Source organism: Streptomyces sp. NPDC028722 (assembly GCF_040637655.1).
Lineage (GTDB): Bacteria > Actinomycetota > Actinomycetes > Streptomycetales > Streptomycetaceae > Streptomyces.
The window spans coordinates 1-57,671 of the sequence record NZ_JBEZWU010000029.1; the positions used below are offsets into that span (position 1 = coordinate 1).

Annotated in this window: 49 protein-coding genes, 2 tRNA genes and 1 pseudogene (1 of these 52 running past the window's edge); 43 read left to right on the plus strand and 9 right to left on the minus strand. The window is 72.5% G+C overall.

Going from position 1 to position 57,671, the window contains the following annotated elements; genetic code table 11:
* Nucleotides 1–182: hypothetical protein (locus tag AB0F03_RS31520; RefSeq protein WP_361998377.1), on the minus strand; the 182-nt coding region annotated here is incomplete at its 3' end.
* A gap of 113 nt (nt 183–295) precedes the next feature.
* Between AB0F03_RS31520 and rplU the strand changes: the two genes are divergently transcribed.
* The 13 genes from rplU to AB0F03_RS31585 all read left to right on the plus strand — a co-directional run bounded on the left by rplU (nt 296) and on the right by AB0F03_RS31585 (nt 16,738).
* The gene (gene rplU, locus AB0F03_RS31525; RefSeq protein ID WP_030749991.1) at nt 296–616 is read left to right on the plus strand and encodes a 50S ribosomal protein L21; all 321 of its coding nucleotides are present in this window, start codon (nt 296–298) and stop codon (nt 614–616) included.
* Nucleotides 617–630: 14 nt separating this feature from the next.
* The gene (gene rpmA, locus AB0F03_RS31530) at nt 631–885 is read left to right on the plus strand and encodes a 50S ribosomal protein L27 (protein ID WP_061922958.1); all 255 of its coding nucleotides are present in this window, start codon (nt 631–633) and stop codon (nt 883–885) included.
* 127 nt (nt 886–1,012) lie between these two features.
* Nucleotides 1,013–2,461: a GTPase ObgE gene (gene obgE / locus AB0F03_RS31535; protein ID WP_361998150.1), complete on the plus strand. Its 1,449-nt coding sequence runs from the start codon at nt 1,013–1,015 to the stop codon at nt 2,459–2,461.
* A 182-nt stretch (nt 2,462–2,643) separates the two neighbouring features.
* Nucleotides 2,644–4,128 carry an FG-GAP-like repeat-containing protein gene (locus AB0F03_RS31540; RefSeq protein ID WP_361998153.1) on the plus strand — a complete coding sequence of 495 codons (1,485 nt, stop codon included), beginning with the start codon at nt 2,644–2,646 and terminating at the stop codon, nt 4,126–4,128.
* Nucleotides 4,129–4,334: 206 nt separating this feature from the next.
* On the plus strand, nt 4,335–5,882 hold the full coding sequence (locus AB0F03_RS31545) for an alkaline phosphatase D family protein (protein WP_361998155.1): 1,548 nt from the start codon (nt 4,335–4,337) through the stop codon (nt 5,880–5,882).
* A gap of 472 nt (nt 5,883–6,354) precedes the next feature.
* Nucleotides 6,355–7,851, plus strand: a complete 1,497-nt coding sequence (locus AB0F03_RS31550; RefSeq protein ID WP_361998158.1) for a bifunctional cytidylyltransferase/SDR family oxidoreductase — start codon at nt 6,355–6,357, stop codon at nt 7,849–7,851.
* A 188-nt stretch (nt 7,852–8,039) separates the two neighbouring features.
* Entirely contained in the window at nt 8,040–10,130 is a 2,091-nt protein-coding gene (locus AB0F03_RS31555) for a hypothetical protein (RefSeq protein ID WP_361998351.1), read from the plus strand.
* A gap of 274 nt (nt 10,131–10,404) precedes the next feature.
* Nucleotides 10,405–11,565, plus strand: a complete 1,161-nt coding sequence (locus AB0F03_RS31560; protein WP_361998354.1) for a glycosyltransferase — start codon at nt 10,405–10,407, stop codon at nt 11,563–11,565.
* A 169-nt stretch (nt 11,566–11,734) separates the two neighbouring features.
* On the plus strand, nt 11,735–12,841 hold the full coding sequence (proB, locus tag AB0F03_RS31565) for a glutamate 5-kinase (protein ID WP_361998356.1): 1,107 nt from the start codon (nt 11,735–11,737) through the stop codon (nt 12,839–12,841).
* A gap of 195 nt (nt 12,842–13,036) precedes the next feature.
* Nucleotides 13,037–13,462, plus strand: coding sequence for a hypothetical protein (locus tag AB0F03_RS31570; protein ID WP_361998161.1), 426 nt, complete (start codon nt 13,037–13,039; stop codon nt 13,460–13,462).
* Between the two features lie 138 nt (nt 13,463–13,600).
* A complete protein-coding gene (locus AB0F03_RS31575) occupies nt 13,601–14,887 on the plus strand; it encodes a glutamate-5-semialdehyde dehydrogenase (RefSeq protein WP_361998164.1) in 1,287 nt (428 codons plus the stop codon).
* Between the two features lie 119 nt (nt 14,888–15,006).
* Nucleotides 15,007–15,579, plus strand: coding sequence for a hypothetical protein (locus tag AB0F03_RS31580; RefSeq protein ID WP_361998166.1), 573 nt, complete (start codon nt 15,007–15,009; stop codon nt 15,577–15,579).
* Between the two features lie 88 nt (nt 15,580–15,667).
* On the plus strand, nt 15,668–16,738 hold the full coding sequence (locus AB0F03_RS31585) for a hypothetical protein (protein ID WP_361998169.1): 1,071 nt from the start codon (nt 15,668–15,670) through the stop codon (nt 16,736–16,738).
* A 76-nt stretch (nt 16,739–16,814) separates the two neighbouring features.
* Here the strand turns inward: AB0F03_RS31585 and AB0F03_RS31590 are convergent, their stop codons facing one another.
* Nucleotides 16,815–17,903 carry a M48 family metallopeptidase gene (locus AB0F03_RS31590; protein ID WP_361998359.1) on the minus strand — a complete coding sequence of 363 codons (1,089 nt, stop codon included), beginning with the start codon at nt 17,901–17,903 and terminating at the stop codon, nt 16,815–16,817.
* 104 nt (nt 17,904–18,007) lie between these two features.
* Here AB0F03_RS31590 and AB0F03_RS31595 point away from each other — a divergent pair, with 104 nt between their 5' ends.
* From AB0F03_RS31595 to AB0F03_RS31635, 9 genes are all read left to right on the plus strand, one after another.
* The gene (locus tag AB0F03_RS31595) at nt 18,008–18,169 is read left to right on the plus strand and encodes a hypothetical protein (RefSeq protein ID WP_361998172.1); all 162 of its coding nucleotides are present in this window, start codon (nt 18,008–18,010) and stop codon (nt 18,167–18,169) included.
* Nucleotides 18,170–18,357: 188 nt separating this feature from the next.
* Nucleotides 18,358–18,522, plus strand: a complete 165-nt coding sequence (locus tag AB0F03_RS31600; RefSeq protein ID WP_361998175.1) for a hypothetical protein — start codon at nt 18,358–18,360, stop codon at nt 18,520–18,522.
* A gap of 55 nt (nt 18,523–18,577) precedes the next feature.
* Nucleotides 18,578–19,264: a nicotinate-nucleotide adenylyltransferase gene (nadD, locus tag AB0F03_RS31605; protein ID WP_361998178.1), complete on the plus strand. Its 687-nt coding sequence runs from the start codon at nt 18,578–18,580 to the stop codon at nt 19,262–19,264.
* Nucleotides 19,265–19,280: 16 nt separating this feature from the next.
* On the plus strand, nt 19,281–21,008 hold the full coding sequence (locus AB0F03_RS31610) for a LytR C-terminal domain-containing protein (RefSeq protein WP_361998181.1): 1,728 nt from the start codon (nt 19,281–19,283) through the stop codon (nt 21,006–21,008).
* Nucleotides 21,009–21,127: 119 nt separating this feature from the next.
* Nucleotides 21,128–21,574, plus strand: a complete 447-nt coding sequence (gene rsfS, locus AB0F03_RS31615) for a ribosome silencing factor (protein ID WP_361998183.1) — start codon at nt 21,128–21,130, stop codon at nt 21,572–21,574.
* Nucleotides 21,565–22,239, plus strand: a complete 675-nt coding sequence (locus AB0F03_RS31620) for a histidine phosphatase family protein (RefSeq protein WP_361998361.1) — start codon at nt 21,565–21,567, stop codon at nt 22,237–22,239. Before rsfS ends, AB0F03_RS31620 begins: the two co-directional genes overlap by 10 nt.
* Nucleotides 22,240–22,330: 91 nt before the next feature.
* Nucleotides 22,331–22,403: transfer RNA gene (locus AB0F03_RS31625), tRNA-Ala, on the plus strand.
* 345 nt (nt 22,404–22,748) lie between these two features.
* On the plus strand, nt 22,749–22,922 hold the full coding sequence (locus AB0F03_RS31630) for a hypothetical protein (RefSeq protein ID WP_361998186.1): 174 nt from the start codon (nt 22,749–22,751) through the stop codon (nt 22,920–22,922).
* Between the two features lie 3 nt (nt 22,923–22,925).
* Nucleotides 22,926–23,159, plus strand: a complete 234-nt coding sequence (locus AB0F03_RS31635) for a hypothetical protein (RefSeq protein WP_030653820.1) — start codon at nt 22,926–22,928, stop codon at nt 23,157–23,159.
* On the opposite strand, the gene AB0F03_RS31640 is transcribed toward AB0F03_RS31635, so the two are convergent.
* Nucleotides 23,149–24,354, minus strand: a complete 1,206-nt coding sequence (locus tag AB0F03_RS31640; protein ID WP_361998188.1) for a glycosyltransferase 87 family protein — start codon at nt 24,352–24,354, stop codon at nt 23,149–23,151. The genes AB0F03_RS31635 and AB0F03_RS31640 overlap by 11 nt on opposite strands.
* A 145-nt stretch (nt 24,355–24,499) precedes the next feature.
* Here AB0F03_RS31640 and AB0F03_RS31645 point away from each other — a divergent pair.
* A tRNA-Ala gene (locus AB0F03_RS31645) sits at nt 24,500–24,572 on the plus strand.
* A gap of 126 nt (nt 24,573–24,698) precedes the next feature.
* Here AB0F03_RS31645 and AB0F03_RS31650 read toward each other — a convergent pair.
* Together AB0F03_RS31650 and AB0F03_RS31655 are read right to left on the minus strand one after the other, a co-directional pair.
* Nucleotides 24,699–26,309 carry an NADH-ubiquinone oxidoreductase-F iron-sulfur binding region domain-containing protein gene (locus AB0F03_RS31650; RefSeq protein WP_361998191.1) on the minus strand — a complete coding sequence of 537 codons (1,611 nt, stop codon included), beginning with the start codon at nt 26,307–26,309 and terminating at the stop codon, nt 24,699–24,701.
* Complete coding sequence (locus AB0F03_RS31655) at nt 26,310–27,608, minus strand: cytochrome b/b6 domain-containing protein (RefSeq protein ID WP_361998193.1); 1,299 nt, start codon at nt 27,606–27,608, stop codon at nt 26,310–26,312. It lies immediately after the preceding gene.
* A 400-nt stretch (nt 27,609–28,008) separates the two neighbouring features.
* Between AB0F03_RS31655 and leuS the strand changes: the two genes are divergently transcribed.
* The 8 genes and pseudogenes from leuS to holA all read left to right on the plus strand — a co-directional run bounded on the left by leuS (nt 28,009) and on the right by holA (nt 39,127).
* The gene (gene leuS, locus AB0F03_RS31660) at nt 28,009–30,891 is read left to right on the plus strand and encodes a leucine--tRNA ligase (protein ID WP_361998196.1); all 2,883 of its coding nucleotides are present in this window, start codon (nt 28,009–28,011) and stop codon (nt 30,889–30,891) included.
* Nucleotides 30,892–31,029: 138 nt separating this feature from the next.
* Nucleotides 31,030–31,791 carry a hypothetical protein gene (locus tag AB0F03_RS31665; RefSeq protein WP_361998198.1) on the plus strand — a complete coding sequence of 254 codons (762 nt, stop codon included), beginning with the start codon at nt 31,030–31,032 and terminating at the stop codon, nt 31,789–31,791.
* A 72-nt stretch (nt 31,792–31,863) separates the two neighbouring features.
* Nucleotides 31,864–32,709: a DegV family protein gene (locus AB0F03_RS31670; RefSeq protein WP_361998201.1), complete on the plus strand. Its 846-nt coding sequence runs from the start codon at nt 31,864–31,866 to the stop codon at nt 32,707–32,709.
* A 147-nt stretch (nt 32,710–32,856) separates the two neighbouring features.
* Nucleotides 32,857–34,122 (plus strand): helix-hairpin-helix domain-containing protein, encoded by a 1,266-nt coding sequence (locus AB0F03_RS31675; RefSeq protein ID WP_361998203.1) that lies wholly within the window; start codon nt 32,857–32,859, stop codon nt 34,120–34,122.
* A 122-nt stretch (nt 34,123–34,244) separates the two neighbouring features.
* Nucleotides 34,245–37,103 (plus strand): ComEC/Rec2 family competence protein, encoded by a 2,859-nt coding sequence (locus AB0F03_RS31680; RefSeq protein ID WP_361998364.1) that lies wholly within the window; start codon nt 34,245–34,247, stop codon nt 37,101–37,103.
* A 63-nt stretch (nt 37,104–37,166) separates the two neighbouring features.
* Nucleotides 37,167–37,412 (plus strand): hypothetical protein, encoded by a 246-nt coding sequence (locus AB0F03_RS31685; protein ID WP_361998205.1) that lies wholly within the window; start codon nt 37,167–37,169, stop codon nt 37,410–37,412.
* Nucleotides 37,413–37,611: 199 nt separating this feature from the next.
* Nucleotides 37,612–38,061: pseudogene (locus tag AB0F03_RS31690) on the plus strand (NAD(P)-dependent oxidoreductase); the annotation flags it as partial.
* A 76-nt stretch (nt 38,062–38,137) separates the two neighbouring features.
* A complete protein-coding gene (holA, locus tag AB0F03_RS31695) occupies nt 38,138–39,127 on the plus strand; it encodes a DNA polymerase III subunit delta (protein WP_361998208.1) in 990 nt (329 codons plus the stop codon).
* Nucleotides 39,128–39,347: 220 nt separating this feature from the next.
* On the opposite strand, the gene AB0F03_RS31700 is transcribed toward holA, so the two are convergent.
* Both AB0F03_RS31700 and rpsT read right to left on the minus strand, forming a co-directional pair.
* Nucleotides 39,348–40,088, minus strand: a complete 741-nt coding sequence (locus tag AB0F03_RS31700) for a class I SAM-dependent methyltransferase (protein ID WP_361998211.1) — start codon at nt 40,086–40,088, stop codon at nt 39,348–39,350.
* Nucleotides 40,089–40,468: 380 nt separating this feature from the next.
* Nucleotides 40,469–40,735: a 30S ribosomal protein S20 gene (rpsT, locus tag AB0F03_RS31705; RefSeq protein ID WP_361998213.1), complete on the minus strand. Its 267-nt coding sequence runs from the start codon at nt 40,733–40,735 to the stop codon at nt 40,469–40,471.
* A 225-nt stretch (nt 40,736–40,960) separates the two neighbouring features.
* Here rpsT and lepA point away from each other — a divergent pair, with 225 nt between their 5' ends.
* The 3 genes from lepA to hemW all read left to right on the plus strand — a co-directional run bounded on the left by lepA (nt 40,961) and on the right by hemW (nt 46,442).
* Entirely contained in the window at nt 40,961–42,835 is a 1,875-nt protein-coding gene (gene lepA / locus AB0F03_RS31710) for a translation elongation factor 4 (RefSeq protein WP_361998216.1), read from the plus strand.
* Between the two features lie 262 nt (nt 42,836–43,097).
* Nucleotides 43,098–44,972 (plus strand): long-chain fatty acid--CoA ligase, encoded by a 1,875-nt coding sequence (locus tag AB0F03_RS31715; protein WP_361998219.1) that lies wholly within the window; start codon nt 43,098–43,100, stop codon nt 44,970–44,972.
* Between the two features lie 237 nt (nt 44,973–45,209).
* The gene (gene hemW / locus AB0F03_RS31720; protein ID WP_361998222.1) at nt 45,210–46,442 is read left to right on the plus strand and encodes a radical SAM family heme chaperone HemW; all 1,233 of its coding nucleotides are present in this window, start codon (nt 45,210–45,212) and stop codon (nt 46,440–46,442) included.
* Between the two features lie 74 nt (nt 46,443–46,516).
* On the opposite strand, the gene AB0F03_RS31725 is transcribed toward hemW, so the two are convergent.
* Both AB0F03_RS31725 and AB0F03_RS31730 read right to left on the minus strand, forming a co-directional pair.
* On the minus strand, nt 46,517–47,320 hold the full coding sequence (locus tag AB0F03_RS31725) for a DUF3097 domain-containing protein (protein ID WP_361998225.1): 804 nt from the start codon (nt 47,318–47,320) through the stop codon (nt 46,517–46,519).
* A gap of 68 nt (nt 47,321–47,388) precedes the next feature.
* Nucleotides 47,389–48,111 (minus strand): MBL fold metallo-hydrolase, encoded by a 723-nt coding sequence (locus tag AB0F03_RS31730; protein WP_361998228.1) that lies wholly within the window; start codon nt 48,109–48,111, stop codon nt 47,389–47,391.
* Between the two features lie 171 nt (nt 48,112–48,282).
* Here AB0F03_RS31730 and hrcA point away from each other — a divergent pair, with 171 nt between their 5' ends.
* The 9 genes from hrcA to AB0F03_RS31775 form a co-directional block, all read left to right on the plus strand.
* Nucleotides 48,283–49,299, plus strand: a complete 1,017-nt coding sequence (gene hrcA, locus AB0F03_RS31735) for a heat-inducible transcriptional repressor HrcA (protein WP_361998230.1) — start codon at nt 48,283–48,285, stop codon at nt 49,297–49,299.
* Nucleotides 49,300–50,436, plus strand: coding sequence for a molecular chaperone DnaJ (gene dnaJ, locus AB0F03_RS31740; RefSeq protein ID WP_356816254.1), 1,137 nt, complete (start codon nt 49,300–49,302; stop codon nt 50,434–50,436).
* A gap of 272 nt (nt 50,437–50,708) precedes the next feature.
* Nucleotides 50,709–51,839 carry a nitronate monooxygenase gene (locus AB0F03_RS31745; protein ID WP_361998233.1) on the plus strand — a complete coding sequence of 377 codons (1,131 nt, stop codon included), beginning with the start codon at nt 50,709–50,711 and terminating at the stop codon, nt 51,837–51,839.
* Nucleotides 51,836–52,576, plus strand: a complete 741-nt coding sequence (locus AB0F03_RS31750) for a 16S rRNA (uracil(1498)-N(3))-methyltransferase (RefSeq protein ID WP_361998236.1) — start codon at nt 51,836–51,838, stop codon at nt 52,574–52,576. The genes AB0F03_RS31745 and AB0F03_RS31750 overlap by 4 nt, the downstream gene beginning before the upstream one ends.
* Before the next feature lie 15 nt (nt 52,577–52,591).
* On the plus strand, nt 52,592–52,984 hold the full coding sequence (locus tag AB0F03_RS31755) for a VOC family protein (RefSeq protein WP_361998238.1): 393 nt from the start codon (nt 52,592–52,594) through the stop codon (nt 52,982–52,984).
* 174 nt (nt 52,985–53,158) lie between these two features.
* A complete protein-coding gene (locus tag AB0F03_RS31760; protein WP_361998241.1) occupies nt 53,159–53,659 on the plus strand; it encodes a hypothetical protein in 501 nt (166 codons plus the stop codon).
* Between the two features lie 46 nt (nt 53,660–53,705).
* Nucleotides 53,706–56,924, plus strand: a complete 3,219-nt coding sequence (locus AB0F03_RS31765; RefSeq protein ID WP_361998244.1) for a PDZ domain-containing protein — start codon at nt 53,706–53,708, stop codon at nt 56,922–56,924.
* Nucleotides 56,925–57,020: 96 nt separating this feature from the next.
* Nucleotides 57,021–57,374 carry a histidine triad nucleotide-binding protein gene (locus AB0F03_RS31770; RefSeq protein WP_361998246.1) on the plus strand — a complete coding sequence of 118 codons (354 nt, stop codon included), beginning with the start codon at nt 57,021–57,023 and terminating at the stop codon, nt 57,372–57,374.
* 15 nt (nt 57,375–57,389) lie between these two features.
* Nucleotides 57,390–57,671: the start of a ribonuclease Z gene (locus tag AB0F03_RS31775; protein WP_361998248.1), read on the plus strand. 624 nt of this gene lie beyond the right edge of the window; only the first 282 of its 906 coding nucleotides appear in the window; the start codon lies at nt 57,390–57,392; the stop codon falls past the right edge of the window.

Sequence of the window (57,671 nt, forward strand, 5' to 3'; positions counted from 1 at the left end):
ATGTCACCGATGGTCTTGGTGGAGACGGTGCCGTCGATCAGCTTGGTGAAGCCGAGGTTCATGCCGGTCAGCATGAGGAACGTGCCCAGAGTGACCGGCCGCACACCGGCGGGGCCCGGTTTGACCCCTTCGGCCGTGGCCCCGTAACCTGGACCGTCGGCGTGTCCACTGACACGCCACATCCCCGTAAACCTCTTCCTCCCGGACGCATCGCGGGCCGGGAGAGGTCGTCCGTGCTGTTCTCGGGCGGCTGGCCTGCGGGGGTGCCGTTTCTTCGAGCGAAAGTGAGATCCGCGTGTACGCCATCGTGCGCAGCGGTGGTCGCCAGCACAAGGTTGCTGTCGGCGACATCGTTGAGGTTGACAAGATTTCCACTGCCAAGGTTGGCGACACGGTCGAGCTCTCGACCCTGCTCGTTGTCGACGGCGACGCCGTGACCAGCGACCCGTGGGTGCTGGCCGGTATCAAGGTCCAGGCCGAGGTCGTGGACCACCACAAGGGCCAGAAGATCGACATTCTGCGCTACAAGAACAAGACCGGCTACCGCCGTCGTCAGGGCCACCGCCAGCAGTACACGGCGATCAAGGTCACGTCGATCCCCGCGGCTGCGAAGTAAGGGACTGAGGAGAAATGGCACACAAGAAGGGCGCATCGTCCACCCGGAACGGTCGCGACTCCAATGCCCAGCGGCTCGGCGTGAAGCGCTTCGGCGGTCAGGTCGTCAACGCGGGTGAGATCCTGGTCCGCCAGCGCGGCACCCACTTCCACCCCGGCGCCGGTGTGGGCCGTGGTGGCGACGACACGCTGTTCGCCCTCCAGGCCGGTGCGGTGGAGTTCGGCTCTCACCGTGGCCGCAAGGTCGTGAACATCGTTCCGGTCGCCTGAATCGTCTGATTCACGGCATCGACCGAACATCTCGCGAGGCGGACCTCACTTCCCGGTCGGGAAGGCGGGTCCGCCTTTCGCGTGTTACCTAGAAGACAGATCCGCACGTTTCTGGAGGCACTGAACCATGACCACCTTCGTGGACCGCGTCGAACTGCATGTCGCCGCGGGTAGCGGGGGCCACGGCTGTGCCTCCGTCCACCGTGAGAAGTTCAAGCCGCTCGGCGGCCCCGACGGCGGCAACGGCGGCCGGGGCGGCGACGTCATCCTGACCGTCGACCAGTCGGTCACGACGCTGCTCGACTACCACCACTCCCCGCACCGTAAAGCCACCAGCGGCAAGCCCGGTGAGGGCGGGAACCGCTCCGGCAAGGACGGCCAGGACCTCGTCCTGCCGGTGCCGGACGGCACGGTCGTACTGGACAAGGCGGGCAACGTGCTCGCCGACCTGGTCGGCCACGGCACCTCGTACGTCGCCGCGCAGGGCGGCCGGGGCGGCCTCGGCAACGCGGCGCTGGCCTCGGCCCGCCGCAAGGCGCCCGGTTTCGCGCTGCTCGGCGAGCCCGGTGACCTGAGCGACATCGTCCTGGAGCTGAAGACGGTCGCCGACGTGGCCCTCGTCGGCTACCCGAGCGCCGGCAAGTCCTCGCTGATCTCCGTGCTCAGCGCGGCCAAGCCGAAGATCGCCGACTACCCGTTCACCACGCTGGTCCCCAACCTGGGCGTGGTCACGGCCGGTTCCACCGTCTACACCATCGCCGACGTGCCCGGTCTCATCCCCGGCGCCAGCCAGGGCCGCGGTCTGGGCCTGGAGTTCCTGCGGCACGTGGAGCGGTGCAGCGTGCTGGTGCACGTGCTGGACACCGCCACCCTGGAGTCCGAGCGCGACCCGGTCTCCGACCTCGACACCATCGAGGAGGAGCTGCGGCAGTACGGCGGTCTCGACAACCGGCCGCGGATCGTCGTCCTGAACAAGGTCGACGTGCCCGACGGCAAGGACCTCGCCGAGATGGTCCGCCCCGACCTGGAGTCCCGCGGCTACCGCGTCTTCGAGGTGTCGGCCGTCGCCCACATCGGCCTGCGCGAGCTGACCTTCGCACTGGGTGAGCTGATCGCCACGGCGCGCGCCGCCCGGCCGAAGGAGGAGGCGACCCGGATCGTCATCCGGCCGAAGGCCGTGGACGACGCGGGCTTCACCGTCACCCGCGAGGAGGCCGGCGGCGAGCTGCTGTTCCGGGTGCGCGGCGAGAAGCCCGAACGCTGGGTCCGCCAGACCGACTTCAACAACGACGAGGCCGTCGGCTACCTCGCCGACCGGCTCAACCGCCTCGGTGTGGAAGGGGAACTGATGAAGGCGGGCGCCCGTTCGGGCGACGGCGTCGCCATCGGCCCCGAGGACAACGCGGTCGTCTTCGACTGGGAGCCCACGGTCATGGCCGGCGCGGAGATGCTCGGCCGCCGCGGCGAGGACCACCGCTTCGACGCGCAGCGGCCAGCCGCCCAGCGCCGCCGCGACAAGGAGGCGGAGCGGGACGACGCGCTGCGGGAGTACGACGACTTCGACCCGTTCGAGTAGAGGCACGCGCCGGCCGCCCGGGAGAACCGGGCGGGTGAACGGCGGGGAGATCCGCGGCGGCGGTGAGGGCAACCCCACGCCATCCTGGTGAGTCGAACAGTGCGACACGAAGAGGATCTTGGTCCTCTCCGTGTCGCACTTCTCTTTCTCCCGGCTCCCCACTGCCGACTCCCGGAGCAGACGTGCCCGACCAGCCCCGCCCCGTCCGCCGCCGTACCCCGGCGCTCGCCGCGGGCCTCGCCCTCGCGGCCGGCGCCCTCGCGCTCCCGGCCGTCGCCGTGCCCGCCCACGCGGCCCCCGCACCGGCCGCGAGCGGCAAGCACCTGCACGACGACTTCAACGGCGACGGCTACGCCGACCTCGCCGTCACGGCCCCCTCGGCGACCGTGAGCGGTCAGAAGGGCGCCGGTCACGTCGCCGTGGTCTACGGCTCGGCGAGCGGCCTGAGGACCTCCACCCGGCAGCTCCTCAGCCAGAACAGCGCCGGGGTGCCGGGCAGCGCGGAGGCCGGTGACCGGTTCGGCAGCGCCGTCGCCACCGCCGACCTCGACCGGGACGGCTATGCGGACCTGATCGTCGGATCGGGCGGCGAGGACACGTCGGCCGGCACCGACGCCGGGTCGGTCGTGGTGCTCTGGGGCGGGGCGAAGGGCCTGTCCGGCGAGGTGACGCTGGCCGGCGGGAAGGAGTACGACGGGCTCGGCGACCGGGGGCACCTGACCGTCGGGGACGTGGACGGCAACGGCGCGCCGGACGACGTCACCGTCGTGAACGCGCACGATCTGCGGGTGCTGAACGGGCCGTTCGGCCGCGGCGGCGCCACCACGCACGGCGCGCAGCTGGTCCCCGACCCGTTCGACAGCCGGGTCCTCGACCTGGCCGCCGGCGACTTCGACGGCGACGGCATCACCGACATCGCCGCCGCGGAGAACGACGGTGACGAGTGGGACGCCCGCCACGTCGTGTACTGGACGGGCACGCACGACGGGCTCCTCCCGTACAACCTGGTGGGCGGTGCCGGTACCGGTCTCCAGGGCGGCGAGCACCTCGCCGTCGGCGACGTGAACCGGGACGGTTACGCCGACCTGGTCGTGGGCCGGGCCGCCGAGGGCGCCGACAGCGATGTGGACACCCCGCTCGCCAGGGGCGGCCGGATCGCCTGGATCCCGGGCACGGCGAAGGGACCCGACGGGACGAAGGCGGTGCTCGTGAACCTCGACACCGCGGGTGTGCCGGGCACCGCCGGGCCGGGATCCGGCTTCGGCACCGGCCTCTCGGTGGCGGACATCGACGGCGACCACTACGCCGACATCGCGGTCGGCGCGCCCGGTGTCCCCACGGGCGGACGGGTCATCACGCTGCGCGGTACCGCCAAGGGCCCGACGGGCAGCGGTGCGAAGGAGTTCGGCCAGGACACCGCGGGCGTGCCAGGCACCGGCGAGCAGGGTGACGCGTTCGGCTCGGCCGTGCGCCTGGTGGACGCGGACGGCAACGGCCGGGCCGAACTGGTCGTCGGCGCGCCGGGGGAGAACACCAAGGCCGGGGCGGTGTGGGTGCTGCGCGGCACCACCACGGGGATCACGCCGAGCGGCTCGTTCAGCTTCGCCGGCGGCACGCTCGGCACGGTGGCCGCGGGCGCAACGCTGGGGGCCGGCTTCGGTTCCTGAGCCAGCGGCGGCGGGCCGGATTCCGACCTACCGTCAGACCCGTTGTGGCGCGAGGGTTTTCCCGTGCCGCGACGGGTCGTCTGTTGTCTGCCTATTTGTCATGCTCGCGAAGGTCATCGTTCAGCAGTCGGGCCGTCCGGCCGTGGGAGCTTCCGCATGTCCGAACCGACCTGCCACGAGGCCACTGTGGCAAAGGGAGTCAGCGCATGACCGCAGCATCGCCCGACCGCCGCCGCTTCCTGACCACGGGGGCCGCCGTCCTCGGCGCCGCGGCCTCCGCCCAGTTATGGCTGCCCGGCACCGCCCGCGCGGCCGGCACCCCGCTGCCCGACGGGGTGTTCACCCTCGGCGTCGGTTCCGGCGATCCACTGCCCGACGGGATCGTGCTGTGGACCAGACTCGCGCCCGACCCGCTGGGCGGTGGCGGCATGCCCGACGCGGTCTTCCCCGTGGACTGGGAGATCGCCGAGGACGAGCGGTTCCGCAGAACCGTCCGCCGGGGCACCGCCCAGGCAGGACCCGAACTCGGCCACAGCGTCCACGTGGACGTCCGCGGGCTGCGTCCGGACCGCTCGTACTGGTACCGCTTCCGGGCCGGCGACCAGCTCTCGCCCACCGGCCGCACCCGCACCGCACCCCACCCGCACCGGCGGGGCGGCTCGCTGCGCGTCGCCCTCGCCTCCTGCCAGAACTGGCAGCACGGCTATTTCACGCCGTACGCCGACATGCTCGCGCAGGACCCCGACTTCGTGCTCTTCGTCGGCGACTACATCTACGAGTCCGCGCCGTCCGCCACGGCCGTACGCCGGCACGAGGGCAAGGGCGAGCCGTACACCCTCACGCAGTACCGCAACCGGTACGCGCAGTACCGCACCGACCCCGACCTGGCCGCGATGCAGGCGAGCGCGCCCTGGGTGGTCACCTTCGACGACCACGAGGTGGACAACGACTGGGCCGGCGAGATCCCGCAGGACCCGGACAAGCAGTCGCACGACGCGTTCGTGGCCCGGCTCACCGCGGCCTTCCAGGCGTACTACGAGCACATGCCGGTGCGCGCCACGGCCGTCCCGAACGGTCCGCACATCCAGATGTACCGCCGCCTGGAGTTCGGCCGGCTCGCCCGGCTCAATGTCCTGGACACCCGGCAGTTCCGCAGCGACCAGGCCACCACCCAGGAGGGCGCGCAGGCGCCGACGCAGACCATGCTCGGTGCCGGGCAGAAGCAGTGGCTGCTCGACGGGCTGCACGACTCCCCGGCCCGCTGGAACCTCATCGCCTCCCAGATCATGATGGCCGAGACCGACCTGCTGCCCGGCGACGGCAAGCTCTGGTACTACGACGCCTGGGACGGCTACCAGGTCGAACGCAACGCCCTGCTGGAGGAGTTCGCCGACATCCGCAACCCGGTCGTGCTCAGCGGCGACCGGCACCTGACGATGATCAGCGACCTCAGGACGGACTACGCCGACCCGGACTCCGACGTGGTCGGCGCCGAGTTCGTCGGCACCTCCATCTCCAGCAGCGGCGACCAGGACCAGGACGCCTTCCACCGGCAGTGGGACCCGCTGAAGGCGGACAACCCGCACTGGAAGCTCATCGACGCCCACCGCGGCTACCACCTGTTCGACATCCGCCGCGACGGCATCGACGCCCGGGTCCGGGTCGTCGACACGGTGCTGAAGCCGCAGGCGACGGCCAGCACCCTGGCCAGCCTCCGGGTGGAGTCGGACGAGCCCGGGGTCACCCTCGGGTGAGCCGGCGCCCGTCCGCCGGAGCCCGGGACGCGTCCGTGTCCCGGGCTCCGGCGCGTCGCCGTACGGGCCGTCCGGAAAACCGCTCGTGACCGGAACGCCACTGAATCCGCCGCGGGAATTCCGCGGCAATGGACTTCCCCGAAACGCTGTATTTCCCGTCTTTTCCGGGCGGTGCCGTGCCGATTTCGCGGACCGCGTGCGGTCCACGCGCCGGGAGTGAGGATCTCCCGCCCCGCAGGGCGGTGCCGACGCGGTGGGGCGCGCCGCCGCTTCGGGGCGCCCCACCCGACCCGCCTGTGGACTTACTCACAGCAAATTCACGGGGGTTCACACCGCCCGCGGCCAATGACCGGGGGCGCCAGGTGAATGACAGGTGGCGCGCACATATGCATGGGAGGTCGCTCACCTTGCACTGCGGTTACCCGAAGTGGGACCATTTCACGGTTCCCTGTCGCCCCAAGGTAGGTCACCTGTGTCCCAGCACATAGCCAAGCCCCGTACCACCGCAGTGATCCTGGCCGGTGGCACCGGTCAGCGGGTGGGTCTGTCGATCCCCAAGCAGCTGCTGAAGATCGCCGGCAAGGCAGTCATCGAGCACACCCTGACCACCTTCGAGAACGCCGACTCGATCGACGACATCATCGTGCTGATGGCCCCGGGCTATGTGCCGGACGTCGAGAAGATCGTCGCCAAGGCGGGCTTCACCAAGGTGAAGAAGGTCATCGAGGGCGGTTCGACCCGGAACGAGACCACCGAGCGCGCCATCAGCGCCCTCGGTGAGGGCCTGGCCGAGGGCGAGGACCGCAACGTCCTCTTCCACGACGCCGTACGCCCCCTGCTCTCGCAGCGCGTCATCGACGACTGCGTGGCCGCGCTCGAGCGCTACCAGGCCGTGGACGTCGCCATCCCGTCCGCGGACACCATCATCGTCACGCGCACCCACGGCGAGGACGGCGAGTTCATCACCGAGATCCCGGACCGCTCCCGGCTGCGCCGCGGCCAGACGCCGCAGGCCTTCAAGCTGTCCACGATCCGCCGCGCCTACCAGGTCGCCGCCGGTGACCCCAACTTCCAGGCCACGGACGACTGCTCGGTGGTCCTCCGGTACCTGCCCGACGTGCCGATCCACGTCGTCGCGGGCGACGAGTACAACATGAAGGTCACCCAGCCGGTCGACGTCTTCATCGCCGACAAGCTGTTCCAGCTCGCCTCCACCGCCACGCCCGAGCAGAAGGACGAGCAGGCCTACCGCGAGCTGCTGACCGGCAAGACGGTCGTCATCTTCGGCGGCTCCTACGGCATCGGCAAGGACATCGCCGACCTCGCCCGGTCCTACGGCGCCAACGTCTACGCGCTCGGCCGCTCCACCACCGGCACCCACGTGGAGAACCCGGAGGAGGTCGACGACGCGCTGTCCAAGGCCTACGCCGAGACCGGCCGGATCGACCACGTCGTCAACACCGCGGGCGTGCTGCGCATCGGCAAGCTCGCCGAGACCGACAACGCCACCATCGAGGAGGCGCTGAAGGTCAACTACCTGGCCCCGGTGCAGATCGCGCGCTCCTCCTACAAGTACCTGTCCGAGACCAAGGGCCAGCTGCTGCTCTACACCTCCAGCAGCTACACCCGCGGCCGCGCCGAGTACTCCCTCTACTCCTCCACCAAGGCCGCCATGGTGAACCTCACCCAGGCGCTGTCCGACGAGTGGGCCGGCGACGGCATCCGCGTCAACTGCATCAACCCCGAGCGCACCGCCACCCCGATGCGCACCAAGGCCTTCGGCCAGGAGCCCTCGGGTTCGCTGCTGTCCTCCGAGGCCGTGGCCCGCACCTCCCTGGACGTGCTGCTGTCGGAGCTGACCGGTCACGTCATCGACGTCCGCCAGCAGGACCCGACCGCGGGTGCCGCCCGGGCCTCCGGCTTCGAGCAGGCCCTCGCCTCGGTGCTGGACCGTCAGGACGGCGTGTAATAATCGACGGTAATTAAGCTTTTCGGAATTCAGGCCTCTGTGGGTGCCCGTTCACCGGGTATTCGCGGGGGCCTGTGTCCGTACCCCGCACAAATCACCGGCATCTCCCGGCATTTCAGAACAAAACCGGCACTCCCCCCTCCCAGAGCAGGTTCTCCGTGATATCCACCGCTATTCGCGTCGCCCGGGTGGGCAGCGCGGCCGAGCTGGCCGCGGCGGCCCTCGTGATGCTGGGCTTCCCGGCGCTCATGCTGGCCGCGCTCGTCCCGAGCGTTCCCGCCTTCGCGGCCCTGGCCGCCGTGACGTACCTGGCGGACCACTATCTGCACCGCAAGGGCAGCTACCTGATCAACCGCCTCAGCAAGGTCCGGGCGGGACTGTCGATCCGCTTCCTGATCCGCCAGCTGCTGCTGGTCCTGCTGCTGGCCCGGCTGTCCCTCTCCGACGACCTGATCTTCTACGGCGCGGTCGCCTGCTTCATCGCGTTCTACGGCCTCCAGGCCCCGCACGGCGCGCTGGTCACCCTCATCCGCAACCGCCGCCGGATGCCGGTCGCCACCCGCAACATCGACCTGAAGTCGCGCATCCGCATCCCGGACGCCCCGCCGCGCCGCCTGCTGCACCGCTCCGCGGAGAAGATGCTCCACCTCGACCTGTTCGCGGTCGCCGGCATCCTGGTCTCCGCCGAGGCGGGCTCCGCCGTCGCCGGCTTCACCGGCATCGGCCTCACCGCCGGCCTCGGCTGCCTGTACGTCCTCGTGCTCGTGCCGTTCGTGCGCGGCCGGAGGACCCCGCCGAAGGCCGATGTCGTCCTCGCCGCCGTCGACGACTGGCTGGCCGCCTACCGGCCGGAGACCGTCCTGTACTTCTCCGGCTCCCGGGACTCCGCGTACCAGGTCAACATGTGGCTGGAGACGATGGAGCAGCTGGACACCCGGCCGCTGATCATCCTGCGCGAGCGCGCCATCCTGAACAACCTCGCGCCCACCACGGTCCCCGTCATCTGCGTGCCCGGAGGGGTGCACCTGATGAACCTGGACCTGTCCACCGTGCGCGTCGCGCTCTACGCGGCCAACGTCGGTAAGAACATCCACCTGTTGCGCGTGCCCACCATGAAGCACGTCTTCATCGGCCACGGCGACAGCGACAAGCTGGCCAGCGTCAACCCGTACAGCAAGGTGTACGACGAGGTGTGGACCGCCGGCCGCGCCGGCCGCGACCGCTACGCCATCGCCGACGTCGGTGTCCGCGACGACGACATCGTCGAGGTGGGCCGCCCGCAGCTCGCGCCCATCCGGACCTGGCAGGGCGTGCCCGGGGACCGCGTCCCGACCGTGCTGTACGCCCCCACCTGGGAGGGCTGGGACGGCAACCCCGGCAACACCTCGATCGTGCTCGCCGGTGAGAACATCGTGACCCGGCTGGTGACGGCCGACCCGCCGGTCCGCGTCCTGTACAAGCCGCACCCGTTCACCGGCACCGTCAGCAAGGACGCCAAGGCCGCCCACCAGCGCATCGCCGCCCTGGTCGAGAAGTCCGCCGCCGAGCGCGCCGCCGACCCCCGGTTCACCGCCGACACCGCCGCCATGGCCGCGGCCAAGGCCGAACTGACCCGCATCGAGGCCCGGCTCGCCGAGCTGGCGGGCGCCGGCGGCACCAAGGGCGACGAGGCCGAGGCCACCCGCGACGGCATCGTGGACGTGCACCGGCACGAGGAGATCGCCCGGCTGCGCACCGAGTGGAACACCGCCTACTGGTGCTCCTTCCCGTCGTACGAGCACCGCGTCATCACCGGCGCCCAGCCGCGTCTGTACGACTGCTTCAACGTCTCCGACGCGATGGTCTCGGACATCTCCTCCGTGGTCTCCGACTTCATCGCGAGCGGCAAGCCCTACGCGGTCACCGACTCCGCCGAACTGGGCGCCGAGGAGTTCAGGCGGCAGAACACGGCCGTGCGCGCCGCGGTCATCCTGTCCAACAGCGCGGCCGAACTGGGCGGCCTGCTGGACGCCGTGCGCGACCCGGCCGCCGACCCGCTCGCGGACGCCCGCACGGAGCTGAAGCAGTACCTGCTCGGTCCGGACGAGCCGAAGTCGATCGACCAGTTCAACGCCGCCGTCGGCGACCTGGCCCTCAAGGCCGAGGCCCGCAACGTCGGCCAGGAGTCCCGGCTCGGCGCGGCCAACGCCGACCCCGCCGAGTCGGCCGAGCTGACCAACGCGGTGCCCGGCCAGCGCGCCGCGTCGGCCGGCGAGACGGACGGCGTGAACGCGGGCTGACCACCCCCGCAACACCACCGGGCCCCCGAGGCGCACGCCTCGGGGGCCTCGTCTTGCCCGGCTCTTAACCGGAGCCGCACGGCTCTTACCGCGTCGGCGTACTGTCCTGTGATGTGCGGCACTCATCACCCTGGGTGAGGCAACCGCTTGCCCTGTGTGCCCGTCTAACTGTTTGCGATTGAGGCGATTCGGGGGAAATATTCCGTGACTAGGGGGAAGTGTGACCGTCGTGACGCAGCCTGATGTGAGCGTGATCATCGGGGCGTACGAAGCAATGCCGTACCTGGTCGAGTGCCTGGCATCCGTCGAGGCGCAGACCATCGACCCGGGTCGGATGGAGGTCATCGCGGTCGACGACGGCTCGACGGACGGCACCGGGGAGTGCCTGGAGGAGTTCGCGGCCCGCGTGCCGATACCGGTCACCGTCATCCGCCAGGAGAACTCCGGCGGCCCCAGCGGGCCGCGCAACGTCGGCCTGGCCAAGGCGACCGGACGCTACGTCTTCTTCCTCGACGCCGACGACCGGCTCGGCCCCGAGGCCCTGGAGCGCATGGTCGCCATGGCCGACCGCAACGGCACGGACGTCGTCCTCGGCCGCGTCGAGGGCGTCAACCGCACCGCCCCGAAGTCCATGTGGGGCGAGACGCTCGACCGGACCGACGTCTTCTCCTCCAACATCAAGTTCACGCTGAGCGCGCAGAAGCTGTTCCGCCGCGCCCTGCTGGACCGGCACGGCATGCGGTTCGACGAGTCCCTGTGGACCGGTGAGGACGCCGTGTTCACGCTGGAGGCCTATCTGCGGGCGGACGGCGTCTCCGTGCTCGCCGACTACACCTGCTACTACCTGGTCGGCCGCGACGACGGCAAGCACGTCACCAAGACCGGCGGCTACGCGCTGCGCTTCGACTCCGCGCGCGCCCTGATGAAGCTGATCGCCGACATGGTCCCGGCCGGTGACAGACGCGACCTCCTGATGGTCCGGCCCTTCCTCATCACGCTGCTGCCCCAGTTCGGCCCCAAGTTCCTGACCGACGACGAAGAGGTGCGACGGCACAAGTTCGAGCTGGCCAAGCCGCTGATGGACGCCTACTGGACGCCCGGCGTGGCCCGCCGGCTGAAGGTCCACGAGCGGCTGCGGCTGCACCTGGTCGCCATGCAGCGCGCCGATCTGCTGCTGGACGTGGTCAAGTTCGTCAAGGCCAAGAAGCAGGCCGCCGCCGTCCTGGAGAAGCGCGGCACCCGCCTCTACCTGGTCTATCCGCACTTCCGGTCCCCCAAGGCCCGCATCCCCGACGAGATGTACCTCGCCGACGCCCGCGAGGCACGTGCCTTCGAGGGCTACCGCGAGGCCGCCGCCAACTCCTTCCCGCGCCGCGCCCTGCGCAAGATCCGCCGGATGCTGCCCGGCAAGGGCTTCGGGACGGCCGCGGCCTGACGGCCCGGACCGGCCGTCCTCGCCAGGTCCGGCGGGTGTGCGCGGGAGCCGCCGAGGGGCCGGCCGCTGTCCGCGCACCGGACCGTCGCCTGCCCGGCGGTCCCGTTCGCGTAGATTGCTGCCACGCGCGAGGAAGTGGAGACAGCACGTGGCAAGGGCAAGGCAGGCCGTGGGCGAGGCCCGCAGGATCGTCGTCAAGGTGGGCTCCTCGTCGCTGACGACCGCCGCGGGCGGCCTGGACGCCGACCGCGTCGACGCGCTGGTCGACGTCCTCGCCAAGATGCGCGGCGAAGGGGAGAAGGAGATCGTCCTCGTCTCCTCCGGCGCCATCGCCGCCGGCCTCGCCCCGCTGGGCCTGCGCCGCCGCCCCAAGGACCTCGCCCGCCAGCAGGCCGCCGCCAGCGTCGGCCAGGGCCTGCTCGTCGCCCGCTACACCGCCTCCTTCGCCCGCTACGGCGTCCGCGTCGGCCAAGTCCTGCTCACCAGCGACGACATGAGCCGCCGCGCCCACCACCGCAACGCCTCCCGCACCCTCGACCAGCTGCTCGCCATGGGCGCCGTCCCGGTCGTCAACGAGAACGACACCGTCGCCACCGACGAGATCCGCTTCGGCGACAACGACCGCCTCGCCGCCCTCGTCGCCCACCTCGTCCACGCCGACCTGCTGGTCCTGCTCTCCGACGTCGACGGCGTCTACGACGGCGACCCCGGCAAGCCCGGCACCTCCCGGATAGCGCAGGTGAGGGGCCCGGAGGATCTCGCCGGTGTCGAGATCGGCAGCACGGGCCGGGCCGGGGTCGGCACCGGCGGCATGGTCACCAAGGTCGAGGCCGCCCGGATCGCCGCCGCCGCCGGCATCCCGGTGGTGCTGACCAGCGCCGTCCACGCCGCCGACGCCCTCGCCGGCGGTGACACCGGCACCTACTTCCACCCCACCGGCAAGCGCTCCGCCGACCGTCTCCTCTGGCTCCAGCACGCCTCCACCCCGCAGGGCGCCCTCGTCCTGGACGACGGGGCGGTGGACGCGGTCGTGCGGCGGCGCACCTCCCTGCTGCCCGCCGGAATCGCCGCCGTGGAGGGCGACTTCAACGCCGGCGACCCCGTCGAGCTGCGGGATGCGACGGGCCGCGCGGTGGCCCGGGGCCTCGTCAACTTCGACGCCAAGGAGATCCCCCGGCTGCTCGGGCGTTCGACCCGCGAGCTGGCGCGCGAGCTGGGCCCGGCGTACGAACGCGAGGTCGTACACAGGGACGACCTGGTGCTCCTGCACGCGTGACGCTCGCAAGACCGCTCGGACGCCGGACCACACGGACCGCCCCCGGTGGGGGACGTTCCGTAAAACCGCCACGCGGAGCCGTGGGGCCTGCTCAACTTTGTCCCGGGGACACGTTGAAGGGACACGTTCCGGCAAGGGGTCCTGCGGGCCGTGCGGACACGCGCGGCACGCGTGGCACGCGTGAAGGAGGCCGTCGTGAGACGAGCGCGCCCTGGGACGGCGTCCCGCGGTGCTCTGACGAGCGTCGCGGCCGGTGACACCTATGAGGAGCCCAAGGACCTGCCCCGGCTGTGGCACGTCACCCTCAGCGTCTCCGGGAGGAAAGTCCCCCTGCCCGAGCTGCGGCGGGCCCTGGAACAGCTCGCCCACGACCACCCCTTCCTGCTGACCAGCAGATACGCGACCGATCACGCGGAGATCCGGTACTGGGAGGAGGCCCGCGACCTGCACGATGCCGCCGCCGTGGCGCTGCGGCTGTGGGGCGAGCACCGCCAGAGCGCCGGACTGCCGTCCTGGGAGATCGTCGGCCTGGAGGTCATCGACCGCGAGACCTACCACCACCGCATCGCCGAGGGCTACGGCCCCCCGCCGGCGACCCCGGTCGGCGTGCACCCCTTCTGAGCCGGAGCGGGCGGCCGGGGCACGGGCGGCCGGCGGACCGGCCCGGTAACGGCGCCCCTGGAGATGCACCCGTTTTGCGGTGTCTCGTGGTGTGGGACGGCCGCTGAACGGCCGCGCCCCGCGCACTACCCTTCCCTCATGACCACGCTCTCGCCGTACGACTCGATGTCCCCGGTCACCCAGGCCGCCTACCGGGCCAAGGCCGCCGCCGCCGACCTCGCGCCGCTCCCGCGCGCCGTGAAGGACGACGCGCTGCTCGCCATCGCCGACGCCCTGGAGGTCCGGACCGCCGAGCTCGTCGAGGCCAACGCCGAGGACGTGGCCAAGGCCCGGGAGGCCGGCACCAGCGAGGCCATCGTCGACCGGCTCACCCTCACCCCCCAGCGGATCCGCGCCATCGCCTCCGACGTCCGTGACGTCGCGAAGCTGCCCGACCCGGTCGGCGAGGTCGTCCGCGGCTCCACCCTCCCCAACGGCATCGACCTGCGCCAGGTCCGTGTCCCGCTCGGCGTCGTCGGCATCATCTACGAGGCCCGCCCCAACGTCACCGTCGACGCCGCCGCCCTCTGCCTGAAGTCCGGCAACGCCGTCCTGCTGCGCGGTTCCGGCTCCGCCTACGCGTCCAACACCGCCCTGGTCCGGGTGATCCGCGACGCCGTCGGCGGCGCCGGGCTGCCCGCCGACGCCGTCCAGCTGGTGCCGGGGGAGAGCCGCGACTCCGTGCGCGAGCTGATGCGCGCCCGGGGCCTGGTCGACGTCCTCATCCCGCGCGGCGGCGCCTCCCTGATCCGGACCGTGGTCAACGAGTCCACCGTCCCCGTGATCGAGACCGGCACCGGCAACTGCCATGTCTACGTCGACGCCCGGGCCGACATCGACATGGCCGTCGAGATCCTGGTCAACTCCAAGGCCCAGCGGGTCAGCGTCTGCAACGCCGCCGAGACCCTCCTCGTCCACCAGGACATCGCCGCCGAGTTCCTGCCGCGCGCCCTGGACGCCCTCGCCGAGGCCGGTGTCACCGTCCACGCCGACGAACGGGTCATGGCCCACGCCAAGGGCTCCCGGGCCACCGTGGTCGAGGCGACCCCCGAGGACTGGGAGACCGAGTACCTGTCCCACGACATCGCCGCCGCTGTCGTCGACTCCCTCGACAAGGCCGTCGAGCACATCCGGCTGTGGACCTCCGGCCACACCGAGGCCATCGTCACCACGTCCCAGCAGGCGGCCCGCCGCTTCACCCAGCTGGTCGACTCCACCACCGTGGCCGTGAACGCCTCCACCCGCTTCACCGACGGCGGCCAGTTCGGCTTCGGCGCCGAGATCGGCATCTCCACCCAGAAGCTGCACGCCCGCGGCCCGATGGGCCTGCCGGAGCTGACCAGCACGAAGTACATCGTCACCGGTGACGGGCACGTACGCCGCTGACCCCCCGCCCGCGGCGCCGTACGCCCGGGGCGGCACGGGTGTCCGGAAAGGTGTCCCACCAGGCGGACGGAAGTCCGTACCGTCTGCCCAAACCGACCCCCCAGGTCTACTCTGGATCCGTGCCGGAGGACGTGGGGGGCACGCCGTTCCCTGACGGCTGGGAGCCCGACGACGACCACGACCACGGGGTGCCGGACGACGAGTTCGCCTCCGTGGTCCTCGACGAGGCCTTCGTGCGGGCGGCAAGGGTCCACGAGCCGACCGCCGTCGAACGCCTCCTGGCCGCCGCCCGGGCCAGAGCCGAGGCCTCCGAGGCCGAGGCCCGCCGCACGCACCCCCGGCGCGAACGCCCCGGCGACGGCCACGGCCCCCAGGGCACCGGATTCGGCCAAGATCCGGACGACGACGAACTGGACGGCACCTACGTCCTCGGCGGCCACCGCGGCCCCTACGGCCCCTTCGGCAAGCAGGTCCGCTGGCACCGCCCGGTGGCCTGGATGCTCGCCCTCGTGATGGGCATAGGCATGCTCGCCCTGGCCTTCGCCGCCGTCTACCGGGGCAGCTCCCCGGGCACCCGGGACCGGGTACCCGCCCCCGCCTCCACCGGCCGGGAACAGGGCAGCGCCGCAGCTCCCTCCGTCCCCGCCGGGGTCTCCCGGCCGACGGTCCCGGCCGCCCCGCGCTCCCCCTGAACGACCCGCCCGCCCTTGGTGAGAACCTGTCAGAAGTTGTCCCGTAGCAGGGCGTTTACCGGCGCCCCACGAGACCTACCCTGAAGGTATGGGCGGGCGTGGAGACCCCCCGGAGGGGACACCCGAGGGCGGTCCCCCCGGCGCCGAGGACGAATACCGATCCGTCGTGTTCGACGAGTCGTTCGTCCGGGCTGCCCGCCTCCAGGAGTCCTCCGCCGAGGAGCGGATGGCCGACCACGCGCCCGCCGTACGCCGCCGCCCGCCCCTGCACCGCGGGCTCACCCGGCAGGTCCTGGTCCTCGTCGTACTGATAGCCGTCGCCTTCGGCACCGCGGTCTACCTGGGCGTCCGCCACTCCGCCGGTTCCCCGCAGGCCCGGCGCCCCCCGGAACCCCTGCGGATGACGGTCGTCCCGCTCGCCCCGCAGGGCCGGGTGCCCGGCGCCGCCGACCCCGAGACGATGTACGCGCGCAGCCCCGCCGCCCACTTCGACACCGGCGCCCAGGGCATACCGCTGCCCGCCTCCCGGGCCACGGCCCACTTCTCCGAGAGCCAGGTGGTGGCCGCGCTCACCACCGCCAAGGACTACCTCGTCCGCTCCTCGCTCTACCCCGAGGTGCTCACCGGCCGCGAGGTGAGTCCGGCCCGGGCCCTGCTCGACCCCGACCAGCTCGACCAGTTCGACCAGAGCTTCGACAAGCCCACCGCGGACGGCCGGCACGCCCCCACCGGCTGGGTGATCCGTCTCGATCCCGCCCGGGCCCGGCTGGCCGACGACCGGATCCGCGTCCAGGGCAGCCTGGAGGCCGCCGAGACCGACCCGGCGACGCTGGAGGTCACCGCCGACCACACCTTCGTCTACGCTCTGCGGCCCACCGGCGCCGCCGCAGGCGCCCCCGTCTCCCTCTTCACGGTCCGCCGCGAGCTGACCTTCCGCTTCGACCGCACCGACCTGCGCACCCACCAGGTCCAGCTGACCGCGTCCTACGTCCAGGCGGGCCCCCTGGCCTGCGCCGAGGACTCCACGGCCTACCTCCGTCCCCTCCTCGCCGGCCGGACCGCCCGCTCCGGCGGCCCCGCGGGCACCGACCCCTACCAGACGGACCATCCGGCCGTGCTGTGCGGAACGCTGTCCTCGGGCGCCCAGCCGACGGTGTGAGCGGGGCAGCCGACGGAGTGAGTGGAGCAGCGACGGAGTGAGTGGAGCAGCGACGGAGTAAGCGCGGGCAGCCGCCCTACTCCCCCCGGTCCCCGCTCGCGGTGTCCCCCTCGGCGGGCGGCGGGCTGCGGAAGCCGTCGAAGCCCCGCCGGACCCGGCCGCCCAGGTCGCCCGCGCCGCCCGCGAGGTCCGTGACCAGCTTCATCAGTGGATCCTTGGAGTCCTTCACATCGCCGGCGTAGCTGGCCGCCGACTCACGGAAGGAGCCGCTGACGGAGGTGTCCTTGTCCTCGTCGCGCTGCGGGTAGTGGCCGTCCATGATCCGCTGGTGGTCCCGGGACTCGGCCCACTTCTTCAGCTCCGCGGCCCGCACGGTGGTGAACGGGTGCGAGCGGGGCAGCACGTTGAGGATCTTCAGCACGGAGTCCCGCAGATCGCCCCCCGAGTCGTACTCCTCGGCCTGCTCCAGGAACGCGTCCACGTTCATCTCGTGCAGATGGTTGCCGCCCGCGATCTTCATCAGGCCCCGCATCGAGGCCCGCACGTCCTGGCCCACCAGCAGGCCGGCCCGGTCCGCGGACAGCTCCGACTTGCGGAACCACTCCCGCAGCGCCGTGACGATCGCCATGATCGCCATGTTGCCCAGCGGGATCCAGGCGACCTTCAGGGCGAGGGACGTCAGGAACAGCAGGATCGTGCGGTACACCGAGTGGCCGGACAGCGCGTGTCCCACCTCGTGCCCGACGACCGCCCGCATCTCCTCCTCGTCGAGCAGCTCCACCAGCCCCGTGGAGACCACGATGACCGGCTCGTCCAGGCCGATGCACATCGCGTTCGGCTGCGGGTCCTGCGTGACGTACATCGGCGGGACCTTCTCCAGGTCCAGGATGTAACAGGCGTCCCGCAGCATGCCGTGCAGGTGCGCGAACTGCCGCTCGGAGACGCGCACCGAGTCGGACAGGAACAGCAGCCGGAGGCTCCGCTCCGGCAGCAGCCCGCTGAGCGCCTTGAACACGGCGTCGAACCCGGTCAGCTTGCGCAGCGCCACCAGAGCCGAACGGTCGGCCGGATGCTCGTACGCGCGCGAGGAGATCCCCGGGAAGCGCCTGCGCTGCCTGCTCGGCACGCGCTCGGTCCCCGTGTGCTGCCGGCCGTCGTCGGACATGTCTTCCCCCATGTGCGTGAGAGTGCTCACTGTGGTCCCCCCGAGGCGGGGCCCAGCCTAGGCGGAGATACCTTGGACGGGCAGTACACCGAAGGAGTCCGCCCATGGAGCACCACCCCGCAGCCGCCCGCCTGACCGAGGCCGCCGTCGCCGCCCAGCAGCACGGGACGGGCAACCTGCTCCGCGTCGTCCTGGTCGTGATGGTCCTCGGCTGCGCACTGACCGCCTGGTTCCTGCTGCGCGGCTACAAGCGCAAGGACGACTGACCACCGGGGAAAGTTCCCGCCATCCCGCCGCATCCCGCCGCACCCGGCCGCATCCTTGCGGTCGGCCCCGGGCGGGCCGCCGGAGCCCGGCCGTCCCAACGGCGGAGTCGGCGTGATCGGCGCGGGAGCGCCCGCTTACGATGAGCCGACATCTTTATTCCGCCCACACGCGATAGGTCCTGCCGAAGATGAGCTTCCACAGCGCCGCAGCCCAGTTGGTCACCCTCGCCGCCGAGGGCGAGGAGCACGGCGGGAACCACAACAGCCTGAACCCGGCCCTCACCGGCGGCGGCGCCCTGTTCATCCTGCTCCTCCTGCTGTGGATCACCACCCGCTTCAACCGCGACCGCTGAGCGGGGACCCGTCCCCGGCCGGACGCCGCAGGCCGGGCCGGTAGGGTCTGCACGCATGGGAGAGCAGGACATGCCTACCGGTCCGGCGCACGAGTCGGCCGACGACACGGTGAAGCATCCGCAGTACGGACCGGGCAACGGCCCCGCCCTCACGGGCAGGCGGCGCCTGGGCGTCATGGGCGGAACCTTCGACCCGATCCACCACGGACACCTCGTGGCGGCCAGCGAGGTCGCCGCGCGGTTCCAGCTGGACGAGGTGGTGTTCGTCCCCACCGGCCAGCCGTGGCAGAAGTCCCACCGCGACGTCTCCCCGGCCGAGGACCGGTACCTGATGACGGTCATCGCGACCGCGGAGAACCCGCAGTTCTCCGTCAGCCGCATCGACATCGACCGCGGCGGCCCCACCTACACCGTGGACACCCTGCGGGACCTGCGCGCCCTCAACCCCGACACCGACCTGTTCTTCATCACCGGCGCCGACGCCCTCGCGCAGCTGCTGACGTGGCGCGACTCCGAGGAGCTGTTCTCCCTCGCGCACTTCATCGGCGTCACCCGCCCCGGCCACCAGCTGAGCAACCCGGGCCTGCCGGAGGGCGGTGTCTCGCTCGTCGAGGTGCCGGCGCTCGCCATCTCCTCCACGGACTGCCGTGGGAGGGTCGCCAAGGGGGACCCCATCTGGTACATGGTGCCGGACGGAGTGGTGCGCTACATCGACAAGCGCGAGCTGTACCGCGGCGAGTGAGCCGAGAGGGGCACCGGTGAACGACCGATACGACGCGGGGGACGCAGCCTACGGCGCCGGCCCGTACGAACTCGTCGGCTACGACGAGTACGGCCGGCCCATGTACCGGCAGATCCCGGCACAGCAGGCTCCGCAGGCGGCCTACGACCCGTACGCCCAGCAGCAGGGCTACGACCACGACCCCTACGCCACCGGCCGGCAGCCGCAGGCACCCGCCCACGACGCCGGCCACCAGCCGTCCGCCTACGAGCAGCCCTACGGCTCCCAGGCCCCGTACACCCCGCACGACCCCTACGGCCCGTACGCCCCCGGCCCCCAGGCCACTCCGGGCCACGACCCCTACGGGCAGGCGGCGAGCGGCGGACAGCAGCCCCGGGCCGCCGAGCGGACCGCCTACATCCCGCAGCAGGCCGGCCCCGCCGAGGACACGAGGTCCGCACGGGAGGAGGAGCCGGCCCCCGGCGAACGGGATCACCCAGGCGACCCGTTCGCCTTCGCCGAGGACCCGGAGGGCGACCCCGAGGACGTCATCGACTGGCTGAAGTTCACGGAGAACCGCACCGAGCGCCGCGAGGAGGCCCGCCGGCGCGCCCGCGGCCGGATCATCACCCTCCTCGTCGTCCTCGCCCTCGTCGTGACCGGCGGCGCCGGCTACCTCTGGTACGCCGGAGACCTGCCCGGCCTGTCCTCCTCCGGCGGGACCGGCAGCGCCACACCCGTCACCGCCCAGAAACGCGACGTGATCGTCGTCCACCTGCACAACACCGGCAAGGGCGGCACCTCCACCGCGCTGCTGGTCGACAACACCACCACCAAGCAGGGCACCACCGTCCTGCTGCCCAACGCCCTCGCGCTGACCGGCGACGACGGCTCCACCACGACCCTCGCCAAGTCCGTGGACGGCGACGGCGCCTCCGGCACCCGGGACCAGCTCGACACCGTCCTCGGCACCAGCATCCAGGGCAGCTGGCGCCTGGACACCCCCTACCTCCAGAACCTCGTCGAACTCGTCGGCAACATCGAGGTCGACACCGACACCGACGTGCCCGACCCGGACGCCGGGAAGAAGGGCACCGCCCCGCTCGTCCACCAGGGGCACGAGCAGACCCTCAGCGGCAAGGCGGCCGTGGCCTACGCCACCTACCGCGCGGCCGGCGAGTCCCAGAACGCCCAGCTGCGACGGTTCGGGCAGGTCATGCAGGGCGTACTGCGCAAGATGTCCTCCGACCCGTCCGCGGCCACCACCACCGTGCAGACCCTCGCGCAGATCCTGGACCCGCCGCTCACCGACAAGGACCTCGGGGCCTTCCTCGCCCGCCTCGCCGACCTCGCCAAGAACGGCGCCTACCGGACCACGCTGCTGCCCGTGCGGACCGACGGCACACTCAGCGCGCAGACCGGCGACAGCGTGGTGAAGGGCATCCTCGGCGGCACCGCGAAGAGCCCTGCCTCCGGCTCCGCGGTCCGGGTCTCCGTGCAGAACGCCACCGGCGTGAAGGACGACACCGACAAGGCCCGCGTCGTGCTCCTGAACGGTGGCTTCACGTTCCTGGAGGGCGGCAGCGCCGCCGGTACCCAGGTCACCTCGAAGGTGGTCTACGCCGACGCCGCCCACAAGGCGGACGCCACCGAGGTCGCCAAGACCCTCGGGCTGCCCGCCGGCTCCGTGACCCGGGGCACCGTCTCCTCCGGCGCCGACGTCTCGGTGATCCTCGGCGGTGACTACCGGCCCTCCGCCTCCTGACGGCGGGCCGCCCGGCCGCCCGGCCGGCGGCACCCCGCGTGAGGCCGTCATCACGTGGGGTGCCCCCGGCGGTCCGTGAGACCCTTGAAGTCACAAGTCCGCCGACGGAAAGCCACGTAGTGACCGCCACCGACCGTTCTGTTCACCTCATCAACACCGCCGCCCAGGCGGCGGCCGACAAGCTCGCCCACGACGTCATCGCCTACGACGTCAGCGACGTGCTGTCGATCACGGACGCCTTCCTGCTGGCCTCCGCGCCGAACGACCGCCAGGTCAAGGCCATCGTCGACGAGATCGAGGAGCGCCTGTCGAAGGAACTCGGCGCCAAGCCGGTCCGCCGCGAGGGCGACCGCGAGGCCCGCTGGGTGCTGCTCGACTACGTCGACATCGTCGTCCACGTCCAGCACAGCGAGGAGCGGGTCTTCTACGCCCTGGAGAGGCTGTGGAAGGACTGCCCCGAGCTGGACCTGCCCGACGACGCCAGGGCCACCCGGGGCAAGGGCGAGGAGCACGCCCGCGAGCGGGCCGCCGAGGCCGACCAGGAGCCGGGCGGAGACTGGTCGTGAGCGCCACCGGTGAGGTGACCGACCACAGGAGCCGGGGCCGCCGCATCATCCTGTGGCGGCACGGCCAGACGTCCTGGAACGTGGAGCGCCGCTTCCAGGGCTCCACCGACGTCGAGCTGACCGAGACCGGCGTCGGCCAGGCCCGCCGCGCCGCCCGGCTGCTCGCCTCCCTGCGCCCCGACGCGATCATCTCCTCGGACCTCCGGCGGGCCGCGTGCACGGCCGCCGAGCTGGCCGCCCTCACCGGCCTCGACGTCACCCGCGAGGAGGCCCTGCGCGAGACCTACGCGGGCGTCTGGCAGGGGCTGACGCACGAGGAGATCATCGCCCGCCACGGCGAGGAGTACGCCGCCTGGAAGCGCGGCGAGGCGGTCCGCCGCGGTGGCGGCGAACTGGAGAGCGAGGTCGCCGACCGGGCCGCGCCCGTCGTGCTGCGGCACGCCGACAAGCTGCCCGAGGACGGCACCCTCGTCGTCGTCAGCCACGGCGGGACCATCCGCACCACCATCGGCCGCCTCCTCGGCCTGGAGGCCCGGCACTGGGAGAGTCTCGGCGGCCTCTCCAACTGCTGCTGGTCCGTGCTGGGCGAAGGCGCCCGCGGCTGGCGTCTGCTGGAGCACAACGCGGGCACCCTCCCGGAGCCCGTTCTCGGCGACGACGACTGACCGTCCCGGAACCCCGACCCCGGATTTCACTTTCCGGCTGGTCACAGGCTAAAGTTCTTCTTGTTCGCCCCGCCGAGCGGGAAGAACACCAGGGGCTATAGCTCAGTTGGTAGAGCGCCTGCATGGCATGCAGGAGGTCAGGAGTTCAATTCTCCTTAGCTCCACAGATCGACACTCTGTCGAGTTGTCGAAGATCGGTGATGAGGATCCCGTCCCCTCAGGGGGGCGGGATCTTCTGCGTCCGGCCTGCCGCGACGGGCGCGCGGCTCGGTCAGCTGACGGGTGTGGCGGCATTGGGCACACTGTTCCCGAGCCGGCTTGAGTCTTCCGGGGGTCCGCTGCCGTATAGCTCCGCGAAGGCCTTCTCCGTGTGCGCCTGCGCGCCGGCCGGGACCGCGGCGGTGGGCGCTGTGTCCGGACTGGTACTGAGGCGTCGCTGACCGTATTGGTCCGGCCGTGGCAGAATCAAACGGCCGGAAGGGGGCGCTGCCCGACGGGAGGGAGTAGCGATGCCTGCGAGCATCCTCGAGGAGGTCGACCACCTCCTCGGTGCCGCGTTGATACGGGATACGACCATCCGGCTGAGCTGCCCTTCCTGCGGTTCCGCGCACGTGGCGCAGGTCCTCGGCGACAACGGCGGAATCTCCTACGTGTGCACGGCCTGCGGCCACAGCTGGAGCTGATCGATGGGGGCACACAGGCGAAAGTGCGACTGGTGCGGGAGCGGGACACCGATCGTCCGGGACATGGAGCCGATCAATCCCGACTACCAGTACTGGTGCGAGGAGTGCGCGCGGGCGCTGATCATAAAAGGCGACCCGATCGAGACGTACCGGGAACTGGAGGGCGAGCCGATCTACGGCCGGCTCCTGGAGGAGCACTGCACGCTCAAGAGGTTCTACCAGTTCGTCACGGCGTGACGCGGACCGCGCCGGACCCGGCCCTCGGCGACGATGTCCGGGTCAGTGCGAGGAAGAGCGCACCGGCCCCTCCGTAGAGGGCCGAGAGCGCCAATTCGGCCCCCTGGAGACGCAGTTCCGGGCGGCCGGTGCCGTGGTGCACCCACCAGGGGGCGTACGAGCAGAAGACCAGCAGCGTGCCCAGCGCCGCCGCCCGGTGCCCGCGCGTCCACAGGAACAGCACCACGGGCACGCACCACACCCAGTGGTGGGTCCAGGACACCGGGCTGATCAGCAGGGCGGTGACCGCGCAGCCGCACACCGCGAGGGCCCGCCGGCCCCGCAACTCCGCCCGCGCGGCCAGTGTGAGGCCCACGACGGCCGTCAGGGCCGCGCAGACCGCCCAGAGCGCTCCCGGGTCGGGTGTGTGCAGGAACCGGGCCAGAACGCCGCGCAGGGCCTGGTTGGCGGTGTCCTCGGCGTGACCGGCCCGGCCCGCCAGGAACACCGCGTCCGTCCAGAACCGCCAGGAGTCGTACGGCAGGACGGCCGCCGCGAGCAGGGTCGCCCCGGCGAACGTCACGGCCGCCCCGCGCACGTGCCGCAGCCGCGGCCCCCCGTCGCCGCCCCGCAGGCGGGCCGTGACGCCTGTGGCGAGCAGGAACACCGGGAACACCGCCGGCGTCAGCTTCACCGCGGCGGCCAGCCCCAGACCGAGTCCGCTCCAGCGGTCGTACCCGCCGGTGGGGCGGCGGGTCAGGTCCCACAGCACCAGCACCGCCAGCAGCAGGTTGACCTGGCCGTAGCGCAGGGTCGTCCACACGGGTTCGCACCACACGGCCGCCGCCGCGACCCACCAGACGCTCTCCACGCGCGCGTGGCCGACGAGTTTCAGCGACAGCCGTACGAACGTCAGCAGCAGGGCGAGGTTGCCCGCCGTCGCCAGCGCCCGCAGGACGGCCGTGTCCAGCAGGGGCAGCGGCGTGAACAGCAGGGCCGCGAACGGCGGATAGGTGGCCGGCAGGTGCGCGGCCGTCGCCCGCAGCGCGTACAGGTCGCCGCCGGCGCGCACGGCGGCGCCCTCGGCCCGGTAGACCATCAGGTCGATCATCGACACGCGCGCGGCCCGCTGCGCGGCCCAGAACGCCGTGAACGACAGCAGGCACACCCCCGCGGCGACCGGCGTCCGGTGGCGGGCTTCGGAGAACGCGATCATGGGCACGAAGGCGGACAATATCGCGCCGACCGGGGCAGATCGGAAACCGATTTGGTACCGCACCCCGGGGACCGTGTAATGTTGGCGTCGCCGCCGGGGAAACCGGGCGGAACGCAGAACGCGCGGTTCCACCGCGTGGCGGCAAGGGGCTATAGCTCAGTTGGTAGAGCGCCTGCATGGCATGCAGGAGGTCAGGAGTTCAATTCTCCTTAGCTCCACAGAAGTCGAAGGCGGACCATCCCACGGATGGTCCGCCTTCGGCGTGTTGCGACCTGTGCCGCACACCACAGGATCGCGTGAACGGCGGCGGGTCCAGCCGGTCCGGGTGACCCGCCGCCGTGCGCTCAGCGGCCCAGCGCGCGCCGGCCGCGCCCCTGGGACAGGACCGGCAGGTTGCGCGCCGGCGCCTGCCCCCGCGTGTCCTCCTCCAGGCGCAGCGCCAGCGCCGGACAGCGGCGCACCGCGCGCAGCGCCTTCGCCTCCGCGTACCGGGGCACCTGTGCCTGGGCGACGGTCGGGAAGCCGTCGGCGCCCAGTTCGAACACCTCCGGAAGGATGTCCGCGCACAGCCCGTGGCCCCGGCACAGCGTCCAGTCGACGTGGATCTTCTGGCGGCTGCCGCCGGCCTCCTCCGGCTCCGCGCCGCCCGGGATGCCCGTGGGGCCCCTGCCCCCCTCGAAGAGCGGCAGAACGCCCGCCACGGGTCGTCCGCAGCCGTTCCCGAGGACATGGGCGGCCAGGTCGTCGGTGAACGCCTTGACGGTCGATTCCAGGAACATCGCCGAGCCGTCCGGGTGGGAGCACGCCCCGCGCCGCTTGACGTTCTTCGCGACCTGCTTGAGCGCCTCCAGGGCGGCCGGTCCGCCGCCGTTGAGGATGTCCTCCAGCCCGCGCGCGGCGGCGGGCAGTCCGAGGTAGCAGGGGCCGCACTGGCCGGCGCTCTCCCCGGCCAGCCACTGCGCCACCCGCAGCGACTCGCCCAGCGGGCAGGTGTCCTGGCTGATCGGCAGGATCGCGCCCGCACCGAGCGAACCGCCCACCGCGTCCAGCGAGTTGCGGGAGACGATCGCTTCGTCGACCGTCGCCGCGTCGATCCACTTGCCGTGGTAACCGCCGGTCAGCACGCCCTGCGGCACCGGCGGGGCGCCCGCCAGCTGGAGCACGTAGCGCAGCGGCACGCCGGTCGGGACCTCGATCACCATCGGGCGGGCGACCGCGCCGGACACGGTGAGCATCACGGTGCCCGGCTCGTCGTACAGGCCGGTGTTGCCGTACCGCTCCGGGCCGATGCGGGCGGCGATGGCCAGCTGCGCGAACGTCTCCGCGTTCGACAGCAGCGTGGGCGCTCCGCCGACCCCGCTCTGCGAGGCGCTGATCTTGCGGCCGGGCGGGATCGCCGGGCCGCCGTCGACCGAGCGGATCAGCGAGGCGGCGGCGCCGGTGACCATGCGCACCGGATTGCGCTGCACCCACGCGCGCAGCGCCGACCTACGGCTGTTGCTCAGGCCCCGCTCGGCGAGCGCCGCCTCCATGGAGCGCTGGGTGGACTCCCGGGTGACCCCGATGACCAGGGTGCGCGCACCGAGCGCCTCCGCGCACAGCAGCGCGCCGTCCAGGATCAGGTGCGGGGCGCGGTTGATGAGCACCGTGTCCTTGCGGCAGGCGGGCTCGTCCTCGCTGCCGTTGACCACGACGACCGGCCGTACCCCGCGCTTGATCGCCGCCTCGGCGACCGAGCGCAGCTTCTTGTGGAAGGGGAAGCCGGCGCCGCCGCGGCCCCGGAGGTTGATGCCTTCGGAGAGCTGGGCGAGCTGCTCGCCGCCCAGCGGGTCGAGCGGCCCGTGCACCTTAAGGTGCATGGGGAGGTCGAGCCGCTCCACAAGGTCGAAGCCCGACGTGAGCTGGGGAAGCCCGACCACGCGGACCTCGGGGACGTCGGGCAGGGCCTCGTTCACTTAAAAGCCTCCGGAAGGCGTGTTCCAGGATTCGCCCGAACCCGGCGTGTCGTAGGACGTGCCGGGCAGCGTTTCGGTGGCGGGACCGCTGTTGTACGTGTCACTCGGGTTGTACGTGCCGTAGGGGCCGTTTGTCTCACCGGTGTCGTACACGTCACCTCCGCCGTATCCGCCGGCGCCCGGATTGCCGTAGACCGGGATGGTGTATCCGGTGTCCTGGAGCGGGTCGTACACGGACGGCGGGGCCTCGCCGACCGGTGGCGGGGACGGGACCGGCCAGCTGCCCGAGGTGCTGGAGGGGCCGTCCACGCGCGGGACGGCCTCCGTGGGCCGGAGGTCCAGCGGCAGGTCCATACGGGCCGTCTCGCCGGGCACGAACGGGCTGCCCGGGAACGCCCCGCCCGGGATGCCAGGCGTCGACACCGCGCGGTAGGCCGCCGCGAAACCCGCGGCAGGATCCGGCGCGGGGGCCGCGGGGGACTGGTACAGCGGCGCGGTGGAAGCCGCCGGTCCGGTGGGCGAGGGCTTCCCCTCCCGCCGGCTGCCGTAACCGGGCAGCGGCTCGGACGCCCGGGAGCGGCTCGCGTCCAGCTCGTCCAGTCCCGGCCGCTCGGAGCTGCCGAACAGCGCGACCAGCCGGTCGGCGACCTTGCGCTTGACCGGCCGCGGGGCGGCGCGCAGCGCGAGGGCGCCCATCACGCCGAGCAGGGACAGGCTGTAGAGGATCACGAAGACCGGCTTGGCCGCGCGACCCGCGTAGAGCCCGTGGACCAGCGCCGCGCACCAGGCCGGGTAGGCCAGCATGTGCATGGCTCGCCAGCGGGCGGCGACCGGAGCCGGGGCGGCGAAGTTGCTGCGCAGCGCGCCGGTGATGCCCACGAAGATCATCAGCAGGCCGGCCAGGGAGCCCAGGCCGATCAGGCCGCCGATCCCGGTGACGCCCAGCGAGAACGGGATGACCGCGGCGATCAGCTGGGTGTGGTCCAGCACGATCTTCGTGGTGATGTGCAGCAGCAGGAACGCGATCGAGGCGACCGCGGTCGTGCGGTGCACCGCCTGGCCGACGATCCGCTGCCGCGTGTTCAGGAAGATCCGGTCCTGCGCGAACAGGCCCCAGATCACCGAGCAGCTCAGCGAGACGAGGGACAGCACGCCCGCGCCGAAGTTCAGGAACTCGCGGAACTGGCTGCCTCCGACCAGCACGGCCACGGGTATCAGCAGCAGGACGACAGCGGACGCCACCCCGTAGGCCGAGCGGCCCGGTTTGGGGAGCGAGCTGGTACTACGACGAGGGTTCATGGGGGCAACTCCGAGCAGTTTCGGGAAAGCGGTCCCGCTGCCGCACTCTAGGTGGCGCCATACCGATCAGTACGGTTTTTCAGTCATCACGTTGTGATCAACGGACCATGCGACTGGAGCGGTTTCCCTGGGGGACGGTACGCCTGGTCATCGTTGACCTTCATTCAGTTCCGGCGGGCTGCGTGACATGTCCCTCAGGCATACGGAAGCGCGTCGCCGCTTGCTCAAGGGCTGCGGTACCCTAACGCCATGCGTGCCGTACGCCTTCTGCTTAGCGGGCCGCGCTGATCAGTACCGACCCGGCGGTGAGCCGTGAGGTCGGCATCGGCGCGGCGTCCCCTCCTGTGCGAGGGGCTTTTTCATTTCCGCGGGCAGAGACGATCGATGGAGCTTTGAGATCATGAGCGAGACGAACCCCGCTGCCACCGCCGCCGTGCCGGCGGATGCGGCGCCGCACCGCTACACGGCCGTCATGGCGGCCGAGATCGAGGCACGCTGGCAGGACTTCTGGGACGCCGACGGCACCTACGCGGCGCCGAATCCCACGGGCGACCTGGCGGGCGACCCCGAGCTGGTCGCCAGGCCCAAGAAGTTCGTCATGGACATGTTCCCCTACCCGTCCGGCGCCGGCCTGCACGTCGGCCACCCGCTGGGCTACATCGCCACCGACGTCTACGCCCGGTTCCAGCGCATGACCGGCCACAACGTCCTGCACACCCTGGGCTTCGACGCCTTCGGCCTGCCCGCCGAGCAGTACGCCGTGCAGACCGGCACGCACCCGCGCGTGTCCACCGAGGCCAACATCGAGAACATGAAGGCCCAGCTGCGCCGGCTGGGCCTGGGCCACGACAAGCGCCGGTCGTTCGCCACGATCGACCCGGAGTACTACAAGTGGACCCAGTGGATCTTCCTCCAGATCTTCAACTCCTGGTACGACGACGAGGCGGGCAAGGCCCGTCCGATCTCCGAGCTGATCGCCCGCTTCGAGTCCGGTGAGCGGCCGGTTCCGGGCACCACGCGCGCGTGGAACGAGCTGACCGCCGCCGAGCGCGCCGAGATCCTGGGCGAGTACCGCCTGGCCTACGCCTCCGACGCGCCCGTGAACTGGTGCCCCGGCCTGGGCACCGTGCTGGCCAACGAGGAGGTCACCGCCGACGGCCGCTCCGAGCGCGGCAACTTCCCGGTCTTCAAGTCCAAGCTGCGCCAGTGGAACATGCGCATCACCGCCTACGCCGACCGGCTGCTGGAGGACCTGGAGGAGCTGGACTGGCCCGAGGCCATCAAGCTCCAGCAGCGCAACTGGATCGGCCGCAGCGAGGGCGCCCGCGTCGGCTTCCCGATCGACGGCGAGCACATCACGGTCTTCACCACCCGCCCGGACACCCTGTTCGGCGCGACCTACATGGTGCTGGCCCCCGAACACCCGCTGGTCGAGAAGTTCACCGGCGAGACCTGGCCGGAGGGCACCCGCGAGGCGTGGACCGGCGGTCACGCGACCCCGGCCGAGGCCGTCGCCGCCTACCGCGCGCAGGCCGCCGCCAAGTCCGACGTCGAGCGGCAGGCCGAGGCCAAGGACAAGACCGGCGTCTTCATCGGCGCCTACGCCACCAACCCGGTCAACGGCGAGCAGGTCCCCGTCTTCATCGCCGACTACGTCCTGATGGGCTACGGCACCGGCGCGATCATGGCCGTCCCGGCACACGACGGCCGCGACTTCGAGTTCGCGCGCGCCTTCGAACTGCCGGTCGTCTGCGTGGTCGAGCCGACCGACGGCCGGGGCACGGACACCTCGGTGTGGGAGAACGCCTTCGCCTCGTACGACGCCAAGATCGTCAACTCCGCCAACGGCGACGTGTCCCTGGACGGCCTGGGCGTCGCCGAGGCCAAGGCCCGCATCACCGAGTGGCTGCGGGAGAAGGGCATCGGCGAGGGCACCGTCAACTTCCGGCTGCGCGACTGGCTGTTCAGCCGCCAGCGCTACTGGGGCGAGCCCTTCCCGATCGTCTACGACGAGGACGGCATCGCCCACGCGCTGCCCGAGTCGATGCTGCCGCTGGAGCTGCCCGAGGTCGAGGACTACAGCCCGCGCACCTTCGACCCGGACGACGCCGACACCCGGCCCGAGACGCCCCTGTCACGCAACGAGGACTGGGTCAACGTCACCCTGGACCTGGGCGACGGCCCCAGGAAGTACCGCCGCGAGACCAACACCATGCCCAACTGGGCCGGTTCCTGCTGGTACGAGTTCCGCTACCTGGACCCGCACAACGACCGGCAGCTGGTCGACCCCGAGGTCGAGCGGTACTGGATGGGCCCGCGCGCGGACCGGCCGCACGGCGGTGTCGACCTGTACGTCGGCGGCGCCGAGCACGCCGTACTGCACCTGCTGTACGCGCGCTTCTGGTCCAAGGTCCTGTACGACCTGGGACACGTCTCCTCCGCCGAGCCGTTCCACAAGCTGTACAACCAGGGCATGATCCAGGCCTACGTCTACCGCGACAGCCGCGGCATCGCCGTGCCCGCCGCCGAGGTGGAGGAGCGCGACGGCGCCTACTACTACGAGGGCGAGCAGGTCAGCCGCCTGCTGGGCAAGATGGGCAAGTCCCTGAAGAACGCGGTGACCCCGGACGAGATCTGCGCGGAGTACGGCGCCGACACACTGCGCCTGTACGAGATGGCCATGGGCCCGCTGGACGTCTCCCGCCCGTGGGACACGCGCGCGGTGGTCGGCCAGTTCCGGCTGCTCCAGCGGCTGTGGCGCAACATCGTCGACGAGAACACCGGCGAGGTCACGGTCACCGACGCCGAGCCCGACGAGCAGACCCTGCGCGCCCTGCACAAGGCCGTCGACGGCGTCCGCCAGGACCTGGAGGGCCTGCGCTTCAACACCGCCATCGCCAAGGTCACCGAGCTGAACAACCACCTGACCAAGGCCGGCACCGCGGTACCGCGGTCCGTGGCCGAGCCGCTGGTGCTGATGGTCGCCCCGTTGGCCCCGCACATCGCCGAGGAGCTGTGGCGCAGGCTGGGCCACACCGGATCGGTCGTGCACCGCGACTTCCCGGTCGCCGACCCGCGGTACGTGGTGGACGACACCGTGACCTGCGTCGTACAGATCAAGGGCAAGGTCAAGGCGCGTCTGGAGGTGTCGCCCGCCATCTCCGAGGAGGAGCTGGAGAAGGCGGCCCTGTCGGACGAGAAGGTCGTCGCGGCGCTGGGCGGCGCGGGCATCCGCAAGGTGATCGTGCGGGCCCCGAAGCTGGTGAACATCGTCCCGGCGTGATCATCGGATGCCGGACGGAACCGGCGTCGGGGTAGTCCCCTACGGGCAGGTTCGGGGTTCTCGCGGAACCCCGGGCCTGCTCGCAGCGTTTACCGTGGAGAGCGCGGCGGCCCGCCGTGCGAACCGAGGAGGAGCGTCATGGAAGTAGTGATCGCCGTGTTCGCCCTGCTCTTCCTGCTCTTCGTCGGCCTGGGCACGTACGCCACGGTCAAGGCGGTCGGCGCCGCCAGGCGTGGGGTCGACCGGACGATCGCGCAGGCCCGGCGCACGGTGGAGGACCACACCCTGCGCGCCAAGTCCTTCGCGCAGATCGGCCCGGCCGGTGAGATCGCCCAGCTGCGGCTCGCGCTGCGCACCTCCATGCGTGCCACGCAGGACGCCCTGCACGCGGGCGTCGCCGAGGACGAGTCGCTGAAGGAGTCCCTCGGCCTCTTCCAGCGGCTCAGCGCGCACGGATACGAACTGGACGCCGACCTCAAGCGCCTGGAGTCCGAGCCGGACCGGGCCACACTCGCCGAGCGCCTGCCCGGACTGCGCGAGCGCACCGAGCGCATCACCCGGTCCGCGGACTCCCTGCGCTGGGCCGTCCGCGACCGGGCCCGCCGCTTCGCCGACGACGACCTGGGCAGCCTCAGCGCCCAGATCGACATGGAAGCGGGCGCCCTGCGCCACTGGACGCGGACCGAGCCCGCCGAGGCACCCCCGCAGTGGCCCGAAGCGCCCGCCCCCTCGGCGTCCCACGGCGCGGCCACGCAGCAGACCTGGCCCCGCACACCGGGAGCCCGCCCCGCACCGGACTCCGGCCCCGCCGGGGAACCGGCCCCCGAGGCGATCGCCCCGCCGGCCGGGCGCACCTCCTTCCCCTGGCAGAAGAAGTCCCGTCCGGAGAAGACCACATGAGCGGACCGCTCCCCGCCCGCGCCGCACGGGCCGGGCTGCCGCACGAGCGCCCCGCCAGGTAACCTCCAGCTCATGTCCCGCCATGTCGCGATCGTCACCGATTCAACGGCCTACCTGCCGCCCCGGGCGATGGAGCGTCACGGCATCACCGCGGTCCCGCTGACCGTGGTCCTCGGCGACCGGGCCCTCGAAGAGGGCACCGAGATCTCCACGCGCTCCCTGGCCCAGGCGCTCCAGAAACGGCGCTCCGTCACCACCTCCCGCCCCAGCCCCCAGGTGTTCGCGGAGACCTACCGCCGGGTCGCCGCGGCCGGCGCCGACGGCATCGTCTCCCTGCACCTGTCCGCCGAGCTGTCCGGCACCTACGACGCGGCCGTCCTCGCCGCACGCGAGGCGCCGGTGCCCGTGCGGGTGGTGGACACCGGCATGATCGCCATGGCGCTCGGCTTCTGCGCGCTCACCGCCGCCGAGACCGCGGCGGCCGGCGGCACCGTGGACGAAGCCGTCACGGCCGCCGAGAAACGGGCCGCGGGCACCTCCGCCTACTTCTACGTCGACACCCTCGACTATCTGCGCCGAGGCGGCCGTATGGGAGCCGCGCAGGCCCTCTTCGGTTCGGCGCTCGCCGTGAAGCCCCTGCTCCAGCTGGACGGCGGGCGTATCGAGTTGCTGGAGAAGGTGCGCACGGCGTCCAGGGCGATCGCGCGCCTGGAGGAACTCGCCGCCGAGCGGGCGGCCGGCGCCGAGGTCGACATCGCCGTCCACCACCTCGCCGCCCCCGACCGTGCCGCCGCGCTCGCCGACCGGCTGCGGGTACGCGTCCCCGGGCTGGCCGACCTGCATGTCAGCGAGGTCGGAGCGGTGATCGGCGCACACACCGGGCCCGGGCTGCTCGGCGCGGTCGTCTCACTCCGCTGACACCGGGGCCGTCGTCCCCCCGGCCCGAACCTGGCTGCCGGGTACCGCCTCACTCGTGCGGGTGACGGAGTTCTCCACAACCAGGCAGTCATCCACCGGAATTGACCAAGATCATCGCGGGGTGGCCGATTGCCCCATCCTCGTCGCATGGCACTTCGATCACGTCCACGCACGGCGACGCCCACCAGCGGCCCCGGCCGCTCTCCGGCCTCCGACGGCCGCGTCCGCCATCGCCGCCCCGCCGGCCACGGCGGCACCCGCCACCGCCCGCCCGCACCGGCGGAGGAACTGCGCCGCCGCGCGGAGCTCCTCTTCGGCGAACGCGGCACGCCGTGGGGGGAGTCGGGAAACGCACCGCCACCACCGGACACTGCGGGGTCCGTGCGGACGGCGATGGCAGCAGCGACAGCGACAGCGACGGCGACGGGGCCGGCACCCGGCCTTTCCCGGGCGGCGACCCGGTCCGCGGCGAACCGGTCCGCGGCGACCTGGTCCGCGAAGGCGCCGGGACCGGGCATGGCACCCGCTCCGGCCGATGAGCCGTCTCCGGTGCCCGGCAACGCCTCGAATCCCCAACGGGCCGGTGAGGTCGGGTCGTCGGAGGCGGAAGACCCGGGTGTGCCGCAGGACCCAGGGAACTTGCGGGACTTGCGGGACTTGCGGGACCCGGCGGACGCGGGGGAGGCGGTTCCGGGCCGGTGGGAGCGGGCCGGGCTGGCACTGCGGGAACGGATGCCGGTATGGCTCCAGGCGCGGTACGCGGTGGAGCGGCGGGGGGTCCTGGCGCTCACCGTGCTGCTCGTGGCCGCCGCCGTCTTCGCCGTGCAGCACTTCTGGGCGGCCCGTCCTCAGCCCGTGAGCGCACCCCAGGTGGTGCGCGCGCAGCCGCCGTTCCACCAGGGGAGCCCGGAGGCCACGGCCGCGGCGGGCGGCGGTCCGTCGGCGACACCGGGCGCGGAGATCGTCGTGGATGTCAGCGGCAAGGTCCGCAAGCCGGGGATCCGGCGGTTGCCGGCCGGTGCCCGGGTGGCCGACGCGCTGCGGGCGGCGGGCGGAGTCCGGCCGGGTGTGAGCACGGAAGGTCTCAATCGCGCCCGCTTCCTGGTCGACGGGGAACAGGTCGTCGTCGGCGCCCCGAGGGCCGGGGCCGCCGCCCCGCCCGGCCCGGCCGCCGGAACGCTCACAGGCCCGCTCTCCGGACCGGCGGGCACGGGCCCCACACCGCCGGTCTCCCTCAACACCGCCACCGCGGACCAACTGGACGCCCTGCCCGGCGTCGGCCCGGTGCTGGCCCAGCACATCATCGACTACCGCTCCCAGCACGGCGGTTTCCGCTCGGTGGACGAGCTGCGCCAGGTCAACGGGATCGGCGACCGCCGCTTCACCGATCTGCGCGACCTGGTACGGCCATGAACAGCACACCGGACGGGGCGGGCCTGCGTGCCGGCCCGGATGAGCCCGGGGAGTCCGTGAAGCCTGGGCAGTCCGTGAACCCTGGGGAGTCCGCGAGCGCGGACCCGGGCCGGACGGACCCCCTGGACCTGCGGTTGGTACCGCCCGCGCTCGCGGCCTGGGCCACAGCGGCCCTGACCCTGGACGCGCCTCTGGCCTGGACCGTCGCGATCGTGGCCGTCTGTCTGGCCGGTGGAATCGCCCTGCTGTCGGTGCGGTGGCCGGCCGGGACCACGCGGGACGGCAGGGCAGACCCCACACCGGGGACCACCGGCCCGGCACCGGTGCGGCGAGCGGCGACGGGCGGCCCGGCACGGCCGGGAACAACGGCGACCACGGTGCCTGTGCGGGTCGGGCGGGTGGTGCCTGTGCGGGTCGGACAGGTGTCTGTACCGGCCGGGCGGGTGGTGCCTGTGTCGGGTGGGCGGGGGCCGGCGCAGGCGCCCGGTGGGCGGGGGGTGGTTGTCCGGCGGGCTGTACGTGAGGGGGACGCGGCGTGGGCGTGTGGCCGGTTCGGCTGGGCCCGTGCTCCCGTCGCCGCGGTGCTGCTCTGCGCCGCAGCGGCGGCCGTCTCCGCGGGGCTGCACGGGGCGGACGTCCGGCGTGGCCCGGTTCCCGAGCTGGCCCGGCGGTCCGCGACCGTGACCGCCGAGGTCGAGATCACCGGTGATCCCTGGCTGAGCAGGCCACGGGTGCGGGGCGACCAGGCGGCACCCGTGGCGGTGCTGGCCCGGGCGGAGGTGCGGGGCGTCGAGGAGGCCGACGGTACGCGGGTGCGGACACGTACCCCGGTGCTGCTGATCGTCGACACGGACGTCCCGGCACCCGTGGAACGCGCCGGGGACGACCGAGGTCCAGCACCGCCGGCCGCTGGACGCGAAGGGCCGGCCGGACGCCAGGGGCCCGCCGGACGCGAGAGGCCCGCCGGGCGCGAAGGGCCTGCCGGGCGCGCGGCCTGGCTCGGGCTGACGCCGTCCACGCGGCTGCGGGTGAGCGGGCGGCTGGCGCCCGCGCTGACCGGCGGTGACCGTACCGCGGCCGTGCTGCGGGTGCGGGGCCGGCCGGAGCCGCCGCGCGTCGTGGCGGGGCCGAGCGGCCCGCAACGACTGGCGGCGTGGCTCAGGGCCGGCCTGCGGAAGGCGACCGACGGCCTGCCCGCGGACGCGCGGGCACTGCTGCCCGGGCTGGTCGTCGGGGACACCTCACGGATCACGCCCGAGCTGGAGGATGCCTTCGACAGAACGGACCTGGCGCACACGCTCGCTGTCTCGGGCAGCAACCTCACCATCCTGCTCGCGCTGCTCATCGGGCCACCCGGACTGGCCCGACGGGCCGAGCGCCGTGGACTGGCCCCGCGACTGGGGCTCTCGCTGCGGGTGACGGCCCTGCTCGCGGGAGCGCTGACGCTGGGCTTCGTGATCGTGTGCCGGCCCGACCCCAGCGTCCTGCGGGCCGCCGCCTGTGGCGCGGTCGCGCTGCTCGCCCTGGCCACCGGGCGCCGGGGATCACTCGTACCGGCCCTGGCCACGGCCGTCCTGCTGCTGGTGCTGTACGACCCGTGGCTGGCCCGCAGTTACGGCTTCCTGCTGTCGGTCCTGGCCACCGGCGCGCTGCTCGTGCTGGCGCCGGGCTGGAGCGCGGCGCTGCGGCAGCGCCGGGTGCCGCCGCGGTTTGCCGAGGCCCTGGCGGCGGCAGCCGCCGCGCAGGCGGTCTGCGCGCCGGTCGTGGTGGTGCTGTCGGCCCGGGTGAGTCTGGTGGCGGTGCCGTGCAACCTGTTGGCCGAGATGGCGGTGGCACCGGCCACGGTCCTGGGGTTCGCGGCGCTCGCGACGGCACCGGTGGTGATGCCGGTGGCCAGGGCGCTGGCGTGGTGCGCGAGTTGGCCGGCCGGCTGGATCGCGGGGGTGGCCCGGACCGGAGCCGCGCTGCCCGGCGCGGGTGTGGACTGGCCGGGGAGCTGGCCGGGGGCGCTGCTGCTCGCCGCGGTCACCGTGGTGGTCGTCCTGGCCGGCCGCCGACTGGTGCGGCAACCGTGGTGGTGCGGGGTGCTCGGGGTGCTGCTCGTGCTGCTGGTGACGCGGCCGGCACCGCTGACCCGGGTGATCACGGGGTGGCCGCCGCCGGGCTGGCGGTTCGCGATGTGCGATGTGGGACAGGGTGACGCGACCGTGCTGGCGGCGGGCGACGGCGCCGGGGTGGTCGTCGACGCCGGGCCCGATCCGGTGCTGGTCGACCGGTGCCTGACACGGCTGGGCATCACCCGCATCCCCTTGCTGGTGCTGACCCACTTCCACGCCGACCATGTCGCGGGACTGCCGGGCGTCCTGCGGGGCCGTTCGGTGGCCGCGATCGAGACCACCGGGTTCGCGGAACCGGCCGCACAGGCCGAGTTCGTCAGGAGGGAGGCAGCCGGACGGCATATTCCGGTCACCACGGCCGTCGCCGGAGAGGAGCGGCGCGCCGGGCCGCTCGCCTGGCGGGCCCTGTGGCCGCCGGAGAGCGCACCGTCTCCCCCCGGCGTGCGCGCGTCCCCGGCCCGGCCGGGCGCCGTCCCGCAACCGGAGGGGCCGAACGATGCCAGCGTGGCTCTGCTCGTACGCACCGGCGGGCTGCGGCTGCTGCTGCTCGGAGACCTCGAACCTCCGTCTCAGCAAGCGCTGTTGCGGTCTCCGGCGACGGCCGGGCTGGCCGGGGTGGACGTGCTGAAGGTGGCCCACCACGGCTCGGCCCACCAGGACCCCGAGCTGATACGGCTCGTGGCACCCCGGGTGGCCCTCGTCTCCGCCGGCGCCGACAATCCGTACGGCCACCCGGCGCCGACGACCGTGGCAGCGCTGCGGGCCGGCGGCGCGGTGGTGCTGCGCACGGACCGGGACGGCGGGCTGGCGGTCGGCGGCACCGGAGGGACGGACGGGGAGATGCGGGTGACGAGAGAACGCTGAGAGGGGCTGGGCGGAGGCCTGACCTGGCGCTCGGGGTGTGGCCCGGTGCCGGAGAATGGGTCCGTGAGCGATGTGAGACACGTGCTGGTGCTGCCCGACCGTGACGCCGCGGAGGAGGTGACCGAGGCGCTCAGGGAACGGTTCGGCACCGACGAGGAACCGCGACTCGTCCGGGACGCCCTGGCCGGCGAGGACGACGCCGAGGACGCCCAGTGGCTGCTGCTCCTGCGCGACGAGAAGGAGCGGCTCGATCCCGCCGAGCTGGACGCGTTCGCGGGGGAGTGGGAGGGCTGGCGCGAGGAGCCGTGACCTGGGCGGCGGCCTCTGTCCGCGGGGAGTCGTGTCTCGGGGAGCACGACGGACGCCGTGGGCGACTCCGGTGTCGATCGGGCCGCTTGAGCCCTTCATCAGCGCGGTGGCCCGCTGCCTCGCCCTCAGCGGGGCCGCGCCCGCACGGGGTGGGGTGGATGCTCAGATGAGTGAGGTCTCCACTGTGTCGATGGAGAGCCACCTGGCGACGTTGGCACTGCTCGGAACACCGAAGCACCTGGGCAGGGACCCGGGTCTCGCCCAGATGATGTACCAAGCCCAGCTCGCGGTGTTCCTCACCACCCTGTCCGGGCTGATGCACGCCACCGCGATGCTGGGCACCGCGGGAATGAAGGCTGGGGAAGCGCTGCCGGAACTGCTCTCCTCCGCCGACTCGATCGGCGCCGTCCTGAGGGCCGGCGAAGAGAACCCCGGCGCCGCGCTGGACGCCGGGGAGCATCCCGGTGACCTCAGTACGGTCACCATGATGGGTGCGACGTCCGACCACATCGTCGAGACCAGCACGTCGCTCGGCCTCGACCTCGCGCTCCCCCTGGCCGTTCAGGCCCACTATCGGCGTGCGATCACGGACGGACACGGCGGTGACAACTGGACCCGCATCATCGACGGCATCCGAGAGCCGCGCTGACCGACCGGGGGCCGGGGCCGGGGCCGGTCGGCTTCGGGCCGGTTCGGTGTCAGTGGCCCGTGGGATGCTTGGGGCGATGGCAAGGAAAACTGCGAATGACGCCCCTCTCGCCCCGGTGACCCTTGCCGTGGGCCAGGAGGATCTCCTGCTCGACCGTGCCGTGCGGGAGGTGGTGGCCGCCGCCAGGGCCGCCGACGCCGACACGGACGTGCGTGACCTGACCTCCGACCAGCTACAGCCCGGCACCCTCGCCGAGCTGACCAGCCCGTCGCTCTTCGCCGAGCGCAAGGTCGTGGTCGTACGCGATGCGCAGGACCTGTCCGCCGACACGGTCAAGGACGTGAAGGCGTACCTCGGTTCGCCCGCCGAGGAGATCACCCTCGTGCTGTTGCACGCCGGCGGCGCCAAGGGGAAGGGGCTGCTGGACGCCGCGCGCAAGGCGGGTGCGCGTGAGGTGGCCTGCCCGAAGATGACCAAGCCGGCGGACCGGCTGGCGTTCGTGCGGGGGGAGTTCCGCTCGACCGGGCGGTCGGCCACCCCGGAGGCCTGCCAGGCGCTCTGCGACGCCATCGGGAGCGACCTGAGGGAGTTGGCCTCGGCGGTGTCGCAGCTGGTGGCCGACGTGGAGGGCACGATCGACGAGACGGTCGTCGGGCGGTACTACACCGGGCGGGCCGAGGCCTCCAGCTTCACGGTCGCCGACCGGGCCGTGGAAGGGCGTACGGCGGAGGCGCTGGAGGCGCTCAGGTGGTCGCTGGCGACGGGAGTGGCGCCGGTGCTGATCACCAGTGCGCTGGCGCAGGGTGTGCGAGCGATCGGGAAGCTGTCCTCCGCGCGCGGCGGACGGCCGGCCGATCTGGCGCGTGAGCTGGGGATGCCGCCGTGGAAGATCGACCGGGTCCGGCAGCAGATGCGGGGATGGACACCCGACGGTGTCGCGCTGGCGATGCGCGCGGTCGCCGAGGCCGACGCGGGTGTGAAGGGCGGCGGCGACGACCCGGAGTACGCCTTGGAGAAGGCGGTCGTGACGATCGCCCGGGCGGCACGCTCCAGGGGCCGGGGCTGAGCAGACGCGGACCGGGCCGGCCTGGAACCGGGCCAAGAACCGGCGGTCGGGTCCGGAATCATCTGAACCCCTGATCACTGACGCCGCCGGTCTCCCGCTCGCCGCCACCTCCACCGGCGGCAGCGCCTCGCCGGCCGGGGCACCGGGCATGGCCTCCGGGCCGGACACCGCACGCCGATCGTGGAGCGAACGGCTTGTGCCGACGGCCCGGTGGCCGGCCTCAGACCGGCTTGCGCCACACGGAGATGTGCTTCGTGGAGTCCTGGGTGAACGGCGTCCCGTGCCAGTCCGCGACGCGACGCTCCAGTTCGAGCCCGGCGATACGTGCCATCAGATCGAGCTCGGCCGGCCAGGCGTACCGGTGCCGGGAGGTGCCGCGGCGGTAGCGGCCGTCCTCGCGGTCACGGGTGAAGTGGTGCGAGACGAGAATCTGTTCGACCAGGTCGAAGGTGTCGAAGCCGAGATGCCGCTCGGAGACGTCGAACGGCACCGCGACCTGACCGGGCGGCAGGAGCCGCAGCGGCGGCAGGCCCAGCTCGATGACGAAACGGCCGCCGGGCCGCAGATGACGTGCGGCGTTGCGGAAGCACTCGACCTGCTCGTCCTGCGTGAGCAGGTTCGTGATGGTGTTGTAGACGAGGTAGACCAGGGCGAACTCGCCGGGGACGACGGTCGTGGCCATGTCCCCGATGGCCACCGGGAGCGTGTCCTCGTCGATCTTGCGCCGCAGGACCGCGGCCATGTGCTCGGACAGTTCGATGCCCGCCACCGGCACGCCGCGTTCCCGGAGCGGGACGCCCACCCGGCCGGTTCCGATGGCGAACTCCAGTGCCCGGCCGTCTCCGGCCAGCTCGGTGAGGAAGGCGAGAGTCGGTTCGAGAACAGAGGCCGAGGACATCTCGGTCTCCTCGGCGTCGTAGCGGTCGGCGGTCGCACGGGTCCACAGCTCGCTGCTGGTCACGGGCGGTCACTCTGCCGGTTGTGGAGGGGCGCTGTCGACGCATTTACCTCCCACCGGCTCCGACCACGGCTCCGCCCACCGCCCCGGACCCCCGGCTCCGCCCACCGGCTCCGACCACGGTCCGACCACCGCCTCGGACCCCCGGCTCCGACCACCGCCTCGGACCCTCGGCTCCGACCACCGTTCCGGTAGGAAATGCACATGCCGAAGGCCCCGGCGTCCGCCCTGGGGAAGGGCGGGGGCCGGGGCCTGGGTACCAAGCTGTGTGAGCCCGTACCCGCGTGGCGAACGCAGGCCGCGTACAGGCTCGGGGTGCCGGACGGGAGCGGAGAGAGAGGGCCCGCTCTGGGTCCTTCCGGCGGTCAGATCAGAGAGGGGGTTCAGCCCTTGAGGGCCGTGACCTTGGAAGCGAGCGCCGACTTCTTGTTGGCGGCCTGGTTCTTGTGGATGACGCCCTTCGAGACGGCCTTGTCGAGCGCACGCGCGGCAGCGCGCTGGAGCTCGGTGGCCTTCTCGACGTCACCCGCGGCAGCGGCCTCGCGAGCCTTGCGGACCGCGGTCTTCAGGGAAGACTTGACGGCCTTGTTGCGCAGCCGGGCCTTCTCGTTGGTCTTGATCCGCTTGATCTGGGACTTGATGTTCGCCACGAAGGAGCCTTTTCAGGTTCAGGAGCGGGGCCGTGAGGGTCCCGCTCCGGTGATCCAAACTTGTCTGTCGCGCCTCGCGCTGAGAGGGCATGAGGCACAGCCGTCTACAGTACCAGTGGCCCTCCGGGCGGCCCAAAACGGCCCCCGGTCCCTCCCCGTGGGACCATGGAGACTACGTATCGATCCGACCCGAGGCATAAGGCGCCTCAAGAGACAGGACCCTGCGTGCCCGCGACCCCTAACCATGCGCCCGAGCCGAGCCGTACCGACCCGGCTCAGATCCGCAACTTCTGCATCATCGCGCACATCGACCACGGCAAGTCCACGCTCGCCGACCGGATGCTCCAGCTGACCGGTGTGGTCGAGCAGCGGCAGATGCGTGCTCAGTACCTCGACCGGATGGACATCGAGCGCGAGCGCGGTATCACGATCAAGTCCCAGGCGGTGCGTCTGCCCTGGGCCCCGACCGAGGGCCCCGACCAGGGCACGACGCACATCCTCAACATGATCGACACCCCGGGGCACGTCGACTTCACGTACGAGGTCTCGCGGTCGCTGGCCGCCTGCGAGGGCACCGTCCTCCTCGTCGACGCCGCCCAGGGCATCGAGGCGCAGACCCTCGCCAACCTCTACCTGGCGATGGAGAACGACCTCACGATCATCCCGGTGCTGAACAAGATCGACCTGCCGGCCGCGCAGCCGGAGAAGTTCGCCGAGGAGCTGGCGAACCTGGTCGGCTGTGACCCGGACGACGTGCTGAAGGTCTCCGCGAAGACCGGCTTCGGCGTGGACGTGCTGCTGAACAAGGTCGTCAAGGAGATCCCGGCGCCGGTCGGCGTCGCCGACGCGCCCGCCCGCGCGATGATCTTCGACTCGGTCTACGACTCCTACCGCGGTGTCGTGACGTACGTCCGTGTCATCGACGGTCAGCTCAACCGGCGCGAGCGCATCAGGATGATGTCGACGGGCGCCACCCACGAGCTGCTGGAGATCGGCACCAACTCGCCCGAGATGCTGCCTGCGGACGGCCTCGGCGTCGGCGAGGTGGGCTATCTGATCACCGGTGTGAAGGACGTCCGCCAGTCCAAGGTCGGTGACACCGTCACCAGCCAGCACAAGGGCGCCACCGAGGCGCTCGGCGGCTACAAGGACCCGAAGCCGATGGTCTTCTCGGGTCTGTATCCGCTCGACGGCTCGGACTACCCGGAGCTGCGTGAGGCGCTGGACAAGCTCCAGCTCAACGACGCGGCCCTGGTCTACGAGCCGGAGACCTCCGCCGCCCTCGGCTTCGGTTTCCGCGTCGGCTTCCTCGGCCTGCTCCACCTCGACGTGATCCGGGAGCGGCTGGAGCGCGAGTTCGGCCTCGACCTGATCGCCACCGCCCCGAACGTGGTCTACCGCGTGATCCTGGAGGACGGCAGCGAGATCACGGTCACCAACCCCAGCGAGTTCCCCGAGGGGAAGATCGATGAGGTCTTCGAGCCGGTCGTGCGGGCCACGATCCTCGCGCCCACGGAGTTCATCGGTGCGATCATGGAGCTGTGCCAGACCCGGCGCGGCACCCTGCTCGGCATGGACTACCTCTCCGAGGACCGCGTCGAGATCCGCTACACCCTCCCGCTCGCGGAGATCGTCTTCGACTTCTTCGACCAGCTGAAGTCCAAGACGCGCGGTTACGCCTCGCTGGACTACGAGCCCACGGGCGAGCAGAGCAGCTCGCTGGTCAAGGTCGACATCCTGCTGCACGGCGACAAGGTGGACGCGTTCTCGGCGATCACCCACAAGGACCAGGCGTACGCGTACGGCGTGCGGCTCGTCGCCAAGCTCAAGGAGCTGATCCCGCGGCAGAACTTCGAGGTGCCGGTGCAGGCCGCCATCGGCTCCCGGGTCATCGCCCGCGAGACCATCCGCGCCATCCGCAAGGACGTCCTCGCCAAGTGCTACGGCGGTGACATCTCCCGGAAGCGGAAGCTGCTGGAGAAGCAGAAGGAAGGCAAGAAGCGGATGAAGATGGTGGGTTCCGTGGAGGTTCCGCAGGAAGCCTTCATCGCCGTCCTGTCCAGCGATGACAGTGCGGGGTCGGTCAAGGGCAAGAAGTAACCAGAGGTAACAGCGGGTTACGTCCGTAAACCGGGCACTTGGGGGCTCGCCGTGCGAAAGCGCGGCGGGCCCCTGCGCGTGCGCGGCGTCACGATGAGGGGAAAGTGACAGGCCGATGCCCCTTACGCAGCGGCCGGTCGCCCCTTACTCTGATCCCTGCTCGATAGTTACTCGCGAGTTAAACAAGCAACCCGAACCCCCACCGTGAGTTAACCCAGCCGCACCGAGTTCGCCGCACCGTCGCGGGCCCCCGGAGGATGTCGTGAGCGACACACAGACCCTGATCGAGACCCGTCCGCCCTCCGTGGCGGCCCTCTTCCTGGAGCGCGTCGCGGCCACACCGGACGCGGAGGCCTACCGCTACCCCGTACCGGCGGCCTCCGGCCAGGGCCCCGACGACTGGAAGTCGCTGAGCTGGGCCCAGGCGGCCGACCGGGTGCACGCGATCGCGGCCGGCCTCATCGAGCTGGGCATCCAGCCCGAGCAGCGGGTGGCGCTCGCCTCCTCCACCCGCGTCGAGTGGATCCTCGCCGACCTGGGCATCATGTGTGCCGGCGGCGCCACCACCACGATCTACCCGCAGACCAACGCCGACGAGTCCGCGTTCATCCTGTCGGACTCCGAGAGCCGGATCCTGATCGCCGAGGACGCGGCCCAGCTCGCCAAGGCCGTGGAGAAGCGCGCCGAGCTGCCCGCGCTGACCAAGGTGGTGGTCGTCGACCCGGCCGGCGTCGAGACCAACGACTGGGTGACCACCCTCGCCGAGCTGGAGGAGCGCGGCAACGCCTACCTGGAGGCGCACCCGCAGCTGATCAAGGAGCGGGTCGGCGCGATCACCAGGGACCAGCTCGCCACCCTCATCTACACCTCCGGCACCACCGGCCGCCCCAAGGGCGTGCGCCTGCCGCACGACAACTGGGCGTACATGGCGCGGGCGATCGCGTCGACCGGCCTGGTCACCGTCGACGACGTGCAGTACCTGTGGCTGCCGCTCGCGCACGTCTTCGGCAAGGTGCTCACGTCCGGGCAGATCGAGGTCGGGCACGTCACCGCCGTCGACGGCCGTGTCGACAAGATCATCGAGAATCTTCCGGTGGTGCGGCCGACGTACATGGCGGCCGTGCCGCGCATCTTCGAGAAGGTCTACAACGGCGTCGCGGCCAAGGCCCGCGAGGGCGGCGCGGCGAAGTACAAGGTGTTCCAGTGGGCGGCCGAGGTCGCCCGCGAGTACGCCAAGGCCAGCCAGGACAACTTCCGGCGCACCGGCACCGCCTCCGTGCCCTTCGGCCTCGCCGCCCGGCACAAGGTCGCCGACACCCTCGTCTACGGCAAGCTCCGCGAGGCCTTCGGCGGCCGGCTGCGCGCCTGTGTCTCCGGCGCCTCCGCGCTCTCCCCGGAGATCGGGTTCTTCTTCGCCGGCGCCGGCATCCACATCCTTGAGGGCTACGGCCTCACGGAGACGTCCGCCGCCTCCTTCGTCAACCCCGGTGAGGCCTACCGCACCGGTACGGTCGGCAAGCCGCTGCCCGGCACCGAGGTGCGCATCGCCGACGACGGCGAGATCCTGCTGCGCGGTCCCGGCGTCATGGAGGGCTACCACCAGCAGCCCGGGAAGACCGCCGAGGTGCTGGAGTCCGACGGCTGGTTCCACACCGGCGACATCGGTGAACTCTCGCCCGACGGCTATCTGCGCATCACCGACCGCAAGAAGGACCTCATCAAGACCTCCGGCGGCAAGTACGTCGCGCCGGCCGAGGTCGAGGGCCAGTTCAAGGCGGTCTGCCCGTACGTCTCCAACATCCTGGTGCACGGCGCCGACCGGAACTACTGCACCGCCCTCATCGCCCTGGACGAACTCGCGATCCAGGACTGGGCGAAGGACAACGGCCTGGAGGGCAGGCCGTACGCGGAGATCGTCGCCGCGCCGCAGACGGTGGAGATGGTCGACGGGTACGTCCGGGAGCTCAACACCGGGCTCCAGCGCTGGCAGACCATCAAGAAGTTCCGGCTGCTGCCGCGCGACCTCGACGTGGAGCACGGCGAGATCACGCCGAGCCTGAAGCTGAAGCGTCCGGTGGTGGAGCGGGAGTACCGGCACCTCATCGACGAGATGTACGCGGGGACGCGGGAGCAGTAGGGCCACCGCAGGAGGGACAACCGCCGCCGGGCCCCGGCGGCGGCTGCCCGCCCCCACCCGGCCCCGCGGGCGGCCCGGCGACGCGCCCGCCCCCACCCGCCCCAGCCGAAGCGCCCGCCCCACCGGCCCCCGCCGAAGCGCCCACGCGCGCCCGCTCCTGGCACAGCGCCCGCCTCGTACGTCCGCCCGGGTCCGGTCCAGCCGGAGTGCCCGGCCGCGTGCGGGACAATGGGGGACATGCCTTCCGCACTTCCCGACGGTGAGCCCGTCCCCGCCGACGGTGCGCTGCCCGCGCACGCGCTCGCCGGGGCCGGTGACCGGCCGCTCGGCTTCTACCTCCACGTGCCGTACTGCGCGACCCGCTGCGGCTACTGCGACTTCAACACCTACACCGCGACCGAGCTGCGCGGCACGGGCGGGGTCCTCGCCTCCCGGGACAACTACGCCGAGACGCTGACCGACGAGATCCGGCTGGCCCGGAAGGTGCTGGGCGACGATCCGCGCGAGGTCCGCACGGTCTTCGTCGGCGGCGGTACGCCGACCCTGCTGGGCGCCGACGACCTGGTGCGGATGCTGGCCGCGGTCCGCGACGAGTTCGGTCTCGCGCCGGACGCGGAGATCACGACGGAGGCGAACCCGGAGTCGGTCGGCCCGGAGTATCTCGCCACCCTCCGGGAGGGCGGCTTCAACCGGATCTCCTTCGGCATGCAGAGCGCCAGGCAGCACGTGCTGAGGATCCTCGACCGCACCCATACCCCCGGCCGTCCGGAGGCGTGCGTGGCGGAGGCCAGGGCGGCGGGCTTCGAGCACGTCAACCTGGACCTGATCTACGGCACCCCGGGGGAGTCGGACGACGACTGGCGGGCCTCGCTGGAGGCGGCCCTGGGCGCCGGCCCGGACCACGTCAGCGCGTACGCGCTGATCGTCGAGGAGGGCACCAGGCTCGCCGGCCGGGTCCGCCGGGGCGAGATCCCGATGACGGACGACGACGTCCACGCCGACCGCTATCTGATCGCCGAGGAGATGCTGAGCGCGGCGGGCTTCGACTGGTACGAGGTCTCCAACTGGGCCACTTCCCCGGCGGCCCGCTGCCTGCACAACGAGTTGTACTGGCGGGGCGCCGACTGGTGGGGCGCCGGACCGGGCGCGCACAGCCATGTGGGCGGCGTGCGCTGGTGGAACGTGAAGCACCCGGGCGCGTACGCGGCGGCGCTGGCGTCGGGACGCTCGCCGGGCGCGGGCCGGGAGCTGCTGTCCGACGAGGACCGCAGGGTCGAGCGCGTCCTGCTGGAGCTGCGGCTGCGGGAGGGCGTGCCGCTGGACCTGCTCCGGGAGGAGGGGCTCGCGGCGGCACGCCGGGCCCTGGCCGACGGACTGCTCCGGACGGGGCCGTACGAGGAGGGGCGCGCCGCGCTGACCCTGCGCGGGCGGCTGCTGGCGGACGCGGTGGTGCGGGACCTGGTCGACTGACCCGTGCGGGACCTGGTCGACTGACCCCGTCACGCGGACGCGGTCACGGAGTGGATCAGCGCCTCGCCCGCCCCCTACGCGGGCGCGGTCACGAAGTCGATCAGTTCCTCGACCCGGCCCAGCAGTTCCGGCTCCAGGTCCTTGTACGACCGCACCCGGGCCAGGATCCCCTGCCACACCGCGCCCGTGTTCTCCGGCCAGCCCAGCGCCCGGCACACCCCCGTCTTCCAGTCCTGGCCGCGCGGCACCGCCGGCCAGGCCGGGATGCCCACGGCGGACGGCTTCACCGCCTCCCAGACGTCGATGTACGGGTGACCGACGACGAGCGCGTGCTCGCTGGTCACCGACTGTGCGATGCGCCACTCCTTGCTGCCGGGCACCAGGTGGTCCACGAGCACGCCCAGCCGGGCGTCCGGGCCCGGCGCGAACTCCGCGACGATCGCCGGCAGGTCGTCCACGCCCCCCAGGTACTCCACCACCACGCCCTCGACGCGCAGGTCGTCGCCCCACACCTTCTCGACCAGTTCGGCGTCGTGCCGGCCCTCGACGTAGATCCGGCCGGCGCGGGCCACGCGCGCGCGTGCGTCCGGCACGGCGACCGAGCCGGACGCCGTGCGCGTGGGGCGTGCCGGCCCCGACGGCGGCCGTACGAGCGTCACCGCGCGGCCCTCCAGCAGGAAGCCGCGCGGCTGGAGCGGGAACACCCGGTGCTTGCCGAAGCGGTCCTCCAGGGTCACCGTGCCGGCCTCGCAGCGGATCACCGCCCCGCAGAACCCGCTGCCGGGCTCCTCGACCACCAGGCCCGGCTCGGCCGCCACCTCCGGCACGGGCTTCGGCTTCTTCCACGACGGGGTCAGATCGGCGGAGTACTGGCGCATTCGGATGACGATAGGAGAAGCCGCACGGCGGCGCGCACGACACGCCGGGAACCGGTCGGGGCAGCGGCTCAGCTCACGCCGAATCGGGCGGCCAGCGCGTCCCGTTGACGCCGGACGAAGGCGGCGTCCACCACCGCTCCGTGTCCCGGCACGTACCGCGCGTCCTCGCCGCCCAGCGCCAGCAGCCGGTCCAGCGCGTCCGGCCAGCGCGAGGGGACCGCGTCCGGCCCCGCCTGCGGCTCGCCGGACTCCTCCACGAGGTCGCCGCAGAACACCACCTCCGGATCACCGGGGACGAGCACGGCGAGGTCGTGCGCGGTGTGGCCGGGGCCCACGTTCGCCAGCAGCGCCTGCCGGCCGCCGCCCAGGTCGAGCGTCCACTCGCCGGACACCGGGTGGCCGGGCGGGACCAGCGCGTCCACCGCCTCGTCGGTGTCGGCGGGCGGCAGGCCGTTCCTGAGCGCGTCCAGGCGCAGCTCCTCGCGCTCGTGGACCAGGACCGCGTCCGTGCCCACGGCCGCGTACGTCTCGGCGCCGGCGAACGCCGAGGCGCCGAAGACGTGGTCGAAGTGGGGATGGGTGAGAGCGAGATGGGTCACACGGCCGCCGGCCAGCGCCTCGGCCCGGGACCGCAGCCGGGCCCCCTCCGCCGGGCTCGATCCCGTGTCCACCACCAGCGCCGTGCCCACGCCGAGGACCAGGCCCGCCGTGCAGTCCCAGCCCGGCAGCCGGCACCGCCCCACCCCGGGGGCCAACCGTTCCCAGCCCAGGTCTTCCCAAGTCACCGTCATACCGGCGACGCTAGCGCTACGGGCCGGTACGGCGGGGCCGGCCTTGCCCGGTGCGTACCCGACAGCCGTACACTTGGCCGGGGAAGGCTGGCACTCGCACGGGCGGAGTGCCAGGCGGCCGGCCCGGACGGACGAACGGACGAGGGGACGACGTGCTGGAGGTGCGCGCGGATGCTGAGTGAACGCAGGCTTCAGGTGCTGCGCGCGATCGTCCAGGACTATGTCGGCACCGAGGAGCCGGTGGGCTCCAAGGCGCTCACCGAGCGGCACAACCTCGGCGTCTCCCCGGCGACCGTCCGCAACGACATGGCGGCCCTGGAGGACGAGGGATACATCGCCCAGCCGCACACCAGTGCGGGGCGCATCCCCACCGACAAGGGCTACCGGCTGTTCGTGGACAAGCTGGCCGGTGTGAAGCCGATGACCGGACCCGAGCGGCGGGCCATCCAGAACTTCCTGGAGGGCGCCGTCGACCTGGACGACGTCGTGGCGCGCACGGTGCGGCTGCTGGCGCAGCTGACCCGGCAGGTCGCCGTCGTGCAGTACCCGTCGCTGACCCGGTCCACCGTCCGGCACGTGGAGCTGCTCTCGCTGGCTCCCGCGCGGGTGATGCTGGTGCTGATCACGGACACCGGCCGGGTCGAGCAGCGGATGGTCGACTGCCCGGCGCCGTTCGGCGAGGCCTCGCTGGCGGATCTGCGGGCGCGGCTGAACAGCCGGGTCGCGGGCCGCCGGTTCGCGGACGTGCCGAAACTGGTCGAGGACCTGCCGGAGGCGTTCGACCACGAGGACCGCGGTACGGTCTCCACGGTGCTCTCCACTCTTCTGGAGACACTCGTCGAGGAGAACGAGGAGCGGCTGATGATCGGCGGTACCGCCAATCTCACCCGCTTCGGGCACGACTTCCCCCTCACGATCCGGCCTGTCCTGGAGGCCCTGGAGGAGCAGGTCGTGCTCCTCAAGCTCCTGGGCGAGGCGAAGGACCCGGGCGTGACCGTGCGCATCGGCCACGAGAACGCCCATGCAGGACTCAACTCCACCTCCGTCGTGTCGGTGGGCTACGGTTCGGGCGGCGAGGCAGTCGCCAAGCTCGGCGTGGTCGGACCGACCCGCATGGACTACCCGGGAACGATGGGAGCGGTACGCGCAGTGGCACGGTACGTCGGACAGATCCTGGCGGAGTCGTAAGTGGCCACGGACTACTACGCCGTTCTCGGCGTGCGCCGCGACGCGTCGCAGGATGAGATCAAGAAGGCGTTCCGTCGGCTCGCTCGCGAGCTGCACCCGGACGTCAACCCCGATCCGAAGACCCAGGAGCGGTTCAAGGAGATCAACGCCGCCTACGAGGTGCTGTCGGACCCGCAGAAGAAGCAGGTCTACGACCTCGGCGGCGACCCGCTCTCCCAGTCGGGCGGGGCCGGCGCGGGCGGTTTCGGCGCCGGCGGTTTCGGCAACTTCTCCGACATCATGGACGCGTTCTTCGGTACGGCGTCGCAGCGCGGGCCGCGCTCGCGCACCCGGCGCGGCCAGGACGCGATGATCCGCATCGAGATCGAGCTGGACGAGGCGGCCTTCGGGACGACCAAGGACATCCAGGTCGACACCGCGGTCGTCTGCAACACCTGCAACGGTGAGGGCGCGGCCCCGGGCACGTCCGCGCAGACGTGTGACATGTGCCGCGGCCGTGGCGAGGTGTCGCAGGTCACCCGGTCCTTCCTGGGCCAGGTCATGACCTCCCGGCCCTGCCCCCAGTGCCAGGGCTTCGGCACGGTGGTGCCGACCCCGTGCCCGGAGTGCGCCGGCGACGGCCGCGTCCGCTCGCGCCGCACGCTCACCGTGAAGATCCCGGCCGGTGTCGACAACGGCACCAGGATCCAGCTCGCCGGTGAGGGCGAGGTCGGTCCCGGCGGTGGCCCGGCCGGTGACCTGTACGTCGAGATCCACGAGCTGCCGCATCCGATGTTCCAGCGGCGCGGTGACGACCTGCACTGCACGGTCACCGTCCCGATGACGGCGGCGGCGCTCGGCACGAAGGTGCCGCTGGAGACCCTGGACGGCATGGAGGAGGTCGACATCCGGCCCGGCACCCAGTCCGGCCAGTCGATCCCGCTGCACGACCGGGGCGTGACCCATCTGCGCGGCGGCGGCCGGGGTGACCTGATCGTCCACGTCGAGGTCATGACCCCGACCAAGCTCGACCCCGAGCAGGAACGCGTCCTGCGCGAACTGGCCAAGCTGCGCGGCGAGGAACGCCCCCAGGGCCAGTTCCAGCCCGGGCAGCAGGGTCTGTTCTCCCGGCTGAAGGACGCTTTCAACGGCCGCTGAGGCGGGTGTCCGGGGGAGGCGGCCGAAAGGTGGCTGGGGGTCCGGGGGTCGTCCCCCGGGCAGGCGCAGTCAGCCCGGGCAGCAGGGTCTGTTCTCCCGGCTGAAGGACGCTTTCGACGGCCGCTGAGGCGGGTGGCCCGAGGTGGTCGAAGTCGGTCGCCGAGGGGCCGGGGTTTCGGGGAGGCCGGCCCCCCGAAACTCCTTATGCCACCGGGGTATGCCGCGGAAGCCCGGATTCGGTCTTGTTCGGGGGGACGTGACACCATGCGGTCATGTCCTCCGCGCTGACCGATCTCTTCCCCCACCCGATCGTGCAGGCCCCCATGGCGGGCGGCGTCTCCGTGCCCCAGCTCGTCGCCGCCGTCTCCGAGGCCGGTGGACTCGGGTTCCTGGCCGCCGGGTACAAGACCGCCGACGGCATGTACCAGGAGATCAAGCAGCTGCGGGGACTGACGGGCCGGCCGTTCGGCGTGAACGTGTTCATGCCGCAGCCGGAGTACCCCGGCGCGGCCACCGGCATCAGCGCGCCGGCCGGCGCCGCGCCCTCGTCCGGCGCCGTCGAGGTGTACGCCCACCAGCTGGCCGGTGAGGCCGCCTGGTACGAGACCGAGCTGGGGGACCCGGACAGCGGCCGGGACGACGGCTACGAGGCCAAACTCGCCGTGCTGCTCGACAACCCGGTGCCGGTCGTCTCCTTCCACTTCGGCGTGCCGAGCCGCGAGGTGCTCGACCGGTTCCGCCGGGCGGGCACGTTCACCCTGGTCACCGCCACCACCGCGGAGGAGGCCCGCGCGGTCGAACGGGCCGGCGCGGACGCGGTGATCGCCCAGGGCGTGGAGGCCGGCGGCCACCAGGGCACGCACCGCGACCTCCCGGAGAACGACGGCTCCGGCATCGGACTGCTCTCCCTGGTCACGCAGATCCGCGAGACGGTCCGCGTCCCGGTCGTGGCCGCCGGCGGCATCATGCGCGGTAGACAGATCGCCGCCGTCCTCGCGGCCGGTGCGAGCGCGGCCCAGCTGGGCACCGCGTTCCTTGCCACCCCCGAGTCCGGCGCGCACGACCTGCACAAACAGGCGCTGACCAACCCCCTGTTCGCCCGCACCGAGCTGACCCGCGCCTTCTCCGGCCGGCCGGCCCGCGGCCTGGTCAACCGCTTCCTGCGCGAGCACGGCCCGTACGCGCCCGCCGCCTACCCGGACGTCCACCACATGACGGCGCCGCTGCGCAAGGCCGCCGCCAAGGCCGGGGACGCGCAGGGCATGGCGCTCTGGGCGGGCCAGGGACACCGGCTGGCCCGGGCGCTGCCGGCCGGGGAGCTGGTGGAGGTGCTGGCGGCCGAACTCGCCGAGGCCAGGACGGCGTTGTCCGACCTGCCGCGGTCCGGAGGTGACGCGCGATGACCGCCCCCGTCTTCATCGTGGACGAACTCGACCTGACCGGGCCGGAGTTCGTGCTCGACGGCCCCGAGGGGCGGCACGCCGTGTCCGTGAAGCGGCTGCGGACCGGCGAGGACGTGGTCCTCACCGACGGGCGCGGACGCTGGGCCGAGGGCGTCGTCAAGGCCGCCGAGGGCAAGGACCGTCTGGTGGTCACGGATCTGGAGTCCGTGCGCGAGGAGCCCCCGGCCGCCCCGCGGATCACCGTCGTACAGGCCCTGCCCAAGGGCGACCGCGGTGAACTGGCCGTGGAGACGATGACCGAGGTCGGGGTCGACGCCATCGTGCCCTGGCAGGCGTCCCGTTGCATCACCCAGTGGAAGGGCGAGCGCGGTCTGAAGGCCCTCGGCAAGTGGCGGGCCACCGCCCGGGAGGCCGGCAAGCAGTCCCGCCGGGTCCGCTTCCCCGAGGTCGGGGACACGGCGACGACGAGGCAGGTGGCCGAGCTGCTCGCCCGCGCCGACCTCGCCGCCGTCCTCCACGAGAGCGGCGACGAACGCCTCGCCACCGCCGAGCTCCCCGCCGTCGGCGAGATCGTGCTGGTCGTCGGTCCCGAGGGCGGTGTCTCCCCCGAGGAGCTGGCCCTGTTCGCGGAGGCGGGCGCGCGGCCGTACGTCCTCGGTCCCACCGTGCTGCGCACGTCCACCGCCGGCACCGCCGCGGCGGCCCTGCTGCTGGGCCGCACCGGCCGCTGGTCCTGACCACCGGGAGGCACCGTGGAACTCGCCCAGGTCCGGCTGCTCGTCACCGACTTCGCCGCCTGCTACCGCTTCTACGCCGACGTGCTGGGCCTCACGCCGCAGTCCGGCGCGGAGCGGGGCCCGTACGAGAAGTTCGGCCCGCACGCCGGCTCCGCCGGGATCGCGCTACAGGACCGCGCCATGATGGCCGAGGTCCTGGCCGAGCTGGGCGGCACCGCCACCGGTCACCGCTCCCTGGTCGTGCTGCGCGTGGACGATCTCGACGCGTGCTGCGCGCGGATCACCGCCCGCGGCGCGACCCTGCTGCACGGCCCGGCCCCGCTGACCGACCGCATGCGGGTGGCGTACCTGAAGGACCCGGAGGGCAACCTCGTCGAACTCCAGGAGTGGCTGCTGCTGCGCGGCTGACGGTGACGGCTGACGGCGACGGCCGGGGCAGGTGCGCCCGCCGCGTGCGCGTGCCGGATCCGGACCCTGCTCCGGACGGGTGAGTGGCCGTATGCGGCCTACCGCACCGCCCGGGCCGGTGGCACGCTGCCCTGTATGGGGGCATGCGGACGGATGCGGAACGGATCGCGGGCGATGGCCGCGGCGGGGCTCGTCGTGCTGGCGACGGCTGCCGCGGTGGCGTGCCGGCCGGACGGGCTCAGCTCCATGACCGTCGCCTACACCACCGACCGGACGGCCACCGCCGCGCTGCAACACCGGCACGTCGACGTCGCCTGGCTCACCTGCACCGGTGCCGAGGGCGGCAAACGCACGCGCGGCGCCTCACCCGGGCCGGGCGAGACCACCGTCGTCTCCGTCGACTGCCAGGGCCGGACGGGTGACGGGCGGAAGATCGTCGTCACCGGGCTGGTGACCAAGGCCGTCGACGGCGCCTGCGTGCGCGGGGACCTGACCGCGAAGGCCGGCGGCAGACAGGTCTTCCACGTCGACGGGCTCGGCGACTGCGCCGCCGGGCCCGGACCCACCTACCGCCCGCCCACGGTCGGACGGCCGGAGCCCACCGTGACCGTCACCGTCACCCGGACCGTGTGGTGCCGGACCGAGGCCGCCTGCGGGTCGGCGCAGGGCAAGTGATCGGAACCGGCAGCGGGGCACACCGGTCGCTGCGTAGAGTGACGGGGTGACTCAGGGTGCCTCCACGGGAACGACGGAAACCGCCGCCTACCTCCGATTCCCTCATCTGCACGGCGACTTGGTGACCTTCGTCGCCGAGGACGACGTCTGGCTCGCACCGCTCGACGGCGGCCGGGCCTGGCGGATCAGCGCCGACAACCGGCCGGTGACGCTGCCCCGGATATCCCCGGACGGTGCGCACCTCGCCTGGACGTCCACCCGGGACGGCGCCCCCGAGGTGCACGTCGCCCCGGTCGACGGCGGCCCCGCCGAGCGGCTGACGTACTGGGGTGACCGCCGTACCGAGGTGCGCGGCTGGACGGCGGACGGGCGGGTGCTCGCGCTCGGCGCGCAGGGCCGGCACAGTTCCCGCCACACCTGGGCGCACGCCGTCCCGCTCGACGGCGGACCGGCCGAGACACTGCCGTACGGGCCGGTCGGGGACCTGGCGCAGGGGCCCGCCACCGTGCTGCTGTCCGCGCCGATGGGCCGCGAGGCCGCCTACTGGAAGCGCTACCGGGGCGGTACGGCGGGGAAGCTGTGGATCGACCGCGACGGCGACGGCCAGTTCGTGCGGCTGCACGAGGACATCGCCGGGAACATCGAGTGCCCGGTGTGGGCCGGCGACCGGATCGCCTTCCTCTCCGACCACGAGGGCACCGGAGCCGTCTACTCCTCCCTCCCCGACGGCTCCGACCTGCGCCGGCACACCCCGCTCGGGGGCTTCTACGCCCGGCACGCGGCCGGTGACGGCGACCGGGTCGTCTACAGCTCGGCCGGTGAACTCTGGCTCCTGGACGACCTGGAGGGCGCCGAGCCGCGCCGCCTGGACGTGAGGCTGGGCGGACCCCGGACGGACCTGCGGCCACGCCCGGTCAACGCCGCCCGCTGGTTCGGCGAGGCGTCCCCCGACCACACCGCGCGCGGCAGCGCCGTGTGCGTGCGCGGCGGCGTCCACTGGGTCACCCACCGCTCCGGACCCGCCCGCGCCCTCGCCGCCACCCCCGGCGTCCGCGCCCGGATGCCGCGCGCCTTCCGCGCCGCGGGCGAGGAGTGGGTGGTGTGGGTGACGGACGCCGAGGGCGACGACGCCCTGGAGTTCGCTCCCGCGACCGGCACCGTACCCGGCGCCCCGCCCCGCCGGCTCGCCGCCGGGCAGCTCGGCCGGGTCCTGGAGCTGGCCATGGCGCCCGACGGCAGCCGGGCCGCCGTCGCCGCGCACGACGGCCGGCTGCTGCTCGTCGAACGGGAGACCGGCGAGGTCCGCGAGGTGGACCGCAGCGACGACGGTGAGGTCTCCGGCCTCGCCTTCTCCCCGGACTCCGCCTGGCTCGCCTGGGCCCACCCCGGCCCCCGCCCGCTGTCCCAGCTGCGCCTCGCCCACACCACCGACCTGTCGGTCACCGAGGCGACCCCGCTGCGCTTCCAGGACTACGCGCCCACCTTCACCCTCGACGGCCGGCACCTCGCCTTCCTCTCCAACCGCGCCTTCGACCCGGTCTACGACGAGCACGTCTTCGATCTCGCGTTCGTGGTCGGCGCCCGCCCGCACCTGATCACCCTGGCCGCCACCACGCCCTCGCCGTTCGGCCCGCAGCGCCACGGCCGTTCCTTCGAGACGCCGGACAAGGACGAGACCCCCGACGGCGAGGGCACCCCCGCCACCCGCATCGACCTCGAGGGGCTCGCCGACCGGATCGTGCCCTTCCCGGTCGAGGCCGGCCGCTACTCCACGCTGCGCGCCGCCAAGGACGGTGTCCTCTGGCTGCGCCACCCGGTGCAGGGCGTCCTCGGCGCCGCCCGCGCCCACCCCGAGGACGCCGACCCGCACACCGAGCTGGAGCGCTACGACCTCGCCCAGCGCCGCCTGGAGCACCTCGCCTCCCCGGCCGACCACTTCGAGGTCAGCGGCGACGGCCGGCGCGTGCTGCTGTGGAGCGAGGGCCGCCTGCGGGTCGTCCCCGGCGACCGCCGCGCCGGCACCGACGACGACGGCGACACCAGCGTCACCGTCGACCTGGCCCGCGTCCGGCAGAGCGTCGACCCGGCCGCCGAGTGGCGGCAGATGTACGACGAGACCGGCCGCCTCATGCGCGACCACTTCTGGCGCCCCGACCTCGGCGGCGTCGACTGGGACGGCGTCCTCGGCCGCTACCGCCCGCTGCTCGCCCGTCTCGCCACCCACAGCGACCTGGTCGACCTGCTGTGGGAGGTGCACGGCGAACTCGGCACCTCGCACGCCTACGTCATCCCGGCCGGCGGCCCCGGCGGCGGCGCCCGGCACGGTCTGCTCGGCGCCGACATCTCCCGCCACGCGGACGGCAGCTGGCGCGTCGACCGCATCCTGCCCGCGGAGACCTCCGACCCGGACGCCCGCTCCCCGCTCGCCGCACCCGGTGTCGCCGTCCGCCCCGGGGACGCGATCATCGCCGTGGCCGGGTACCCCGTCGACCCGGTGCGGGGCCCCGGCCCCCTGCTCGTGGGCACGGCCGGCCACCCCGTCGAGCTGACCGTCTCCCCGGCCGCCGGCGGTGAACCCCGCCACCCGGTCGTGGTCCCCGTCGCCGACGAGGAACCCCTGCGCTACCACGCCTGGGTCGCCGACCGCCGCGCCCACGTCCACGCGGTCTCCGGCGGCCGTCTCGGCTATCTCCACGTGCCCGACATGCAGGCCCCGGGCTGGGCGCAGATCCACCGCGACCTGCGGGTCGAGGTCACCCGCGAGGGCCTCGTGGTCGACGTCCGCGAGAACCGCGGCGGCCACACCTCCCAGCTCGTCGTGGAGAAACTGGCCCGCCGGGTCATCGGCTGGGACCTCGCGCGCGGCATGCGCCCCACCAGCTATCCCCTGGACGCGCCCCGCGGCCCGGTCGTCGCCGTCGCCAACGAGTTCTCCGGCTCCGACGGCGACATCGTCAACGCGGCCGTCAAGGCCCTCGGTATCGGCCCGGTCGTCGGCACCCGCACCTGGGGCGGTGTCATCGGCATCGACAGCCGCTACCACCTGGTCGACGGCACCCTGATCACCCAGCCGAAGTACGCGATGTGGCTGGAGGGTTCCGGCTGGGACGTGGAGAACCACGGCGTGGACCCCGACGTGGAGGTGGTCCAGCGCCCCCAGGACTGGGTGGAGGGCCGGGACGCCCAGCTCGACGCGGCCGTCGGACTCGCGCTGGCGGCCCTGGAGTCGGCCCCGGCGAAGACCCCGCCGGACCTGCCGGTCTGAGGGACGCGAGGAACCGCGCGGCCGGCCACGGACGGCACGGCCGCCCGCACCCGAACCACTACGATGCCCACGGTATTGATCACAGGAGGCACACGCATGGCCGGCGAACCGCAGGACGACTGCCTGTTCTGCAAGATCGTGGCGGGAGACATCCCGGCGACGATCGTCCGTGAGACCGAGACGACCCTGGCGTTCCGCGACATAAACCCCCAGGCGCCCACCCACGTCCTGGTGATCCCCAAGGCCCACTACGAGAACGCCGCCGCCCTGGCCGCCGGCGCCCCGCAGCTCGCGGCCGACGTCCTCGCCGAGACCCGGGCCGTGGCCGAGGGGGAGGCCCTGGACAGTTACCGCACCGTCTTCAACACCGGTTCCGGCGCCGGCCAGACCGTCTGGCACGCCCACGCCCACGTCCTGGGCGGCCGCGGTCTCCAGTGGCCCCCCGGATAGGGCGGAGCCGGCACCGTGTCCGTCCGTGAACTGGTGGTCCTCGGCACCGCCAGCCAGGTCCCCACCCGGCACCGCAATCACAACGGCTACCTGCTGCGGTGGGACGGCGAGGGCATCCTGTTCGACCCCGGCGAGGGCACTCAGCGGCAGATGCTGCGCGCCGGGGTCGCCGCCCACGACCTGAACCGGATCTGCGTCACGCACTTCCACGGCGACCACTCGCTGGGCCTGGCGGGAGTCATCCAGCGGATCAACCTCGACCGGGTGCCGCACGAGGTCACCGCGCACTACCCGCGC

Coding starts and splice junctions, on each gene's coding strand:
- rpmA (WP_061922958.1), top strand. CDS start 631: ATGGCACACAAGAAGGGCGCATCGTCCACCCGGAACGGTCGCGACTCC.
- obgE (WP_361998150.1), top strand. CDS start 1,013: ATGACCACCTTCGTGGACCGCGTCGAACTGCATGTCGCCGCGGGTAGC.
- AB0F03_RS31545 (WP_361998155.1), top strand. CDS start 4,335: ATGACCGCAGCATCGCCCGACCGCCGCCGCTTCCTGACCACGGGGGCC.
- AB0F03_RS31560 (WP_361998354.1), top strand. CDS start 10,405: ATGCCGTACCTGGTCGAGTGCCTGGCATCCGTCGAGGCGCAGACCATC.
- AB0F03_RS31575 (WP_361998164.1), top strand. CDS start 13,601: ATGACCACGCTCTCGCCGTACGACTCGATGTCCCCGGTCACCCAGGCC.
- AB0F03_RS31585 (WP_361998169.1), top strand. CDS start 15,668: ATGGGCGGGCGTGGAGACCCCCCGGAGGGGACACCCGAGGGCGGTCCC.
- AB0F03_RS31590 (WP_361998359.1), bottom strand. CDS start 17,903: ATGTCCGACGACGGCCGGCAGCACACGGGGACCGAGCGCGTGCCGAGC.
- AB0F03_RS31595 (WP_361998172.1), top strand. CDS start 18,008: ATGGAGCACCACCCCGCAGCCGCCCGCCTGACCGAGGCCGCCGTCGCC.
- AB0F03_RS31600 (WP_361998175.1), top strand. CDS start 18,358: ATGAGCTTCCACAGCGCCGCAGCCCAGTTGGTCACCCTCGCCGCCGAG.
- nadD (WP_361998178.1), top strand. CDS start 18,578: ATGGGAGAGCAGGACATGCCTACCGGTCCGGCGCACGAGTCGGCCGAC.
- AB0F03_RS31630 (WP_361998186.1), top strand. CDS start 22,749: ATGCCTGCGAGCATCCTCGAGGAGGTCGACCACCTCCTCGGTGCCGCG.
- AB0F03_RS31635 (WP_030653820.1), top strand. CDS start 22,926: ATGGGGGCACACAGGCGAAAGTGCGACTGGTGCGGGAGCGGGACACCG.
- AB0F03_RS31640 (WP_361998188.1), bottom strand. CDS start 24,354: ATGATCGCGTTCTCCGAAGCCCGCCACCGGACGCCGGTCGCCGCGGGG.
- AB0F03_RS31655 (WP_361998193.1), bottom strand. CDS start 27,608: ATGAACCCTCGTCGTAGTACCAGCTCGCTCCCCAAACCGGGCCGCTCG.
- leuS (WP_361998196.1), top strand. CDS start 28,009: ATGAGCGAGACGAACCCCGCTGCCACCGCCGCCGTGCCGGCGGATGCG.
- AB0F03_RS31665 (WP_361998198.1), top strand. CDS start 31,030: ATGGAAGTAGTGATCGCCGTGTTCGCCCTGCTCTTCCTGCTCTTCGTC.
- AB0F03_RS31670 (WP_361998201.1), top strand. CDS start 31,864: ATGTCCCGCCATGTCGCGATCGTCACCGATTCAACGGCCTACCTGCCG.
- AB0F03_RS31675 (WP_361998203.1), top strand. CDS start 32,857: ATGGCACTTCGATCACGTCCACGCACGGCGACGCCCACCAGCGGCCCC.
- holA (WP_361998208.1), top strand. CDS start 38,138: ATGGCAAGGAAAACTGCGAATGACGCCCCTCTCGCCCCGGTGACCCTT.
- hemW (WP_361998222.1), top strand. CDS start 45,210: ATGCCTTCCGCACTTCCCGACGGTGAGCCCGTCCCCGCCGACGGTGCG.
- AB0F03_RS31725 (WP_361998225.1), bottom strand. CDS start 47,320: ATGCGCCAGTACTCCGCCGATCTGACCCCGTCGTGGAAGAAGCCGAAG.
- AB0F03_RS31730 (WP_361998228.1), bottom strand. CDS start 48,111: ATGACGGTGACTTGGGAAGACCTGGGCTGGGAACGGTTGGCCCCCGGG.
- hrcA (WP_361998230.1), top strand. CDS start 48,283: ATGCTGAGTGAACGCAGGCTTCAGGTGCTGCGCGCGATCGTCCAGGAC.
- AB0F03_RS31745 (WP_361998233.1), top strand. CDS start 50,709: ATGTCCTCCGCGCTGACCGATCTCTTCCCCCACCCGATCGTGCAGGCC.
- AB0F03_RS31750 (WP_361998236.1), top strand. CDS start 51,836: ATGACCGCCCCCGTCTTCATCGTGGACGAACTCGACCTGACCGGGCCG.
- AB0F03_RS31760 (WP_361998241.1), top strand. CDS start 53,159: ATGGCCGCGGCGGGGCTCGTCGTGCTGGCGACGGCTGCCGCGGTGGCG.
- AB0F03_RS31770 (WP_361998246.1), top strand. CDS start 57,021: ATGGCCGGCGAACCGCAGGACGACTGCCTGTTCTGCAAGATCGTGGCG.